At 42.5% G+C, this 57,671-nt stretch carries 46 protein-coding genes and 1 tRNA gene (1 of these 47 running past the window's edge); 19 read left to right on the top strand and 28 right to left on the bottom strand.

Annotated elements, in window-relative coordinates; genetic code table 11:
• Positions 1-563, bottom strand: partial view of a threonine--tRNA ligase gene (gene thrS / locus ACFSYC_RS11290; RefSeq protein ID WP_377127305.1) — the 5' portion only. The gene continues 1,363 nt to the left of window position 1, outside the view; only the first 563 of its 1,926 coding nucleotides appear in the window; the start codon lies at positions 561-563; the stop codon falls past the left edge of the window.
• Positions 564-671: 108 nt separating this feature from the next.
• Positions 672-899 (bottom strand): hypothetical protein, encoded by a 228-nt coding sequence (locus ACFSYC_RS11285; protein WP_377127301.1) that lies wholly within the window; start codon positions 897-899, stop codon positions 672-674.
• A gap of 77 nt (positions 900-976) precedes the next feature.
• On the opposite strand from ACFSYC_RS11285, the gene ACFSYC_RS11280 reads away from it, so the two are divergent.
• From ACFSYC_RS11280 to ACFSYC_RS11270, 3 genes are all read left to right on the top strand, one after another.
• Entirely contained in the window at positions 977-1,825 is an 849-nt protein-coding gene (locus ACFSYC_RS11280) for a helix-turn-helix domain-containing protein (protein ID WP_377127298.1), read from the top strand.
• Between the two features lie 53 nt (positions 1,826-1,878).
• Positions 1,879-3,093, top strand: coding sequence for an alpha/beta hydrolase-fold protein (locus ACFSYC_RS11275; RefSeq protein ID WP_377127296.1), 1,215 nt, complete (start codon positions 1,879-1,881; stop codon positions 3,091-3,093).
• Between the two features lie 99 nt (positions 3,094-3,192).
• A complete protein-coding gene (locus ACFSYC_RS11270; RefSeq protein ID WP_377127293.1) occupies positions 3,193-5,433 on the top strand; it encodes a glycoside hydrolase family 2 protein in 2,241 nt (746 codons plus the stop codon).
• A gap of 111 nt (positions 5,434-5,544) precedes the next feature.
• On the opposite strand, the gene ACFSYC_RS11265 is transcribed toward ACFSYC_RS11270, so the two are convergent.
• The 9 genes from ACFSYC_RS11265 to ACFSYC_RS11225 form a co-directional block, all read right to left on the bottom strand.
• The gene (locus tag ACFSYC_RS11265) at positions 5,545-6,141 is read right to left on the bottom strand and encodes a DUF4199 domain-containing protein (RefSeq protein WP_377127290.1); all 597 of its coding nucleotides are present in this window, start codon (positions 6,139-6,141) and stop codon (positions 5,545-5,547) included.
• 11 nt (positions 6,142-6,152) lie between these two features.
• Entirely contained in the window at positions 6,153-6,818 is a 666-nt protein-coding gene (locus tag ACFSYC_RS11260) for a hypothetical protein (RefSeq protein WP_377127288.1), read from the bottom strand.
• Positions 6,818-8,077 (bottom strand): dihydroorotase, encoded by a 1,260-nt coding sequence (locus tag ACFSYC_RS11255; protein WP_377127285.1) that lies wholly within the window; start codon positions 8,075-8,077, stop codon positions 6,818-6,820. Before ACFSYC_RS11255 ends, ACFSYC_RS11260 begins: the two co-directional genes overlap by 1 nt.
• 41 nt (positions 8,078-8,118) lie before the next feature.
• A complete protein-coding gene (locus ACFSYC_RS11250) occupies positions 8,119-10,161 on the bottom strand; it encodes a BatA domain-containing protein (protein WP_377127282.1) in 2,043 nt (680 codons plus the stop codon).
• 141 nt (positions 10,162-10,302) lie between these two features.
• Positions 10,303-11,034 (bottom strand): hypothetical protein, encoded by a 732-nt coding sequence (locus ACFSYC_RS11245; protein WP_377127279.1) that lies wholly within the window; start codon positions 11,032-11,034, stop codon positions 10,303-10,305.
• 5 nt (positions 11,035-11,039) lie between these two features.
• Complete coding sequence (locus ACFSYC_RS11240) at positions 11,040-13,343, bottom strand: family 20 glycosylhydrolase (RefSeq protein WP_377127276.1); 2,304 nt, start codon at positions 13,341-13,343, stop codon at positions 11,040-11,042.
• A 142-nt stretch (positions 13,344-13,485) separates the two neighbouring features.
• Positions 13,486-14,442 (bottom strand): thioredoxin-disulfide reductase, encoded by a 957-nt coding sequence (trxB, locus tag ACFSYC_RS11235; protein WP_377127273.1) that lies wholly within the window; start codon positions 14,440-14,442, stop codon positions 13,486-13,488.
• Positions 14,443-14,580: 138 nt separating this feature from the next.
• Positions 14,581-16,941: an endonuclease MutS2 gene (locus ACFSYC_RS11230; RefSeq protein ID WP_377127270.1), complete on the bottom strand. Its 2,361-nt coding sequence runs from the start codon at positions 16,939-16,941 to the stop codon at positions 14,581-14,583.
• Entirely contained in the window at positions 16,941-17,534 is a 594-nt protein-coding gene (locus ACFSYC_RS11225; protein WP_377127267.1) for a DUF4296 domain-containing protein, read from the bottom strand. The genes ACFSYC_RS11230 and ACFSYC_RS11225 overlap by 1 nt, the downstream gene beginning before the upstream one ends.
• 41 nt (positions 17,535-17,575) lie before the next feature.
• Here ACFSYC_RS11225 and ACFSYC_RS11220 point away from each other — a divergent pair, with 41 nt between their 5' ends.
• The 5 genes from ACFSYC_RS11220 to ACFSYC_RS11200 are packed head-to-tail and all read left to right on the top strand — an operon-like array spanning position 17,576 to position 21,478.
• Positions 17,576-18,265 (top strand): YggS family pyridoxal phosphate-dependent enzyme, encoded by a 690-nt coding sequence (locus ACFSYC_RS11220; RefSeq protein WP_377127264.1) that lies wholly within the window; start codon positions 17,576-17,578, stop codon positions 18,263-18,265.
• A gap of 32 nt (positions 18,266-18,297) precedes the next feature.
• Positions 18,298-18,780 (top strand): GNAT family N-acetyltransferase, encoded by a 483-nt coding sequence (locus ACFSYC_RS11215; protein ID WP_377127261.1) that lies wholly within the window; start codon positions 18,298-18,300, stop codon positions 18,778-18,780.
• Positions 18,781-18,783: 3 nt separating this feature from the next.
• The gene (locus tag ACFSYC_RS11210) at positions 18,784-19,608 is read left to right on the top strand and encodes a DUF3298 and DUF4163 domain-containing protein (protein WP_377127258.1); all 825 of its coding nucleotides are present in this window, start codon (positions 18,784-18,786) and stop codon (positions 19,606-19,608) included.
• Positions 19,609-20,865: an aspartate kinase gene (locus tag ACFSYC_RS11205; protein WP_377127255.1), complete on the top strand. Its 1,257-nt coding sequence runs from the start codon at positions 19,609-19,611 to the stop codon at positions 20,863-20,865.
• Between the two features lie 40 nt (positions 20,866-20,905).
• On the top strand, positions 20,906-21,478 hold the full coding sequence (locus ACFSYC_RS11200) for a thioredoxin family protein (protein ID WP_377127253.1): 573 nt from the start codon (positions 20,906-20,908) through the stop codon (positions 21,476-21,478).
• Between the two features lie 6 nt (positions 21,479-21,484).
• On the opposite strand, the gene ACFSYC_RS11195 is transcribed toward ACFSYC_RS11200, so the two are convergent.
• Together ACFSYC_RS11195 and ACFSYC_RS11190 are read right to left on the bottom strand one after the other, a co-directional pair.
• Entirely contained in the window at positions 21,485-22,171 is a 687-nt protein-coding gene (locus ACFSYC_RS11195; protein ID WP_377127250.1) for a hypothetical protein, read from the bottom strand.
• 68 nt (positions 22,172-22,239) lie between these two features.
• Positions 22,240-22,419, bottom strand: coding sequence for a hypothetical protein (locus tag ACFSYC_RS11190; protein WP_377127247.1), 180 nt, complete (start codon positions 22,417-22,419; stop codon positions 22,240-22,242).
• Between the two features lie 211 nt (positions 22,420-22,630).
• Between ACFSYC_RS11190 and ACFSYC_RS11185 the strand changes: the two genes are divergently transcribed.
• Positions 22,631-23,914: a DEAD/DEAH box helicase gene (locus tag ACFSYC_RS11185; RefSeq protein WP_377127244.1), complete on the top strand. Its 1,284-nt coding sequence runs from the start codon at positions 22,631-22,633 to the stop codon at positions 23,912-23,914.
• 76 nt (positions 23,915-23,990) lie between these two features.
• Here ACFSYC_RS11185 and ACFSYC_RS11180 read toward each other — a convergent pair whose 3' ends face one another.
• From ACFSYC_RS11180 to ACFSYC_RS11160, 5 genes are all read right to left on the bottom strand, one after another.
• Positions 23,991-26,684, bottom strand: a complete 2,694-nt coding sequence (locus ACFSYC_RS11180) for an alpha-L-rhamnosidase (protein WP_377127241.1) — start codon at positions 26,682-26,684, stop codon at positions 23,991-23,993.
• A gap of 109 nt (positions 26,685-26,793) precedes the next feature.
• Positions 26,794-27,648, bottom strand: a complete 855-nt coding sequence (locus ACFSYC_RS11175) for an OmpA family protein (protein WP_377127238.1) — start codon at positions 27,646-27,648, stop codon at positions 26,794-26,796.
• 198 nt (positions 27,649-27,846) lie between these two features.
• Positions 27,847-30,123 carry a GH92 family glycosyl hydrolase gene (locus tag ACFSYC_RS11170; protein ID WP_377127235.1) on the bottom strand — a complete coding sequence of 759 codons (2,277 nt, stop codon included), beginning with the start codon at positions 30,121-30,123 and terminating at the stop codon, positions 27,847-27,849.
• Between the two features lie 99 nt (positions 30,124-30,222).
• Positions 30,223-30,939: a hypothetical protein gene (locus ACFSYC_RS11165; RefSeq protein WP_377127232.1), complete on the bottom strand. Its 717-nt coding sequence runs from the start codon at positions 30,937-30,939 to the stop codon at positions 30,223-30,225.
• 96 nt (positions 30,940-31,035) lie between these two features.
• Complete coding sequence (locus tag ACFSYC_RS11160; protein ID WP_377127229.1) at positions 31,036-31,677, bottom strand: hypothetical protein; 642 nt, start codon at positions 31,675-31,677, stop codon at positions 31,036-31,038.
• Positions 31,678-31,721: 44 nt separating this feature from the next.
• On the opposite strand from ACFSYC_RS11160, the gene ACFSYC_RS11155 reads away from it, so the two are divergent.
• The 5 genes from ACFSYC_RS11155 (at position 31,722) to ACFSYC_RS11135 (ending at position 37,102) form a co-directional block, all read left to right on the top strand.
• Complete coding sequence (locus ACFSYC_RS11155) at positions 31,722-32,264, top strand: DUF1801 domain-containing protein (protein ID WP_377127226.1); 543 nt, start codon at positions 31,722-31,724, stop codon at positions 32,262-32,264.
• A 372-nt stretch (positions 32,265-32,636) separates the two neighbouring features.
• Positions 32,637-33,746: an SPFH domain-containing protein gene (locus ACFSYC_RS11150; RefSeq protein ID WP_377127223.1), complete on the top strand. Its 1,110-nt coding sequence runs from the start codon at positions 32,637-32,639 to the stop codon at positions 33,744-33,746.
• 27 nt (positions 33,747-33,773) lie between these two features.
• Entirely contained in the window at positions 33,774-34,892 is a 1,119-nt protein-coding gene (locus ACFSYC_RS11145) for a zinc finger domain-containing protein (protein ID WP_377127220.1), read from the top strand.
• A gap of 198 nt (positions 34,893-35,090) precedes the next feature.
• A complete protein-coding gene (locus ACFSYC_RS11140) occupies positions 35,091-35,585 on the top strand; it encodes a hypothetical protein (protein WP_377127217.1) in 495 nt (164 codons plus the stop codon).
• On the top strand, positions 35,504-37,102 hold the full coding sequence (locus ACFSYC_RS11135; protein WP_377127214.1) for a PAS domain-containing protein: 1,599 nt from the start codon (positions 35,504-35,506) through the stop codon (positions 37,100-37,102). Before ACFSYC_RS11140 ends, ACFSYC_RS11135 begins: the two co-directional genes overlap by 82 nt.
• A gap of 472 nt (positions 37,103-37,574) precedes the next feature.
• On the opposite strand, the gene ACFSYC_RS11130 is transcribed toward ACFSYC_RS11135, so the two are convergent.
• The 3 genes from ACFSYC_RS11130 to ACFSYC_RS11120 form a co-directional block, all read right to left on the bottom strand.
• Positions 37,575-39,275 (bottom strand): family 43 glycosylhydrolase, encoded by a 1,701-nt coding sequence (locus ACFSYC_RS11130; protein WP_377127211.1) that lies wholly within the window; start codon positions 39,273-39,275, stop codon positions 37,575-37,577.
• Between the two features lie 150 nt (positions 39,276-39,425).
• Positions 39,426-40,877: a DUF6377 domain-containing protein gene (locus ACFSYC_RS11125; protein WP_377127209.1), complete on the bottom strand. Its 1,452-nt coding sequence runs from the start codon at positions 40,875-40,877 to the stop codon at positions 39,426-39,428.
• Between the two features lie 477 nt (positions 40,878-41,354).
• Positions 41,355-41,433, bottom strand: a tRNA-His gene (locus tag ACFSYC_RS11120).
• Positions 41,434-41,552: 119 nt separating this feature from the next.
• Between ACFSYC_RS11120 and ACFSYC_RS11115 the strand changes: the two genes are divergently transcribed.
• On the top strand, positions 41,553-43,643 hold the full coding sequence (locus ACFSYC_RS11115; RefSeq protein ID WP_377127206.1) for a heavy metal translocating P-type ATPase: 2,091 nt from the start codon (positions 41,553-41,555) through the stop codon (positions 43,641-43,643).
• Between the two features lie 55 nt (positions 43,644-43,698).
• Positions 43,699-44,166 carry a ribonuclease HI gene (gene rnhA, locus ACFSYC_RS11110; RefSeq protein ID WP_377127203.1) on the top strand — a complete coding sequence of 156 codons (468 nt, stop codon included), beginning with the start codon at positions 43,699-43,701 and terminating at the stop codon, positions 44,164-44,166.
• Here the strand turns inward: rnhA and ACFSYC_RS11105 are convergent.
• Positions 44,163-44,693, bottom strand: coding sequence for a lipocalin family protein (locus ACFSYC_RS11105; protein WP_377127199.1), 531 nt, complete (start codon positions 44,691-44,693; stop codon positions 44,163-44,165). The two genes, rnhA and ACFSYC_RS11105, sit on opposite strands and share 4 nt — an antisense overlap.
• A 64-nt stretch (positions 44,694-44,757) precedes the next feature.
• On the opposite strand from ACFSYC_RS11105, the gene ACFSYC_RS11100 reads away from it, so the two are divergent.
• The gene (locus tag ACFSYC_RS11100) at positions 44,758-45,546 is read left to right on the top strand and encodes an SDR family oxidoreductase (protein WP_377127196.1); all 789 of its coding nucleotides are present in this window, start codon (positions 44,758-44,760) and stop codon (positions 45,544-45,546) included.
• A gap of 36 nt (positions 45,547-45,582) precedes the next feature.
• On the opposite strand, the gene ACFSYC_RS11095 is transcribed toward ACFSYC_RS11100, so the two are convergent.
• Together ACFSYC_RS11095 and ACFSYC_RS11090 are read right to left on the bottom strand one after the other, a co-directional pair.
• Entirely contained in the window at positions 45,583-46,428 is an 846-nt protein-coding gene (locus tag ACFSYC_RS11095) for an SMP-30/gluconolactonase/LRE family protein (protein ID WP_377127193.1), read from the bottom strand.
• Between the two features lie 62 nt (positions 46,429-46,490).
• Positions 46,491-47,981, bottom strand: a complete 1,491-nt coding sequence (locus ACFSYC_RS11090; protein WP_377127190.1) for an alpha-L-fucosidase — start codon at positions 47,979-47,981, stop codon at positions 46,491-46,493.
• A 79-nt stretch (positions 47,982-48,060) separates the two neighbouring features.
• Here ACFSYC_RS11090 and ACFSYC_RS11085 point away from each other — a divergent pair, with 79 nt between their 5' ends.
• On the top strand, positions 48,061-49,260 hold the full coding sequence (locus ACFSYC_RS11085) for a DUF763 domain-containing protein (protein WP_377127187.1): 1,200 nt from the start codon (positions 48,061-48,063) through the stop codon (positions 49,258-49,260).
• On the opposite strand, the gene ACFSYC_RS11080 is transcribed toward ACFSYC_RS11085, so the two are convergent.
• Both ACFSYC_RS11080 and ACFSYC_RS11075 read right to left on the bottom strand, forming a co-directional pair.
• Positions 49,252-49,779, bottom strand: coding sequence for a DUF4142 domain-containing protein (locus tag ACFSYC_RS11080; RefSeq protein ID WP_377127184.1), 528 nt, complete (start codon positions 49,777-49,779; stop codon positions 49,252-49,254). The two genes, ACFSYC_RS11085 and ACFSYC_RS11080, sit on opposite strands and share 9 nt — an antisense overlap.
• A gap of 124 nt (positions 49,780-49,903) precedes the next feature.
• Positions 49,904-52,489, bottom strand: a complete 2,586-nt coding sequence (locus ACFSYC_RS11075; RefSeq protein ID WP_377127181.1) for a phosphoenolpyruvate carboxylase — start codon at positions 52,487-52,489, stop codon at positions 49,904-49,906.
• Positions 52,490-52,692: 203 nt separating this feature from the next.
• On the opposite strand from ACFSYC_RS11075, the gene ACFSYC_RS11070 reads away from it, so the two are divergent.
• Positions 52,693-54,825 (top strand): FUSC family protein, encoded by a 2,133-nt coding sequence (locus ACFSYC_RS11070; RefSeq protein WP_377127178.1) that lies wholly within the window; start codon positions 52,693-52,695, stop codon positions 54,823-54,825.
• Positions 54,826-54,865: 40 nt separating this feature from the next.
• On the opposite strand, the gene bioB is transcribed toward ACFSYC_RS11070, so the two are convergent.
• Complete coding sequence (bioB, locus tag ACFSYC_RS11065; RefSeq protein WP_377127175.1) at positions 54,866-55,879, bottom strand: biotin synthase BioB; 1,014 nt, start codon at positions 55,877-55,879, stop codon at positions 54,866-54,868.
• A gap of 26 nt (positions 55,880-55,905) precedes the next feature.
• A complete protein-coding gene (gene mgtE / locus ACFSYC_RS11060; protein ID WP_377127172.1) occupies positions 55,906-57,255 on the bottom strand; it encodes a magnesium transporter in 1,350 nt (449 codons plus the stop codon).
• Between the last annotated feature and the right edge of the window lie 416 nt (positions 57,256-57,671).

The following is a 57,671-nucleotide window of genomic DNA, read 5'->3' as shown; positions in this document are numbered from 1 at the left end:
TTAGGTATGTGCGGGCCGCGGCAAAGGTCTGTAAAGTTACCTTGTGTGTAAAAAGTAATGGCACCGTCAGGCAAATCCTTTAGCAAGTCAAGCTTGTACTCGTCATCCTTTTGGGTAAAATAAGCTACGGCATCGGCTTTTGACACAGGTTTGCGTACAAACTCTGCCTTAGTTTTAGCCAGCTCAATTATCTTATCTTCAATTTGTTTAAACTCATCTGATGATAAAACTTTGTCGCCAAAGTCTACATCATAGTAAAAGCCGGTTTCGATAGCCGGGCCAATACCAAATTTTGTGCCCGGGTAAAGCGCCTCAAGTGCTTCGGCCATTAAGTGGGCTGATGAATGCCAGTAGGTAGATTTACCTTTAGCATCATTCCAGGTTAATAGTTTTACGGTCGAATCTTTTTCAATAGCGCGGCTTGCGTCCCAAACTTCGCCATCAACTTCGGCGGCTAATACGTTACGGGCGAGGCCTTCAGAGATAGACAATGCTATCTGCATGGCAGTGATCCCGGCGTCATACTGACGTACGGACCCATCGGGTAGTGTAATGTTAATCATCTACAACTATGATTTTTAAGTTTTATAAATTACGTTTCGCGGTCACTTACGTGTGTGACCTGTTTTTTGTGGTGCGAATTTAATAATTTCTGAGTGTAATACCCTATGTTATCTCAATTTGGTTTGATAATTATCCCGCACATGCTGATTGATGTATGTGGTTAGCCCCGCTCCTTTTTCGGCCAATACTTTCATCTTGGCAATAGCAGCCGCGCCGGCGCTTTTTTTGGTGTATAGATATACCGAGCCATCTCTGAATTTTATGCTGATGCTGTCGGCCGTAATTTCATAGGCTATTATGCCGGTGTCGCGTTTATTTGTATTGTATTGTTGCATCAGTTATTTAACGCAAAAGTATTGCCAGTTTAAACAACAGCCTTTGCATACCGTGAGATAAAGGTTATAATTGCCAAATGGATATCCGCACTTATTTTCCACGCCATCCGTTATTAAGGCAATACATATCCTATTACTATTTTTTGGTGGTTGATGATCCGGATTTTAATGTCACCTATTACTCTTTTCCTAACACTACTACCCCGCTTAATATCCATAAAAATATTGAAACCAAAATTGAACCCTATGCTACCAGTATAGCCGAAAGTAAAGAGCAGAACAATGTGATGCTTGTTCAGGGCATGCGCAAGCAGCCATTACTTGCAAACTTGAAAGGCCGACTGGATAAGATAACTATTCATTTTAAACCGTTAGGGTTAAACCAGTTTATTAGTAAGCCGTTTGCAGATATTGCCCCACTTGATTCGCAGTTGTTTACCGATTGGTGCCATGCGCCCGGCTACAACCACTTTATTGCTGACTTTTATGGCACCTGTGATTTAGAACGTCGGGTTGGTATTTTAGAGGCGTTTTTGCTATCAATATATAAGCCGATGATCATTGATCCGCTGTTGATTAATGCCGTAAACGCATTGGCCGATACAAGTAATGAGCAAAACATCCAACAAATAGCGCAGGAATTAGGCATAAGCACAAAAACGCTGAGCCGCTTTTTTACTAAACACCTGGGTATAACAGCCATTGGGTTTAAAAACATAGCGCGCTTCAGGCATTCATTGCAGGTAAATCAACAGGGTAAAACTTTAACGGATATCGGCTACGAAAGCAATTTTTGTGATCAGGCTTATTTCATAAATGTTTACAAGCAAATAGCCGGCGCAAGCCCCGGTGCTTTTTTTAAATCGATAAGTAAGTTTGCCGATGATCAGCTGGTTTTTAAATTACTTGATCAAGGCACTGTCTGAAAAACACAATTCTGTATTGTGTCAGCGGTGTTTCTTTGTTAAAAATAAAGAGAATGAAAAACCTATTCCTTATTCTGTTTGCAATTTCAAATTTATTGTGCGCTGACATCAACGCTCAGGAGTTGATGAAATATCAGCAACCCAAAGAATATGAAATGCCGCCAAAACTTATCCCAACGGCAAGAAAGTACTGGGTGAGCCTGCCTAAAGATTACGACGAAAAGAAAAACAGCTACCCTATTGTGTTTTTATTTGATGGTAATGAAGCTTATCTAAGAAATTTGATTTTATTTGACATAGATCAACTGACTGATCTTGGCGAAATACCGCCCTGCATAATTGTAGGCATTATGCAAAGAAACCGGGCTCTGGATTTTGGCCCATTGTATGCTGTTAAATCGAATCCAAACAGTGCCAAAGTAAACGGGGATAAATTTTTTGATTTTATAAAACAAGAATTACTGCCCGAATTACAAAAGAACTACCGTACGCAAAATTTCAAAATAGGCATAGGACATTCTTTAGGAGGGCTGTTTTTGTTGAACAGTTTCACCAAAGATCCGGATTTTTTTAATGGCATTATTGCTGTTAGCCCTGCGCTTGAAATGAACAGGGATAGTACATTATTTAGCAACGTTAAAAAAACGCTGCATTCGAAAATCAATAAACAAACTTTTTTTTGCTGGGCATCAGGCACCGAAGGTATCAACGAAGTAGCATTTAGGCCCGCATCAAAAGTATTGGGGAAGTTATTGGCTGACGGGCCGAACCCTTCTTTTAAATACAAATACATAGACCTGCCGGGGAAGAATCATAATGGTACACCATTTTACTCAATGATTGATGCATTTGGTTTTATATTTAATGATTGGAATATAGCCAACTGGTACCGACCTTTATTTGATAATAAAGTGGAACCTGAAATCTATTTGGCTGAGAGGCGGAAACTGATGAAAAAATTATATGATTTTGATAAAGATCCTACAGAAGACAGAATACTGGCAAACATAGGTAGTCAATTCCTACAACAGCAAAAGTATCAGAAAGCCTTGTCTTATATACAAAATGCCCTCGTAGTTAATCCTAACGACTCTGATTATTATAAAGAGCTAAGCGTTGCTTTTGAGAAGTTAAAGAATTATGAAGCAGCACTTGCCTCAATAAAAAAAGCTATCGATAAGTTAGATAAGACGGAACAGGAATACCAATATTTTTTAGGAGAGTTACAAAAAGACGAAAAAAGGATACTAACCGCCATATCAAAATAGTTACACGGCACAACCCTACAGAATTAGTAAAGTAAAAAACATTGTTTAGTTTAGCATTCTAAACCATATCAATATTTCAACCTATCTAATCTCCGTATAATGTCGATCAAAAAACTGTTTATACTTTTTGTATTTGCGTGTTCATCATTGACTTTATTTGCTCAAAGCTGGTCGCTTAAAACGGCACCATTGATGAGTAAATTTGCCAAAGATGTTAACCCTGCTAATGTATTGCCAGAGTACCCGCGTCCACAGCTTGTCCGTAAAGACTGGCTAAACTTAAACGGGTTATGGCAGTTTCAACCCGGCACGGCCGGTGGGACCGAACCTCAAGGCAAATTGAGCAGAACCATACTGGTGCCGTTTCCCGTTGAATCAGCACTGTCCGGTGTTATGGAGCATCACGACAGGTTGTGGTACCGCCGCAACTTTACCGTCCCGTCCGGATGGAAAGGCAAGCAGATAATGCTCAACTTTGGCGCTGTTGATTATGAATCGGAAGTGTTTGTTAACGGTAAACGCGTTGGTGTGCACAAAGGTGGTTATGACCCCTTCTCCTTTAATATCACATCGGCCATAAAAAGCGATGGCAAGCAAGAACTTACCGTACGTGTTTACGACCCAACCGACAACGGTGGGCAACCACGCGGTAAGCAAACGCTTAATCCGCAGGGCATTATGTATCAGGCGGTAACGGGCATTTGGCAAACGGTTTGGTTAGAACCCCTGTCTTCGGGCGTTTGTATTGGCAACATCAAAATAGTACCTGATGTCGACCACTCAGCAGTGAAGCTTACGGTTACCACCTGGGGTAATATCCGTGGCACGGACGTAGCCGTAAAGATAAAAGACGGCAGCAACGTAATTAAAACAATAACCATAAAGCCTAACGTAGAAACCAGCATTGCCGTTGATAACCCCAAGCTGTGGTCGCCGGATAGCCCCTTCCTTTACAACCTTGACATTGCGTTAAATAAAGGCACTGCCAATGTCGACGCTATATCAAGTTACTTCGGTATGCGTAAAATCTCTGTGGAGCAAGAGGGCGAGTTCAAAAAGCTTTACTTAAACAATAAGTTTTTGTTTCAATTAGGTCCGCTGGATCAGGGCTTTTGGCCGGATGGCGGCTACACCGCCCCTACCGATGAAGCTTTACGCTACGACCTGGAAATGATCAAGAAATTTGGCTTTAACATGGTGCGTAAACACATCAAGGTTGAACCATACCGCTGGTACTATTGGGCGGACAAGCTTGGTTTACTGGTATGGCAGGATATGCCGTCGCCTAACTCATATACCGCTAAGGTACCGCCTGTGGACACTGCCGAATTTAGATCTGAACTAAATCGGATGATTCGCACCCATTGGAACTCGCCGAGCATCATTACCTGGGTGGTTTTTAACGAAGGGCAGGCGCAGCATAAAACGCCGGCATTAGTCAACATGGTAAAGAAACTTGACCCATCCCGCCTTGTTAACCAGGCCAGCGGCGGCGGACATTTTGACGTGGGCGATTACCTGGATATCCATAGCTACCCTCCGCCTGCTGTGCCTTACAGCACGGCACAGGCTTTGGCCTGCGGCGAGTATGGGGGCATTGGCTTTATCATTCCTAATCATACCTGGAAAGTTGGCGATACCTATATCATGATCAACAACAAAAAAGAATATACCGATCTGTATGATAAGTTTGCTAACGACCTGGTGCTCTACAAAACCAACATGGGTCTAAGCGCTGCAGTTTATACAGAGATCACCGACGTTGAGATTGAGCTTAATGGCCTGCTGACCTACGACCGTGAGATTAACAAAGCCGGTACAGAAAAGATTTTAGCATCAAACCTGAAAGCTATTAATGACAACTTGTACTTAAAAGAGGTACTTCCCTCATCCCAGAAAACAGCCATCAACTGGAAATATACCATCACTGCCCCAACCGGCGACTGGTTTGGCGAAAGTTTTAATGACGCGGCCTGGAAAACGGGGCAGGCGGGCTTTGGCTCGCGTGGCACGCCGGGCGGTAACATCAAGACCGTCTGGAATAGCAAAGATATTTGGATGCGTCAGGATTTTACTTTAGGCGAATTATCTGACGAAGCAAAAGGCAAATTGGCCCTGTACATCCATCATGATGAAGATTGCGAAGTTTATATTAACGGCGTACTAGCAGCTACCATTAGTGGTTTTACATCAGCCTACACAGTGGTGCCGATAAATGCAGACGGTAAAGCTGCAATAAAAGCTAATGGAAAGAACGTAATAGCGATACACTGTAAACAAACTGCCGGCGGACAATATATCGATGCAGGGTTGTCCTTATTGAGTAATACTAAACTCTAGATTGATAAAATTAAAGTCGACAATTCTGCCTTAGCATCACAGACGCTGCTTTTATTAAATGCAAAGAGCCCGCTCCAAAAATGGAACGGGCTCTTTGCATTTGTAATGAAATTACTGCAAAGCCGGATCAATAGCAGTATCCAGGCTATTTCTGGGTGGTTCTTTTTTAAAGATGGCTGCAAATAAAAGAGCCAATACAAATACCATGATAATAGAGATAACAATGCCTTGAATAATATTACCTATGGTAGGGCTTTTTTGCTCGTCAAACTTCTTTTCTATCTCGGTTATTTTCTCATCTATTTGTGATTGCTCTGCACCACTCTTCATAGCAGTTGTGGCGTTGACAATAGCTTTTGCCATTTTATCCGTCATTTGTGGTTCAACAAGCTTCGCAAAAATAATATCACGACCTATAGACGACAGCGCGTAGCTGGTTACAAACATGATAAAAATACCTGTTACCGCTTTTCTGAGATCCCAGTATCCACCAATAGCTTTTCTGAGGTTTAAGGTAAAAAACACAGCAATTACCAGCGGAAGTATGATAGATGTTATCACCGGAGTAAATACAATCATCCACATCGAATCGGTCATCTCCGTTATAAAGTAAAACGTGAAGATGCCAAGCGCCAACATAATAACACCTAACAGCAAGCCTTTTTCAAAGCCCTCTTTTTTAATGAGTTTGTCAATATTTTTTTCCATATAATCGGGATTTAAAAAGATGTTAATATAGCTAATACTGCCATGTCAAACTCTTTATCTACAGCGCTTGCTGCAATTTCTACTTTGTCGCTATCAGTCGGGGTAGTGTTTTGGAAAAAGCACATCATCGGATAGAATATTTCTTTCAATTCAGAATCTTCAGGCAATTTACCCGCTGCCTTAGCTATTTCTATAGTGGAGCTTTCAATTAATATTTGGTTGGCTATAACCGGTTCATAAATACGGTATTCGTCCTGAAACTCGTCTTCGTCAACCAATAAAAATTCCTTCAGGTAATCCTCTAACTCAGGCTCTATGTCTTCATCCTCGCACTCGTTAAGGTACAGTAGCAAATTCAATAGCTCGGTGCCCCGGTCAAGGGTGTCCTCTTCAATTTGCTCCCACTCTTTCGAGTCAAGGTAATCCTCTTCCAGTTTTTTAACGTCTGCGCTAAAGAAATTGATCATCAACAGATCAAAAAACACTTCGCGTAAAACTTCCAGTTGCGGGTGGCTATCAAACACACCGTCTAAATCTGCAACTTTACCTAAAAAATCATTATCAGATTCAAATACGGCTTTAAATTCGCCCTCTATGGTTGTCACTTCGACACCACTATGGGTTGAAAAAGCCTTTAGTGCCGCGCTTAGCGCTATGTTTATTTTCGGGTCAATCATTATGCTTTCGTTTTAAATAGTTGATTATTGTTAAAGGTCAACAATATCTGACCTTTCAAATTTTGCCCCAGGTAGGGCGAATTGCTTGATTTTGACCGATTGCTTTCTTTTGTATATGTCCACTCAGCATCCTTATCAAAAACAACAAGGTTAGCTTTTTGGTCTACAGCAATGGTCGCTGTTTCTGCGTCTAATATTCTGCGTGGGTTGACTGCAAGTTTCTGCACGATCAATTCGACCGTTAAACCAGCTTGAATCGCCAGCGAAAACGCAGTCTGAAAACCTACGATACCAAACTCGGCTACCTCAAACTCTACATCCTTGAACTCTATTTCATGAGGTGTGTGTTGCGATACGATAGCGTCAATAGTGCCGTCTTTTAAACCTGCTATAAGGGCGTCTACATCTTTACGGGTACGCAACGGGGGTTTTACTTTATAAAGGCTTTCAAAACCTGCCAGAGCCTCATCTGTTAACACCAGGTGATGCGCAGTTACGTCGCAGGTAACATTAAGACCTTTCTTTTTAGCTTCTCTGATCAGTTCAACAGATCGTAGGGTTGATATGGTGCTGAAGTGAATTTTCGAATCGGTGTATTCTGCCAGGTAAAGATCACGGGCCACCATCAGCTCTTCGGCTAGTGATGGTATGCCTTTCATGCCCAACAGGGTACTCATTTCGCCTTCGTTAACCTTTGCTTTGCCAGCAATGGCCGTGTCCTCGGGATATGAGAACACCGTTGCCTCAAAACCTTTAGCGTATAACAGGGCGCGTTCCATTAAACCGGCATCCTGCACCGGGTTGCTTCCGTCTGTAAAAGCTTTTGCACCGCTCAGGTACATATCATACATCTCGGCCAAATCCTTGCCCTCGCGTTTGTACGATAGCGTTCCCAGCGGATATACATCCACCAGTTTGCCTTTGGCGCGGTTAAGCAGGTACTCTACCTCAGTTTTTGAATGTACCGGTGGCTGGGTGTTAGGCATTAAGGCTATACCTGTAAAGCCACCGGCGGCGGCGGCGGCGGTGCCTGTTTGCAGGTCTTCTTTGGTTTCAAGGCCAAGTTCGCCTATGTTACAGTTAAGATCAAGAAATCCGGGCGAAACCTGTTTGCCGGTAGCGTCAAAAACTTCCGCGTCGGTTTTGATGTCTTTGGCAATTTGAGAAATAGTTCCGTTGGTAATTAAAATATCAGCAACTTGTTGATTAAAAGGTGAGTTGGGATCAACAATGGTGGCCGATTTGATAAGCAAATTCATTAGCGCTGCTTTATAGATGGATTGAGGTTGATTTCCTCTGTTTACTGAAACACTTGTCGCTCAGGCTTGTAGAACCTGGTAAGCAAAATTTCGGCAGCCAGAAATATCAACGCCAAAATTATACAAAGTTTCCATAATTGCACACCAAAATCTGCCTGGCTTACAATATCTTTTACAGAGCCCTTTGTAGCCGAAATAACCTTCCCCTTATTGGGCACTATCTTTTCAAGATCAGCTGTGGTATAATATTGCAGGTCAGACTCGTTACGATTATCGTTAAAAGCCATCACCGACACAACACTGTCTTGCTTACGTAGTTCATAAAGCCCGGTTTCCTGTATTTGGTCAGACACATAGAGCAATGTGCTTCCCTCCTGTTGTTTTACATCAGGAATAATGCTTTGCTTGCCTTTTATTAGTTTAAGTAATTGTTTTTCTGATGACTGTATTGGCATGGTTTCAACCGTTTGATCATGCCCCAATGTGTAAAACAACGGTTGATCATGCCCGCTCAATAAAGCTATCCGGAACATTATCGGCACAAAAAGCGCGTGGCGCGGCAAATTGCTAAAGTCTTCATTTAATGGCACGGCAGACACATATACTTTACCCCGGCCGCTATTGTAACCCGCCCAAAAAGACTGACCGCCCTGCACCTGCATAATATTTTCATTTCGGCCGGATGATGCGCTTAACTGGTAATACTTTTTAATAACAGGTAGATCCGGATTTGATGGCAGCTCTTCAAAAATGTTCTTAAATACCGGGTTCTGTAGGTTAAGGCCTGATACTTTAATGTTCTCGGTGGCTAACTTTTCAGGAAATGCGGCACCCATAGGTTGCAGAAACGATTTGTAGTTCGGCAATTCCGCGTCTACCGCCGGAAACACTACCAGCGTTCCGCCTTTATTTACATAAGTTTTTAATTGCTGCGATAAACCTGACGAAACGGTTTTAACATCGCTTACCACGATCAACGGGTAAGCACTCAAACCAGCGTAATCAACATTACCATCAGGAACACGTGTTACCTTGAAAAATTGATCGGTTGAAAAAACAGCGTTTAAGTAGGGATTAACTGTTCCCCCATCAATTAACAACACCTGCATTTGCTGCTTTACATTGAAGGTAAAGTAAAACTGGTTATCAAACGTAACCGGATTGTCCTGCAGGGCGATCTCGCCGCGCTGCCAGCCAGGTTTAAGGCCCGAGAACGTTAATGTATCGGTCTGTATTTCGCGAGCCGCCAGGGTGAATCCACCTAACGACTTTTGCTCGCCATTGATCATTAGTTTTAATGGAATCTTAACTGCTTCTTCGTCTGCGTAATTATGCAGCTTTACCACCATTTTCTCAGTTTCGCCGGGGCGATGGATAGCGCTCAGCAGCCAAACGGAGTCTACCGCTACATTGGCAGGAGCGCTGGCTTTAAGCTGTATGAGGCTGATGTGGGTGCCGGTATCAACCTTAATAGGCTGACTGTTACTTATGTTTCTTTGAAAATCGGATATAACATCTATTGATCTCGCTGTACCGCCCTGCATAGAAAGCAGGTTCTGTTGACGATCAATGATCTGTTGCAAACTGCGGCTGCGCGGACTGATCTTTACGGCGTCTACCGCATCATAAAACTCATCCCGGGTTAGTAACCGTTGATGTTTGCCTTCAAAATCCTGCGTAAGCAACTGGTATTTATCATTTATAGAATATGCCGATACGATCTCTTTAGCCCGCTTTTTTGCTTCATCAAGCAATGAGCCTTCGCGGTTAAGGGTTTGCATGGAGTAGGAGTTATCTAAAAACACACTAATAACACGCTGGGCACCCGCGTTGGCGTTGTTTTGTTTGGCGATGAATGGCCGGGCAAAAGCCAGCACCAAAAATAAAAGGGCAAGTAAACGTGTGGCAAGTATAACGCGCTCTTTTAGGTTTCGACGCGACGATTGCTGCTCTTGCACCTCTTTAAGAAACTGTACGTTACTGAAGTAAACTTTTTGGTAGCGCCTGAAATTAAATAAATGCACCAATACCGGTATGGCCAGCGACGCCAAGGCAAACAAAAAGGCCGGGTATAAAAAGTGCATCTGTTTCTTTTAGGTTGATTGGACGTTTACCAAATGTATTAATTAATACGTAAATGACAGAGCCAAAATACTGTTACAAAAAACAATAATACTTTCAATCTTGTCATCTCAAAATGAGTAACGAGTGAGGAATATTCGAACCTAACGCCTACGACGCCTTCTTTTCTTGGCCACTACCTTTTTCTTCTTTGTCGACTTAGTAACCTTAGGCTTTTCTTCTGTCTTTTTAACAGTTTTTGCAGGCTCCGGCTTTTCCATCTGGGTGGAATCTTTAACCAGTGTATTTATAGCTAATTCATTGCCTTGCAAGCTATATTCAAACTTGTACTTACCGCCGGTTAGTTTACCGTCGCTACCGCTGCTGGTGTATGACGGGAACTCGCGAATGAGTTTCCCTTCAGATATATAAAATTTATCATCGCCCCGGTAATTCTTTTTAGAGGACTGCAGTTTTGGAAAATCCAGTTTCTGCGCATTGCTGCCCTTAAACTCGTAAGCGTAAATATGCGTAAAATTGATAGAGTCGGTACCTTTGGCCTGGATCAATATTTCGGGGTTACCGTCCATGTCCATGTCAGAGTTGTAAACATCCGTTATGGCACCATCCAAATCGCCGGTTGTGGTGGTAAACTTTTGGTTAGACGAGTCTGAGTGCAAAATCATGTAAACGCTTTCTTTGCCCGCACCCCTGCCCCAGCTCATAACGTCATAATATTGACCAGGTGCCACCTCTATCATTTTTTGATACTTAAACGGAGCCTTTACGGCATCTGCTTTAGGGGCATTATTGGCGGCTACCTTTTTAGGCTCCTGGCTGCAACCTGAAAATATCGCGCAGCTAAACAAAATATAAAAAACGGAACGGACACACATAGTTCTTAATTAAATAATAGTTCGGGGCCAATTTCGCTGGTCGGTTTGCCGGGGATGGTAATGTAAACCCGCAGACTACCAGCGCTACCCACATTAAAATATTTGATACTGAAACGGTGATAACCCTTTTGTAGAGCTATACCACCGGCTTTACCACTAACAGGGTGCTTGCCATCGTTGTCTACCACCAAAGTATCATCAACATACAGTGCCGAGCCATCGTCAGACGCGGTTGAAAAACCGTAAATACCATCTGTATCGATTTTAATGTAGCCCGTATAGATGATACCGAACGGCCCGCCCCTGCGGAAATTAGTGACGCTGAAAGTTTTTGTTACCAATGAATCGGCGATATCACCGGACAGTTTAAAATCCTTAACACTACTATACTCTCCCGGGAAAAGCTGGTAACGCAAGCCTGATAGTGTGCCTTTATAATCAACCGCGGGTAGTTGCGCTTTGTTATACATCGTGGTTTTGGTAACCACGCTGCGTTTACCGGTTGGGGTAATTACAATAGCCTGCAGTTCGCGATATTGATCCTGCGGCACATTGTAGGTCATCGGGATGGTAAACTCCTTATCATTATCCGTTGGCGTGTAGCCATCAATGGTGTAATAAACCTTTGCTCCTTTTACAGACGGTTTCAAGTCAACCTTTAACTCGGTACCAAACATAACAGTATCTTTAATACCAACAGCTGCCGGAACGCGGTAATTGAAATTATTCTTATCCAACCAGGCTAGTTGTCCGGGCAGGCGGTTTTCTGAAAAGTCTTTAAAGTTTTTGTTGGCTAATGGTGTCCAGGCCACCTCGGCTACAGCCAGTAATCGCGGCAGCGCCATATAAAGCACCTTGTTTTCTGTAGCTATATACTCCGTCCACAGGTTACCCTGCACGCCTTTAATGTAAGTTTTCTGCGCATCCGTCAATACAGATGGCGTTGGATTGTAGCTGTAGGTTTTTTGCAATGGGGCATTACCACCAATAGCTAAAGGCTCGGTACTCAGTTTGCCTTGTACATGGTCTAGGTATAAGCCGGCATTGCTGGGGCTCATTATTACATCATGGTTCTGCCTGGCAGCCTCTATACCGCCCTCTTCACCCCGCCAGCTCATTACGGTTGCCTTTGGGGCAAGTCCGCCCTCAAGTATTTCATCCCAGCCAATAATGCTGCGTCCCTTAGAGTTGACAAACTTTTCCATACGTTGTATAAAATAGCTTTGTAAACCGTGCTCGTCTTTCAGTTTCAAGCGCTTTATCATAGCCTGGCAATAGGCAGATTGTTTCCAGGCTACTTTAGGCGCTTCGTCGCCACCTATGTGGATGTATTTGCTGGGGAATAAGGCAATAACTTCTGTCAGTACATCCTCTAAAAATGAGAACGTTTTTTCTGTAGGGCAGAAAATATCGTTATTAACCCCCCACTTGGTAAGCACCTGGTAGTTAATGGTGGAGTCGCAACCAAACTGCGGATATGCGGCTAGCGCTGCACCTGCGTGGCCCGGCATTTCAATTTCGGGCACTATGGTAATATACCTGTCTGACGCGTATTTAATAACCTCGCGGATTTCGTCCTGGGTGTAATAGCCCCCTTGTTTGGTATTATCGAACTGCTGCGGATTACGGTCGTAATAGTTACCTATCAATGTCTCTTTACGGAAGCCGCCTACGGAAGTAAGTTTTGGATACTTCTTGATCTCGATGCGCCAACCCTGGTCATCTGTTAAATGCCAGTGGAAGGTGTTTAATTTATAAGCGGCCAGCAGGTCAATATACCGTTTAACAAAGCTGATATTAAAGAAATGGCGACATACGTCCAGCATAGAACCGCGGTATCCAAACCGTGGATAATCTTCAATCTGCACACACGGTAATTTAGCGGTAGCAGTACGCTCTAACGGCATCATCTGTATAAGCGATTGTATGCCATAAAATAAGCCGGCGCCTTTTGCTGCAATAATAATTTTTGTTGGGGTGATAGTTAGGCGGTAACCCTCGGCAGGCAGGCCATCAGTGCCGGCGCTGGTAAGTACTATACTGTTATTTTTGTTTACACCGCTGTTTAGCTTAACAGGGATGCGCAGCATCGTGGTATTTTGCAGGTAATCTGATAAAAAGATTACAGCCTTGTTAGTTAGGGTGTCAGCAAATAACGAGGTCTCCTGGCTAAGCGTAAATGTACCGGGAGATTTTATGACTGATACAGGTGCCGGTATAATGCCTAGGTTTGGGTCGGTATCCTGGGCCTTAGTTACTATTGATAATGTAAAAAACGCAAGTAGTACTATTAATTTTTTATAGGCCATTATAAATTGGTATACGAATTAAGGAAATGTGAAGTTAGCAGATTTTGAAAGAATAACGTAGCCCCCAACGTAAAAATTACATAACAAAAAAGGCTGCCTGTATAGACAACCTTTGAGTGTTTTGATTATATATTTCAGCTGCTTACGCGGTTACCACGTGCTCTTTAGCTGCTAAATAACGTTCGGCATCAATAGCTGCCATACAGCCCGTACCTGCGGCGGTTACCGCCTGACGGTAAATATGATCCTGCGCGTCGCCACAGCAAAATACGCCTTCAACATTAGTTAAGGTAGTACCTGGCTTAGTTTTAATGTAGCCGGTTTCGTCCATATCTATCCAACCTTTAAATATCTCAGTATTAGGATTATGCCCGATAGCTACAAAGAAACCGGTAACATCTAACACACGTTCTTCGTTGTTCTTGATGTTGATAACCTTTACCGCGTTAACAGATTGGCCGTCGCCTAAAATCTCTTTGGTTTCGGTATCGTATAACACCTCGATATTCGGCGTGTTCAACACCCGGTGTACCATGGCTTTAGATGCACGGAACTCATCACGGCGAACAATCATGTATACTTTTTTACAAAGCTTAGCCAAATAAGTAGCTTCTTCGGCAGCAGTATCACCGGCACCAACAATTGCTACATCTTCTCCTTTAAAGAAAAAGCCATCGCAAACCGCGCAGGCCGAAACGCCAAAACCGCTATATTTTTGCTCAGACTCGAGACCTAACCATTTTGCAGAAGCGCCGGTAGAAATGATCACGGTGTCTGCAAGGATAGTTTTGTTTTCGTCAGCAACCACTTTGTGCGGCAGGCTTGAAAAATCAACCGAACTAACGTAACCGAAACGAATATCAGTACCCAAACGCTCTGCCTGATGACGGAAATCTTCCATCATCTCAGGTCCCATGATTCCCTTAGGGTATCCCGGGAAATTTTCAACATCAGTGGTTTGGGTAAGCTGTCCACCCGCAAGCATACCGGTATACAAAACCGGGTTCAAATCTGCGCGCGAAGCGTATATAGCAGCTGTATATCCTGCAGGACCGGAGCCAACTATCAGGCATTTTACGTGTTCAGTATTTTCAGACATTGGATTTTAAAAATGAAGAACAAAAGTAGTATTAATTAGGGTGTTTGGCAATAGCTTTCCGTCAGTTATCAGTCATTGTTGCATGATGATTCCGTGATGAAATTATTAGTTCATTTTCAACAGAATATCTCCCCCTAGTTACCGAAGGTAGACATAGGTAATCCCATCCCCACCCCTGTCGGCATGCTCATCCTCCAGGCGATCTACCTGCTCGTATTTCTTAAGATACTGGCGAATCATCTTACGCAGGATACCATCGCCTTTACCGTGAATAATCTTTAGGGTGCCGTAGCTCATCATTACCGCACGATCAAAAAGGCGCTCAATATTTGCCAGGGCATCCTCTGTGCGCATACCGCGCACATCTATCTCAGGGCTAAAGCTCGCCATGTCGCTGGTTGAGCCCGACATGCTGCGGCGAACCTCTTTAGGTACTGTTGACTTAGCAATCTTTTGCACCCGTTTTCTTTTGGCTACGGTACGCAAATCGCCGATAGCGATGATGACATTGTCTTTGACGATTTCCAAAACCTGGCCGCTTGTTTCCGAGTCGATTAGTTTAACCCAGTCGCCCACTTTTATTTCCTCATCTAAAGGGTTACTTTTAGTGACAGCCGGTTTTATGGTATTCTTTTCGAGCTCCTTATTTAAGGTTTCCCGCAAATCTTTGGTTTTTACCTTATCAGCATTACTGTTTTTTATCTCGGCGATGGTGTTTTCCACCAGTTTGTTTGCGTTAAGGATGATATTTTTCGCTTCATCTCTAGCCTCGCGGATCAACACTTTTTTGTTTTCTTCCAGGTAACTTTTCAGCTTTTCATTCTCGGCTAAAAGGGTGTCTACCTGGCGTTGTTGCCTGTCCAGTTTTAAGCGGGTATCCAGGATCTCTTTTTTCTCACGCTCTAAGCCTACCAGCAAGGTATCCACACTTTTTTGCCCAGAGCTGATTTTATTTTTGGCCAGGCTAAGCACCTGTTGCGGCAAACCTATTTTTTGAGCTATTTCAAAAGCGTATGAGCTGCCTGGCTTACCAACTTCAAGCATATAGAGGGGTTTCATCTCCACGTTATTAAACAACATCGATGCGTTTTCAATCCCCTCGGCGCTGCCGGCAAATATTTTCAGGTTTGAGTAGTGGGTGGTTACCATGCCCCTTACTTTTTTATGATTAAGCGACTCTAAAACGGCTTCGGCTATCGGCCCGCCAAACTGCGGATCTGTACCGGTACCAAACTCATCTATCAGTATCAGCGATTTGGCATTAGCGTTCTCTACAAAATTTTTCATTTTTGACAGGTGCGCGCTATAAGTACTCAAATCGCTCTCTATCGACTGGTCATCTCCTATATCCACAAAAAACAGCCTGAACACCCCTACTACACTTGCTTCATCAACAGGGATCAATAAACCTGCCTGCACCATAAGCTGTAGCAAACCAACAGTTTTCATACAAACAGACTTACCACCCGCGTTAGGGCCCGATACTACCACAATGCGGGTACTATCATCAATTTGTACATTTAAGGGTACAACGGTTTTATGCTCCTTTTTGAAATTTAAAAAAAGCAGGGGGTGTCGGGCATTAACCAGCTTAAGTTTTGGCTCATTAACAACCTGTGGCATCTCCCCTTCAATATCGATAGCAAACAGTGCCTTGGCACGCACAAAATCAAGCTTGGTTAATAATCCATGGTACGACAACAGAAGCGTCACGTAGGGCCGCAATTCATCCGTTAATCCGGTTAGTATCTTAACAATCTCGCGGCGACGCTCAAACTCCAGATCGCGGATGCGATTATTTAAGGTAAAAACCTCTTCGGGCTCCATATAAACCGTTTGGCCTGATGCAGATTCATCATGCACAAAACCTTTAAGCTTACGTTTGTTCTCGGCCAAAATTGGGATACATAATCGGCCATCACGCACGGTTAGTGATCCGTCAGCTGTCCAATTATTGGAGATAGCGTTTTTATAGATCTGATCTATTTTACGGCGGGCATCCTGCTCGGCTTTGGCAATACCAGCCGTAATGTCTGCCAAATCGCGCGAGGCGTTGGACTTGATCTTGCCCTTGGTATCAATTACCTGCTCAATTTTACGGATGATTGACTTCTCTATAGGCAAATGCTCAAACAAGGCCTCAAGGTTTGGGTATTGTCCTTCGCGCTCATTAAAATAAGCAATCACAGCAAAAACTGTGTTGAGCGATGCGTATACCTGGAAAAATTCTTCCTCGGTTAAAAAAGCGCCCTCCAGCCGGGCTTTGTTGGCCAGGGCTTTTAAGTCGTAAAAATGTGTTATGGGTAAAGCAGCGTCGTTTTGCAGGATGTTTTTAAACTCGGATGCCTGGCTTAAAAACTTGCTTATCAGGTCAAAATTGCTCATTACTTGTATTTTGTCAACCATTTGCTGGCCCATAATACTCAGACAATGTGCTTTAATTAATTCCTTTACCTCGGTAAATCCCAGCTTATCAATACTATTTTCAGGGTAAAGCATTATTGTATTTTGGTAGTGTTAATTTTCTTAGGCTTTAGCAGTGCTTTTTTAGCGGCCTGCGCCTTTTTAATGGAGTCTTTTTTAGCATTAGCAATGGCTACCTTTTTTGCTCTTGCGATAGAATCCTTTTTAATCCCTTTTAAATCGTCCTGGTATCGTTTATTGATAGAGTCTTGCCTTAATTTGGCTTTACGTTCCTGATCTTTCTGAGCGTTTTTGGCCTGCCTTTCGGCATTTTTCTGATCCTTCGCTATAACAGCTACTATCGAATCGTTTTTAGCTAGTAGTCTTTTGTTTACCTCTTCGTATATTTTTACCAGCACTTCATCGCGCATGGTATAATGTTTCATGCTCCGTTTAAAGGTAGCAGAGTCTGTATGATGTTGTTTAAATATATACAGATACCGGCCTGTACCATAACGATATAAGCTATCATTGTTTGGCTGCGACGCCAGGTAGCCGTCCATCATGTGCACGTCAACCAGCAGGCTTACCATATCATCTTCACCTAAAACGTCAGCGTTGCCGCCACCGTACTTACAGGCACCTAAAACCAGCAGAGCTGAAAAAAACAGAATAATATGTTTGCGCATTATTTAATTTAACGGTTTAAATTGCGCAAAATTACGGATAAATGAGCATTGCAGATAATATCAAAAGCTTAAAAACAGAAACTACCTCAAAAAAGGTAACGCTTATAGCGGTATCAAAAACTAAAACCGCCGCTGATGTTCAAGAAGCATATGACGCCGGTCAGCGCCTGTTTGGCGAAAACATGGTTCAGGAAATGGTGGAAAAATACGAACAACTACCAAAAGATATAGAATGGCACCAGATAGGCCACCTGCAAACCAATAAGGTTAAGTACATAGCCCCTTTCATCAGCATGATACAGTCTGTTGATAGCATGAAACTTTTGCAGGAGATTAACAAACAGGGCGAAAAGAATAAGCGGGTGATTGACTGCCTACTGCAGATTTACATAGCCGACGAGGAAACCAAATACGGCTTAGGCTTTGACGAAGCCATAGAACTGCTGTGGTCAGAAGAATATATTACCCTTAAAAATGTGCGCATACGCGGCCTTATGGGCATAGCAACTAATACCGACCTGGAAAAACAATTGAGAGACGAATTTCAGGAATTGAAGGTGTTTTTCGATGGTGTTAAGGCAAGCTTTTTTCGAAAAGAAGACAGCTTCGATACCATATCGATGGGCATGTCCTCAGACTACGAACTTGCCATAGCGCAAGGTAGCAATATGATACGTGTGGGCAGTACCATTTTTGGCGATAGGGTTATTAAGCATTTTAAAAACAATTGATTGATTTCGGATTTGCTTTTAATCCCTTATAAATGAATGGCTCTATGACAAATATTCACTTACGAAACGCCGCTAAAGAAGACTGTGTTCGCCTGTTAGAACTGGTAAACGAGTTAGCGCTTTATGAAAAAGCGCCGCAGGAAGTTACGGTTACACTAGCCGAATTTGAAGATGCCGGTTTTGGCGCAAAGCCGGTTTGGAAAGCCTTTGTAGCCGAGATTGATGGATTAATAGTTGGTTTTGCGTTGTACTATGTGCGTTTCTCAACCTGGAAAGGCTGCCGTATGTACCTGGAAGATTTTATTGTCACCGAACCCATGCGTGGCCGGGGTATTGGCAAACTGTTATTTGATCAGCTTGTTATAGAGGCTAAAGAAATGGGCTTTAGCGGCATGGTTTGGCAGGTACTTGATTGGAATGAGCCAGCCCTGAATTTTTATGCCAAATACAATGCCGCTATCGAAGCTGGCTGGTTAAATGCCTCATTATCTAAAGATCAACTGTTGAATTATTAGCTCATGAAAAACAGAGTGAGGTTATTTAGTATGTTATTGCTAACAGCAGCTTTAGGCGCATGCAACTGGAGTAACGGCAATTCGGGCCAGGCTGAGCCCGATATTACCACAGACACTTTAACTTACACAACTAAAATAATCAAGGAACGCGCTAATGATTGCGTTAACAAAGCCGATAGCGCTTGTACAGTCGCCAGCATTACTTACCCTGTTTTTAACGGACAACAACTTTTAAACAATAGTATCCGGCATAAACTTATTATGCTATTTGGCGGTAACAACCCGGACGTAAAACCTGATACATCGCTACAACTGTATGCTAAAAATTTTATAAAGGGTTATGAAAATGATAGTCCAAAACAAAATAATGCCGGCATATTTTATACCCTGGCTATAAAGGCTGCATTAACACGTCAGGACTCGAGCCTTACTACTTTAGAGTTAAGCGGTTATAGTTACCAGGGTGGCGCGCACGGTGGCTCAACCACCGCTTTTATTAATTGGGACACCAAAGCGAATAATGATATCCGCTTAAAGGATGTTTTGATAGCCGGCTACAGGGATAGCTTAACTGCTATCGCCGAGACTATTTTTAGACAGCAGGAAAAACTAACGCCTACCGCATCCTTAGCCAACGACTACTTTTTTAAGGATGCCAAATTCACGCTGAATGAAAATTTTGTTATTACACCTGTCGGCCTTAAGTTTCTCTACAATCAATATGAAATAAAACCTTATGCAGCGGGACAAACAATAGTGCTTATCCCCTACGCTAATATCAAATCTTTATTAAAACCTAAGTCGGTTATTACTCAATATCTTAAATAAATGCTTGTTTTTAAATTCGGAGGCGCGTCTGTTAAAGATGCAGCAGGTATGATCAACCTGGCTAAAGTGGTTAGCTTGTATCAAGATCAACAATTGCTCATCGTAGTTTCGGCTATGGGTAAAACCACAAACGCGCTGGAAAAGCTTGCCAAAGCTTATTTTGACCAGAGCGACGATATTCAGGACATTTACGAAAGTATAAAACGTTATCACTACGACATTATAGCCGAACTCTTTGATAGCAGTGCGTCCGTATTTGACGACGTAGCCAATACATTTGTTGAGATTGATTGGATGCTGGAAGATGAGCCACAAGACAGTTACGATTTTATTTATGACCAGATCGTGTCCGTGGGCGAGCTGGTATCGACCCGGATAGTTGCCGCCTACCTTAACAAAGCAGGTTTAAAAGCTCAATGGCTTGATGTACGCGGCTACATCCATACTGACAACAAATACCGCGAAGCCAATGTACAATGGGATAAAACACGCGAAAGCATAACGCTTAGCATCCCTGAACAATTAACCCAAAGCATTATTGTAACACAGGGTTTTTTGGGCGGCACGTCTGAAAATTTTACAACTACGCTAGGTCGAGAGGGATCAGATTATACGGCTTCTATATTCGCCTCGTGCTTAAACGCAGATTCCGTCACCACCTGGAAAGATGTACCCGGGATATTAAACGCCGACCCAAAGCTATTTGACGATACGGTAAAGTTTGATGAGCTAAGTTATAACGAAGCGATAGAGATGACCTATTACGGTGCCACGGTTATACATCCCAAAACCATTAAGCCCTTAAAAAATGCAGGCATACCACTATTGGTGAAGCCTTTCGGCGACCCAACCCAGCCAGGCACGGTTATAAAAGAGGGCGTAACAAACGTGTTTAAAAAACCGGTTATTATCATTAAGAATAATCAGGTACTGTTATCCATATCTACATCGGATTATTCTTTTGTATCAGAAGATCACCTAAGCGATATTATAGGCCGGTTTGCCAAAAGCCATGTTAAGATCAATGTAATGCAAACGTCGGCCCTTAGCTTTAGTGTTTGTGTTGACTATACGCCGGAGTACCTTGACAAGCTTCTAAAAAATTTAAATTCGTCCTACAAAGTAAAGTATAACAGCGACTTAACCTTAATTACTGTGAGGCACTATTTACATGACACAATTAAAAATCTGACAATTGGTAAGACCACTTTGCTGGAGCAAATTAGCCGTAACACCGCGCAGGTTGTTGTAAAGTAATCGCTATCTTTAATCATCACAACATAAATAACAGCTATCCATGAAAAGCTTTACACTATCAGCCATCTTATTATTTGCTTTCGCGACGATGACTTTCGGGCAAACTACCCCGCCAACGGCCGATGCCGTTTTGAAAGAAGCTTACACTAAAGCAAAAAACGAAAATAAGAAAGTGTTGCTCATGTTTCATGCCTCATGGTGCGGCTGGTGTAAAAAGATGGATGCCAGCCTGAGTGATGCTACAACAAAGAAATTTTTTGACGATAACTACGTGATTACTCATTTAGATGTGCAAGAGCAGCCCGCCCAAAAGGCTTTAGAAAACCCGGGCGCTGCAGAGCAGTTAAAAGCTTTTAAAGGCGAAAAAAGCGGCTTGCCGTTTTGGGTAATATTAGACGGTGAAGGAAAAGTTTTGGCAGATAGCCAGATTCGCCCCAAAGGTGCATCATTAGATACCTACGGCGAAAATATTGGTTGCCCGGCGGCCGATAATGAAGTAGCACACTTTGCGCAGCTGTTAAAAAACACCTCGAAACTTACCGACGATCAGTTAAGTATCATCAGCAAGCGCTTTGCACAAAACAAGCCAGCACCAAGACCGGTAGCAAACTAAAGCTTTTTAAAGGCTTTGCTTTAAGCTTCTGAAAGGTTGGTTCATATTTGCGCCGCTGTACATTGTAAGGATACTGTCTTTTAGGGTCATATAGTCGCCCTCGCGGCTAACTACCATTTTTTTAACGCCCTTAACCGTAACCTCCATAGGCTGTATGGCCGATACCACCTGTCCATCTGCGTCGAGCTCTAAAATATAAAGCTGGTTATCGTTATGTTTATCCTCGTAAATGATGGTAGTGGTTTTAGTGGCGTCATCTAAAAAGCGACCATTAATATGTTTGCCAGTCATTTCCTGGTGCTCAATGGTTAACATTTTTTTAGCCTGCTCCGGGCTAAATCCAACAAACTCAAAGCCCAGCAGGTCGTTGTTTTTATCTCTAATGGTATCCGCCGGTACAACCAGCGCCTTGTCGTGATAAGTTGCCGTGGCGTATACGGTTACTCCACCTTTGTTTTTATGACTTTGCCCGGGTAAGATATAATCTACCTGCAGTGTTTTATAATCAGCGCTATCGTTGCGCAGGTAGCAGGCAATGGCTATCAGATCGGGTTTACTTATGCGGTTGTGAACCTGTACATCCAACCTGATACCATCTTTAATTTTTTCAGACTTTAATATCTCAAATGGGGTTTTAGGTTTTGAGTTGCAGGCAGTAAGTGCTACCAGGCATAGCAAAAGCAGTTTTTTCATACGGCCAAAAGTAGCTATAAACCGCTGTATAACAAAAAAGCCTCTCGTGTAATTGAGAGGCTTTGTTATTAGTCCTTTTTATGTTGCGGCTTATGCGCGCTGTCTTTACTTGACGTGGTGAAGGATGGCTGCCCACCCCCATTGCTTACGCCTTGTTGTTTCAGGCGTTCGCGCTGATCTGTAAAATTTCTGTCGGCAGTGGTACTACCTTGATTATTGTTGTTGTTTTTAAAATCCTGCGTTTTCATAATTATAGATTTTTAGTACGTCATAAACGGTACAACAACTGTACCATAATGCCCGCTAGAGCCGCTTATTAAAGATTAACGTAGGTTCTTGAAGCAAACTTCTGCCGTCCGATATGGGGCATTGGTTAGTATTTCAAATCATGTATTGAAAACCAAAGTTTAGCTTTAGCGAATTATAGTTAGCTTTGCAAATTATTACTAAATAGAAATTATGCCCGGGTTTGACAAAATAAAGCTGAATAAACAACTCATTAGATCATTAAACGAGCTTGGGTATACCAGCCCTAAAGATGTTCAGCAGAAAACCTTGAACCGTATTATTGGCGGTCAGGATGTAATTGTTATTGCCCCGGAGGGTGCCGGCAAAACCACTACCCTTGTGTTAACCGCACTGAACCGCTTTAACTATGCCCCTGAAGGTGTGCCAAAGGTTTTGATATTGGTACCCGAAGCAGAGGATGTACACATCACTGTGGCGCTTTTTGAGCGCTTAAATAAAAACACCTCCATATCAATTGTTGGCTTGTATGTTACCCCGGGACTTGACGCGCAACTTGATGCACTGGCAGACGGTGCCGATATTGTGGTTGCCACGCCGGATCGCGCACGCGCTATTTACCTAAAGCTTGCGCTGAACTTAAATAAAATGGAGCTGTATATTGTTGATGATGCCGACCGCATGATTAAAAAAGGCATGCAGCTACCCATTGCCGAGCTGGCCAACAGTATACCTAAAGCGCAGCACCTGGTGTTTACAGATGTGATGCATGGTCGCTTGGAAACCATGATAGCACCGTTTATGAAACAGCCGGCTACAATTGAAATTGATGAGTTGGAAGAAACAACTATCGATACTCACCAACAACTGCTTTATAACGTACCTAACTTTTTAACCAAGGTTAACCTGCTTAATTTGTTTATGTATGATGCCGAGGTATTTACCAAAGCTGTAGTTTTTATAAGCAATCGTACTACCGCCGAAAAGGTTTACCAAAGCATGAGCCGCCGTATGCACGAAGCTGTGGGCTATCTAAACCCGCATTTTGATGAGCATGGTTTTAAAACATTAGAAGAGTTTAAAACTAATACCGAAGCAAGAGCCATCATTATAATTACAGAAGATGAACAGCAGCTTGATTTATCAGGCATCCCGTTTTTAATTCATTTTGATTTGCCGGCCGATAAGGAAACTTATATAAACAGAGTTACAAAAACACACGATGAGGATACCATAGCCCTGGCCTTTGCCACTGATATGGAGCTAAGTCTGGTTAAAAGGATAGAACAAGCAACCGGCAATAAAATGGAAGTTGCCGAACTGCCCGAGGACCTGGTAATTGTAAGCGATGCAAAACCTAAAGCCCCAAAAACGCCTAAAGAAACAGAACCGGAGCGCGGCGCGGCTTTCCACGAAAAAAAGGCATCAAACAACAAGAACTACAATTACAGCTCAGGCGAAAAGGCTAAGATGAATATGAAGAAGAAGCATGGGTAAATAAAACAATAACCATGCAAACGAAAGCGGCCACCTTAATTTTAAGGTGGCCGCTTTTGTTATAAGTATTTTGGGATTACTTTACCGTGAACTCATAGCTACCCGAGGATATACGTAATCCGTTACCCGCAACTTCCTTACCATTCAAATAAGCTTTTTTACCTGATGGGAAAGTCACCGTAGCGCTAGAGTTTGCCGGTACTATAGCCGAATAAATAACGCTGCTGCCTTTACGTTTCCAATTTGAAACTATTTTACCGTAAGGGCCAATATGATTGGATTCGAAGCTATTTAGGCCTGTTACAAAGTTTGGTTTAAGCAATACGTTTTTAAAGCCGGGATTAGCCGGATCGATATTAATACCGCCCAGGCCTTTGTAGTACCAGGCGTTAATCTCACCAAACATGATGTGATTTAATGACAAGTCGCTTTTTGCAAATACGTCCCAGTTTTCATAAAGGGTGGTAGCACCGTTCTTTATCCACCAGCCCCATGACGGGAAGGTTTCTTGTGCCGCTATTGAATAAGCAACATCAGCATAACCATTGTCACTCAGCGCGCCTAGTATGGCTTTAGCGCCCAGTATCCCGGCATCAAGGTGATTGTTATCCTGCTTTACACGCTCGGCTAAATTAGCGGCTACTTTGGCTTTTAATTCTTCCGGAACAATGCCCCAATATAATGGCATGCTAAGTTCGGTTTGGTAACCTTGGTCATACATGCCGGTGGTGGTGTTTAAATATTTTGCATTGAGGGCATTTTTAATCTTAAGGGCCAACGCCGTATATTTTTGTTCATCCTCTGCCCTGCCAAACAACCTGGCAGCTTTAGCTAAAATATTAGCGTCGGTGTAATAATAGATAGACGACACAAACTCAACCGGCGATTTTGACTTAACCGGCACCCAATCACCAAGTCCCCAGGTAGTCAATCCCGTTGGATACAGTTCATCAATGTGATTAACGTAGCGTTTAATGGCGTCATAGTTGTCATTAAGCGTTTTGCTGTCACCATAAAACTGGTAAAGGTTCCAGGGTATAATTGCAACTGTACTTGTCCAATCCGGACCGTTGCCCCACTCGTAACCCCAGCCATCCGACGGAATGATCGACGATAACACACCATTAGGCTGCTGCTCGTCACGATGATCGGCCATCCATTTTTCATAAACCGTTATACCGTCATAACCATATAGGCCGGTCTCGCTGGCAATATGGGCGTCGCCTGTCCAACCGTTTTTCTCGCGTTGCGGGCAATCTGTCGGGTAGCCAAACAGGTTTGACAGGTAGGACACATTACATGCCGCCCAAATCTTATTTAATACTTCGTTTGATGACGTGATGGTACCCTTGGTATTCACATCGCTATGCATAAAGTAGGCGGTTATGCTTTCCTTTTTAATATTGATAGGTTTGCTGGCGGTAACTTCAACATACTGAAAACCTTTATAGTTAAACCTGGCCATAAAGCTCTCTTCGCCTTTGCCGCTCAATATGAAAATATCCGTCTGAAACGGGTCGGTTTTGTCTGTAGGGCGATAATGTACGTCAATGTTCGACATGTCGGCTTTACCGTCTTTATCCAGCTTCTCGGTATGTTTTAGGCGGATAACTGTACCGGCAGGGCCACTAACGGTAATTTTGCTTACACCGGCAATGGTGCGGCCAATATTAAACAGGTAAGTGCTGTCATTCTGTTTCTTCATATCCACGGCGGGGATAGTTTCGGTAGCACGGATAGGCTCCATAGCCTGCGACACGATGTTAGCCGAAGGTGCAGGGCGAATGATCACTCCTCTCCAACTTCTACCTTCGGTAAAAGCGGCGGTGTTCCAGCCGTTTTGCTCAAGGCGGGCATCATAATGCTCGGCTGTATAAATGCTATTGAATATGATAGGGCCGGTTGATGATTTCCAGCTTTTGTCTGATGTAAGGGTTTGTACGGTTCCATCCTCATAAGTTACGCGCACGTCCAAACAAAATGTCGGGCGGTTGCGCCACGGGGCACGATGAAAATCCCAAACGGCGGTACTTTGATGATTGTACCAACCATTACCTAAGATAACCCCTATGGCATTTTTACCTTGCTGCAACTCTTTAGTCACGTCATAAGTAACATACAGCGTACGGCGGTCATAACGGGTATACATAGGGTCCATACGGTGGTTGCCAATCTTTTCTCCATTAATATATAACTCATATAAACCACCCACAGCAATATAAACACGGGCAGATTTTATCTTTTTATTCAGGTCGTAAACATTCCGGAAGTATGGCGCAGGCTTTACTTCGGGGCCCCGGCCGTCACTTATCCAGGTGCCTTTCCAGTTTGATTTTTCTATTAAGCCGGTTTCAAAGCTATTAATGGCCGATGAAGTAATTTTACCGGAATCGTCCCAAACAGAGACATGCCAAAAGTATCTGGTGTAAGGTTGCAACGTCTTACCATCATAAGTTACTAATTGCGATGTCGAAGTAACCTTGCCCGATTGCCAGGTATTCGACTCGGCTTTGCTTAAGGCCACAGAATCAGTACTCACCGTAACCTGGTAAGCATTTTGCGCCGCACCTTTACGGCTATCATTAATTACCCAGGTAAAACGTGGATGCGGCGCATCAATGCCCATTGGGTTGGTTAGATATTCGCATTTAAGGTTTTGCAGTTTTTGAGCTGACGCTGTACCTGCAGATGAGGTGAGGATGGCGACTGCTAAAGACAAACAAGACGCAATGTTTCTGAAAGATAACTTGATAGGTAAATATTGGCGCATTATACAACTGGTTTTGTGTGGCTAATATATAAAATAAGCACCTTAAAGCAACAAAAAACGCCCCGGCATTTACTGCCGGGGCGTTGAGTAATAAAGATATTACCTTTTATTATTTTTCCATTGGTTTACCTATCAGATCCATAAACTGATCTAGTTTTGGAGTTATGATAATTTGGGTACGCCTATTTTTAATTTTACCCGCTGGGGTACTGTTATCGGCAATTGGGTTATACTCGCCACGGCCTCCTGCAGTTAAACGTTTAGGATCAACCTGGTAGGTGTTTTGCAGCGCCTGCACGACAGATGATGCCCTCAAAGCACTCAAATCCCAGTTGTTACGGATACCGGTAGATTTGATAGGCACATTATCAGTGTTACCTTCAATCAGCACTTCGTAATCCGAGTAATCTTTAATGATCTTAGCAATTTTGCCTAAAGTGGCACCTGCTACATCAGATATTTCATAACTGCCTGATTTGTATAACATGTTATCAGACAATGAAATATAAACAACCCCTTTAAGTACCTGCACATCAACATCCTTCATTTCTGATTGACTCAATGAACGGGTTAAATTATTGCTCAATACTAAATTAAGCGAGTCGCTTTTACCTTTTGCAGCAATTAATTGTTTAATGTACTTATCACTCGCAGTTATTTGATCGGCCAGTTTAGCAATATTTACGTTGCCCTGGTTGTTGCCGGCTAAACATTTGTTTAATGCATCCTGCAAGGCCGTGCGGCTCGATTTTTCGGATGCTATTTGCTCCTCTAAACCTCTAACACGCGTTTTTGATCCTTCCAACTCGCGTTGGGTAAGGTCATAGCTTTGTTTTAGTTCAGACTGCTTGGTTTGCAGCGCGGTATAATCTGTTTGTAGTGTCTGATATTTTTTATTGCTAACACAACCGGTTGCAAGTACCGCAGTGATGGGGATAAGCAATAACATTAACTTAGTTTTCATAAGGTATCTGTTCGTAAAGATCATGACCATTCATGATCCAATTGTTACTACAAACAAAATGCCTAAAAGTTTACAATGCCTTTTATAACTTTGTAAATCAAATACTTATAGGTCAGATCTTATTTGTCAGTCTTATCAGTTAAACATTCTTAATAGTACAATGCCCTCAAAACTTAGAGGGCATCCCTTGAACATTTTTTAGTTAGGCATTGCCGCCGCAGATGGTGGTGGCGAACTTATCCCCCATTGCTTATTCGCTATCGGGCCCATTACTAATTCTAACACGCCGCCGTTTGCAATATCGCTATGGTGAAACCATGGCTTATCCCATACCTTGCCGTTTAATTTGGCAGATTGGATGTATTTATTAGTGAACGATGCATCCCTAGCCTTGATCTCGAAATACTTCCCACCGCCTAAATTCATTTTTACATAAGGGAAACAAGGGCTGCCAATGTTATAAGTTGGCGATCCTGGGGTTACCGGGTAAAAACCCATCTGGCTAAATACTACAAACGATGTCATACCTCCACCGTCTTCGTCGCCGGGGATTCCCATCAAATCGTTACGGTACCATTGGTCAAGCAGCGAGCGAATGCGTTTTTGAGTGCGCCAGGGTGCGCCTGCATAATTATATAGATACGGGATGTGGAAGCTTGGCTCGTTAGCCATAGAGAACATACCCACGTTACCGGTATGATCTGGCAATATGGCATAAAAATCCCAGCGAGATCCCGGTATAGGCTCATTAAACATTTGCTCCAAACCGTCAATAAATTTCTGATTACCACCTACCAGTGATACCAGGTCGCCTATGTTGTGCTGTACATCCCAACGGTAAACATAGCCATTGTTCTCATCGTAATATTCTCGTGCGCCAACTCCACCTGATGTACGGTAGTCCAGCGGCTCAATAAATTTGCCCTCTTTATCTTTAGGATGAAAGAAACCGGTTTTAGGATTAAACACGTTACGATAATTGTATGATGCTTTTAGGTAGTGATTGGCTTCATCGGTTTTCCCTAATGCGGCAGCCATTTGCGACAGGCACCATTCATCGTAAGACGTGCCTAAAGTAACCGCAATTGGCTGGCGTTTTTCCCAGCCATGTACCTCCTTAACGGTTTCTTTTTCGCCCGGTTTCAAGGCAGGCATGTAACCTTTTTCTTTGTAAAAGGCATCTAACTCGCCCGAATTTAAGCCGCGCGACCACGGCAATAATGATTTATCATCTACCGAACCTTTGCCGGCTTTGTAGGCATCGGCCAAATCAAAACCACGCAAGCCTTTTGCGTAAGCATCCATGAAACTACCAATAAAATGGTTAGAGTTCATGGCACGGTCATCGCCGCTTATTGTTGGGAAATTTGGTAACCAGTTGGTCCCATTTTGTTTTGACATCAGGATGTATGACCTCAATACGTCTACTTCTTCTTTCTTATCCGTCAATACGCGCAATGGATGGGCGGCGCGGTAAGTATCCCAGCTCCAGTCATCTGTAGAAAACGGATGACCCTCATCACTGTGTACCTGTCCATCGGCAGCGCTAAAATATTGGCCATCTTCGCTAATTACGATAGGACGCTCTAATGTGCGATAAAGCGATGTGTAGAAAACAGAAGTTTCTTTATCCACCGCGCCTGATACGGCTATCTTACCCAACTCGTCGTTCCATATTTTACGGCCAACGGCTGCAACAGCGGCTACATCAAAAGTTTTAATCTCGCGATTCAGGTTTTTCTTAGCCTGTGCTTCGCTGATGAAAGATACACCGTAACGCATACCTACTTTACGCGTACCGGCAGGGAAAGCTACCGCCAAGGCGCTTCCAGACTCGCCCCAGGTTACACTACCGCGCGCCGGTACGCCTGATTTTGACGTTGGGACATCGGTTTCTGCATATAGGTATACTTTAGTTTTGTTACCAAGATCCCGGTAGCCGCTAATAACGCTGCCACTGGCCTTGATCTGACCACCACGGCCTGCATTAAATATCAGATAGGGAGCCTCTGCCTTCTCAAAGCTTATCTTGTATACCGCGCTTTGATGCGATGGAGCAAAGTCTACAGCAACGTTAGCTTCGTCAAGATACACACCAAAACGGTAAGGTTTAATACTTTCCTGATCGTAGCTTAATTGCGCACTTGGCGATATGCCACTCTCCGGGCCCTGGTAAGGATAAAAATTAAAGCTTGATGCTGAGCGATGATGCGTAACAATTAAAGGCAGGCCGCCAATACGATTGGTTGTATAATCTTGCCTAACCGGGAAAACCCGCATCATACTATGTGGCAGATGGGTAGTTGGGTAACATGGCACCAACATGTGGCTTATAGCGCCCACATACGGGTTGACAAAATCAACCGGTTGTTTGCCCGTTGCCTTAGCAGTAGTTTTTTGCGCGTTTGCCGTAACCGGAAAGGTCAAAGTACCTATTAGGCCGGCAACGGCCAATAAGTGTTTAGCTTTAATCATAAATTATTGCGTTTAACTGATTGTATGGTAAAGAAACAAAAAAACGCGCATAATTTATTCTAATTAAAGTGTGTTTTTTACACAATAACCGCCATTCCATTATTTCTTTACTGGTTGCTTAACAGTCTTAGTAGCGGGAGTAAGCAGCGCCTCCGTACCGGTAGTTTCAACCTTCGTGCCATCAGGGTTTTCAATAATAGACCTATTGCCTACTCTGGTGATGGTATATTCCGTTTTAACTTTATAAGTATCACCATCTTTTATAATGGTAGTGTAGGTACTATCGGCATTCACAATTTTCGACTTGATACCTGTGTAGGCTTCGTCTGACAATGGTTTAGCGGCCGGATAGTTTGTGCTAACCTTATTACCGGCAACGGTAGTAATCAAGTTTGAGCCGTCCAGATGCTCAAGCGTATAGGCATTTTCATAAACTATAATTTCAAACTTCCGCCCGGCTACAGACAAAGTAAAAGGCGTAGCGTTACGATCATATCGGGTAAAATTACCATTGATATTAACCAATTTTATAAATGCCTGGCTATCTATCCAGTTGTATACACTACCGTTTGAGCTTGTCATGGTAGTGGTGCCACCGCTACGTTCAAATGTTAAATATTGGCTACTATTCTTAATAACAGACGTTTCGCCTGTGTTGGTTATAGTAGTATGTATGCCCTTGCTATCAACTATAAGTGTGGTATTGCCGGCTTTATTGATGGTAGATTTTGTACCATCAATATTGGTAATTACCCTGGTTTGGGCCTGGGCGTTGGTGCCTATTAGTATAAGCGCCGCGAGGATAAGGTTCTTCATCGTGTTTAAGTTGGTTGTTGTAATTTTGATGAAGTAAATGGCCGAAGGTTTAACTTGGGATGAAACTTTGTTTAGTTGAACCGGAAAATAAATAGGTCATTGATTAGTAGTTACAGTGGTGGTGCTTGAAAAGGTGCTGACGGTTGGCTTGGGTTTGCCGGTTATGGTAAATCCGACTGTTATCCCTTTGTCTGATACGGTGATACCGTTTACGGGCACAACCTCCGGTTTAATTATTTCGGCATAGTTAAATGTCGCATAAGCTGTACCATTGGGGTAAGTGACGGCGCTGATGTCGCCGTAATTGTTCACGGTTGATGTTGTGTTATCTGCATTGACAATGGTTGACGTTGACCCGTTGTTGGTTACCGTAGCTACCTTACCGGTCAGGCTGCTGATAACTGAAACATTGTCTGTAATGGTAACCGTGTAGGCCGCGCCATTTGAATTGCTAATAGTAGCCGTATTACCAGCTTTACTGATAGTTGATTGGCTACCATCAGAGTTAGTGATAGTGCCTATGTTTCCGTTACGGTTGTAGGTTGATGTAAAACCGTTTGTATTCTCAATAACTACATTATTCTTTAAAGCGGATACCTTGTAGCTGGTTTTGATAGTTGTGGCGTTGATTTTGTGCTCCTCCCGGGCAGGTGTAATGTTGATTTTTTTGCCTAATGGCAACTGCGCAAAAGAGGACACGCTGATGAGTAATAAGGTTGAAAGGATAAGGTGTTTCATTGGTAGGGTTTGGTTGGTTAAATATACAAAAACAGTTTGCAATTTTGGGTTGGATAAAAACTGATGACGAAGGTTTAATTTCCGGATATAATTGTCCTGATCGGCCCCTAAATACGTCCCGGCTTGCCATTAAAGATGTCAAAACAAACAACGACATTGCACCTGCAACCATTATGAAAGCTAAAGACATACATAACCCCGAAGCGGTAGATCAGCATATTAAAAAGCACGATCAGTCCCTGCAAGCTATCATCAATAAACTTCGGCAGATCATCCTGAGCATTGACCCGATGATTGGCGAGCAGATCAAGTGGAACTCGCCCAGCTTCTTCTACACTGGCGAAATGGCTCCTTTTGATCCAAAAGAATATAAAAGGGATATTGTTGTGCTAAACCTTCATAGGGGCAATGTATTAATGGTGTTTCCCACAGGGGCTAAGATTACAGACACTACCGGCCTATTGGAAGGCAACTACACCGACGGCCGCAGAATGGTAAAAATTGCTGATATGAATGATGTTGAAAGTAAAAAAGATGGTTTAAAGGCAGTCATCCGGCAATGGATAGCGTTGGTTGAAATTAGCTAAAATACCTCAGAAGGTAAAGTATGTCACCTCATTCCGGGTGATTCACACCAACTGATTCACGTACTTTCATAGAAATTCCAAAAGTCAAATCAAATATCTATTTTTCAGATAGTTAAGTGCCATTCATTAAAGAATTACTACTGTTGCAAACTGATTCACTACAATTTACAAAGCACTATATTACAGCAGGTTGAATAAAAAAAGTGTTTCACTTGTTTCATTTCTTTTTGTAAAAAAACGGCTATTGAATTGATCTTTATATTTCTTGATAACAAGGCCTTGTTGTAACAAAACGCTTATTAAATATTCTAACTGGTGTAACTGATATGATATCTTTTTTACATATTTAGTTTTTATTTAACCTTTGTACCTATGGGCTTGTTTGACAGAATACTTAATGAATTTATAGATGTTATTGAATGGGTAGATAATACCCAGGACACCCTGGTGTGGAAGTTTCCGCGAAAAGACAACGCCATAAAAATGGGTGCTAAACTGATCGTGCGCGAGTCGCAAGTGGCCGTGTTTATGAACGAGGGCCGCATTGCCGACGTCTTTATGCCCGGCACTTACGAGTTGCAAACGCAAAATATGCCTGTGCTTACTACGCTAATGGCCTGGAAACACTTGTTTAATAGTCCGTTTAAGGTCGACGTTTACTATGTAAGTACCCGCCAGTTCACCAATCAAAAATGGGGTACTAAGAACCCGGTAATGATACGCGATGCGGAATTTGGCCCGGTGCGTTTACGTGCTTTTGGATCATTTAACTTCAAAGTGCAGGACGCGAAGTTGTTCCTTCAGGAAATATCAGCTACCAACCCCGACTTCGCAGTGGATAGCATTAACGAGCAATTGCGCAATACAGTGGTCGCCCGTGCTATGGACGCCGTGGCACAGTCCAAAATAAACATCCTTGATCTGGCCGCCAACTATGACGAACTGGGAACATTAATTACCCAGACCATACAGCCCGACTTTGCCGAAATAGGTCTTAATCTGACCAAGCTGTTCGTCGAAAACATCTCGCTACCCGCAGAGGTTGAGCAGGCGCTTGACAAACGCAGCCAGATGGGCATTGTAGGTAACCTTGGCGCCTATGCACAATTTCAGGCCGCTAACGCTATGGAAAAAGCTGCCGAGAATACCATTGGTGGTAACCTTGGTGCAGCCGGTATGGGCCTTGGTGTTGGCGCTGCCATGATGGGCCAGGTTGGCAACGTGTTTCAGCAAAACCAATTTAATCCCAACAATCCTACCGGTGCAATACCACCAGTGCCCCAGGTTACAGAGTATCACGTAGTGAAAGACGGTAAGGCCGATGGCCCTCATACTTTAGGCGATATCCGGGTAATGGCTGGTAATAAACTAATTAGTAAAGAAACAATGATATGGACTAAAGGCATGGCCGCATGGGCCCCTGCAAGTTCAGTCCCCGAGGTTGACGATCTGTTTAATGACCAACCTCCTGCCCTGTCTTAATTTAAACCTAAACCCTATCTAAATATCATGAGCGAGGTCGTTGATCCGTCTGCAGTAAACCAGTCGTTAAGTTGCGGTGGTTGTGGTGCTTTGCTGCACTTCGTGCCCGGCACCCGTAATTTACAATGCCAATACTGCGGCGAAAGCAATGTTATTGAAAGCAAAGCCAACGATGACCTGGTTGTATCGCTGGACTATGAAAAATTCGTCGCCGGAATAGACACAAGCAAACAGAGCGATAGCCTTAAAGCAGTAAGCTGCCCCGGTTGTGGCTCTCAAACCATGCTTGAGGTATTTGTAACATCGGACAAGTGCCCTTTCTGCACCAGTCCGCTGGTACTTGACCTTCAAGGCGGCAAAGCTTACGTACAACCCCACTATGTTTTACCCTTTGAAGTTACGCAGCAGCAAGGGGTTGATTTTTTTAAAAAATGGTTGGCCGGGCTGTGGTGGACGCCAAACGACTTGGCTAAGATTGCAAGTAACAGCTCTGTAGCATTAAAAGGGGTTTACCTGCCACACTGGACTTATGATACCGATACAACCACCATTTACACCGGGCAGCGGGGCGATTATTATTACACCACAGAAACCTATACTGAAACGGTAAATGGCCGAAGTGAAACCAGAACCCGTCAGGTTAGACACACCCGCTGGAGCAGTGCATCAGGCACCGTGAATTGTGATTTTAGGGACTTGGTAGTACCAGCCAGCAAATCATTACCTGATAAGACGCTATATAATCTAACCCCCTGGAAGTTTTCGTCACTTGTAAAATTTGATGAACGTTACATGAGCGGCTTTCGTTCCGAGACCTATCAGATTGATCCGCAACAGGGCTTGCAGTTAGCTAAACAACAAACCATCGACGAAATTCACTCTGCCATCAGATCAGATATCGGAGGCGACGAGCAGCAGATAGACGATACGAATACAGATTATGAAAATAATGCTATTAAGTACCTAATGTTGCCGGTATGGGTAAGCGCTTACAAATACAACGCAAAGATATACCAGTTTACGGTTAACGCCAGTACAGGCGAGGTTATAGGCGAACGACCGCTTAGTGCATGGAAAATCACACTGGCGGTATTATTCGGGTTGATAGTCTTGGCTATTGCATTCCTGTATCTTCAAAATCATTAATTAATGCGCCAGGGTCTTGGTTAAAACCCTGCTAATTACACTAATTGATCATGCAATTATCACAGACTTATGTATATTTATTGATGACTAACTGAAACCGAGTAGGTTCCTCTTTTTAGTTGTTCGTAATTATCCTAAGTCTCTTTTATGAAAAACGTTCTGCTAGCGCCCGATAAAGAAAAGAACTATCAAAGCTATATGGTCTATGCATTGACCATTATCTGGTCTATGGTAACCGGAGTAGTTGTTTCGATAGGCTTCTTATATTTCCCCCAATTGTGGTTACGCTGGCTGCTCTTACTGAGCATCGCACTCCTGATAGCTGCGTTTAACCTTACCTTGAACCATTTTGGTCGCACCCGTACTGCAAGTTGGTCACTCACAATTATGTTGTGGTTATATATCACAATTCCCTGCTACTCTGCAGGGGGCATCTTCGCGCCAGGCATTCTGTCCCAAATGAGTGTTATCCTCACCGCTGGGTTTTTACTGGGCCGGAGAGGCGGGTTAGGGATTGGCATATTAACAATAGCAGCTGACTTCGGGCTGGCCTATCTTGAGGTAACCGGCCATTTGCCCGCCCCTATAGTCGTACACGATCCAATTAGCCGGTGGATAAGTGCTATGATTCCCCTTGGCACTGTATTGGTTTTACAATATTACGCTATCAATCACCTGCGCAGCAGTGTCTGATCGGCCTACAACGTGAAATCATAAAGCGGAAAGAAGCGGAACATCTAAAGGATCAAACCGTTCACGATCTTTGCGACCGGGAAAAGGAACTGAAAGATTATAAGTATGCATTAGATATCTCTTCTATCATTAGTATTTCTGCTGTAGATGGCTCCTTCACCTTTGTAAATGATAATTTTTGTAAAATTAGTAAATATAGCAATGAAGAGTTATTAGGCCAACCACATAGTATCCTGTGGTCTGGTCATCACCCGCCTGAATATTTCACCGAACTAGGGAGTGCAATGCAGGAGGGTAAATCTTATAGGGGCGAATTTTGCAACAAGGCCAAAGACGGCTCATTATATTGGGTAGATACCATGATCGTTCCGTTTGTGGATGAGGAAGGAAATGTATATCAATATATGTCCATCAACCGCGATATTACCAGGAAGAAAGAGGCGCTAGAACAACTGCGGGCAAGTGAAGAACGTTATAAATCCATTATTGCCGTTTCAAATACCGGCGCCTGGGAATACGATCTTGATACGAACCGGGTATGGTACAGCGCACAATATTTTGCCATGCTCGGACTGGACATACCCGACGGCGTTTGGGAGGATACAGAGGGCATGTCCTGGGTTGACCGCCTCCACCCGGATGACCGCGAACGTGCAACAAAGATTTTCGATAAATTTTTAATGGAGGGTTCAACGAAGTTATATGAAAGCTTTTTCCGTATGCTTCATCAAAACGGCGACTGGGTTTGGATTTGGTCACGTGCCAGAAGGCTGCATGACAAGCACGGAAACTTAACCAATATAACCTTGGGTACCCACACCGATATTTCTGAACGTATTAAGGCCGAGGAAAAAATTAAGGAAAGTGAACAAATGATCAGAAAGATCACCAGTCAGGTCCCTGGTAATACCTACATGTTCCAAATAGAAGAGAGCGGAAAACCAAATATCCTTTTTCTTAACAGGGGAACGGAGGAATTTAACTATACAGCTGACCTGGAAGAGATTTCCCGCGATGCGGAAAAAGTTCTTGAAGTTTTGCATGATGATGATAAAATTCTTTTCAATGAAAAGATGAAAGAAGCCTACCAATCGCCGGCTTTGATGAGTTTCCAATACCGGATCATAGTAAACAATTTAATCCGGTGGCGCTGGATGCAGGCTATTCCTGAAAAAAATAAGTCCGGGCAGGTTGTATGGTATGGGGCCACCCGTGATATAACAGCCCTGGTAGACTACATCGCTTCTGTTGAACAAATCTTATTTGACATTTCGCACGTCATGCGCAGGCCCGTTTCGTCAATGCTTGGTCTTACTACGCTCATCAGCGAAGGCGATCTGGAGCACGAGGAAATGCTCCATCTAGCCCACCAGCTGCATCCGGTAGCTAAAGAAATGGATAAGTTTATGACTGAATTAAACCAGGTGTATGAGCAGAAGCGACAAATAAATTCGCTTAATATAGATTTCTCTTCGTTAGTTGATAAACGAAATTCATTGTTTAGGCCATCCGAATAGTCACGTTTGATGATTGCCCGGTGGATCATCCCACCACTAAAACCAAAAAAGCCTCTCATTTTCATGAAAGGCTTTTGGGTGCTTAAAGGTACAAATTACATCGAAGTTTATAGCGGGTTGGAAGCGGTTAGCCGATTTACCGAAAAAAATCAAGGAATATAGCGAGCTTCTAAACGGCAATAATTCGAGTTTTTAGAGTAATTTCTTGCTTGTTGAATCGGAAAAAACATTATCCCTAAGTAGAGAACTTTGCAATATCTCTACTAGGGATTTTTTATCACCTCAAATCTCTACTAGAGAACCTGATCGAATAAAAAAATTTTTTTTTGAAATAAAGAAATAGAGTGATTATGCCAGTAGTTTAAAAGCAGCCGCTAATAAAATAGTTAGTTAATTATCCATGAATCGGAAGGGTATTTAGAGAGCTATTTTTACAACTTCATCATTAATATACCATCGTTACCAATTACAGTTACTGCACATCCCCTTTAGTTACTCCGTTTTCGCCAAACGCGTCAATAGCAAACCAATATTTTTGATCTTTATTTAAACTGCGTATGGTAAGCTCTGTATCATTGTAGACCTGGTATACCCGGTTCAGATGATTTTTCTGAACGCCGAAACGGATATTATAGCCTGTAGCATTCGGTTGTTTTTTCCAGGATAATTTAACATTTCTGCTATCAGCAACATCTCTCAGCATTTCAAATGAATTTACTTTTCCAGGTTTCTTGCTGGTGCCTAATCCGAAAACACGGAAGCCCGATATAGCAAAAGTGCCGCTCGGTACCCTATAATTGGTTACTTTAAGGTAACGAGCTTTAACAGGCACCTCAACTGCATGGTATTGATGAGTTAGATCCTCTTCGTTTAAAGTTTTATCCACTAATTTTTTCCAATTCTTTTTATCAATCGAGTATTCCAAGAGATATTGTTGTGCCAACACGCCATTACGGCCAAATAACTGAGTGTTATTTTCGGCAAAATTGAGTTGTACAGCTTTTACCGTTGATACAGAGCCGAGGTCAACACCTAACCATTCCCCTTTATCGCCGGTTTTCGCGCTCCAGTAATCACGTATTTCTTCATTAACCGCAAGCGCTGGTTGGTTAGCGTCCAAACTTGACGAGGCTTCAGCCGTTTTTTTATAGGATAACATCATCCATCCGGGATATAGTTCGCTTACATCTTTCATTTTATGATTTGGTATCACCATCGGGTAATCGGCAAATTCGGTATGCGCCACCATATTATCGGCCTTATCAAACGTTACTGGTATTAAGCCCAATCTCCGCTCGAATATATGTTTAACTGAAATGACCATGGTTACCACGCGCCAATAATTGCCATACTTATCCTGAAAAGTTGAAGCGTGCCCTGCGCCAGTAATAAATCCCTCTGGCTTCGCCGAAAAAGGGCTTGTCTGCGAATAGGTAAACGGACCTAAAGGGTTATCAGACACAAAATAACCATCAGCATAGCTTTTATACTGCGTCCCTGGAGCCGAATACTGATAGTAATATTTGCCGTTATGCTTAGTCATCCAGGGCGCTTCTGTCCAAGGTCGTTCGGTTGAGGTATTAAAGTCTCCCGGTCTTTCCCAACCCCGCGTTGCCGGATCGCCTCGTAATACTTTTACTGGCTGACCGATCGGTTTAAGCTGATTCCCCGGATCCAGTTGTATCGCATAAAGGTAGTCATTATTGGTACAGCCGTAATACATATACACCTTTCCATCCGTATCCTGGAAAAAGTCAGGATCACCAATCGCTAAAGGAAAAGTAGTTGTGTATACTTCCCATTTACCTGCTACCGGGTCGGTAGCCTTATAAATGATATGACTGTTCAAAGGCATGTAATATAGTTCCCCGTTAATTACTGCCGCTGTCGGCGCATCTTTCTCAAACGGCAAATCTTTGGTCGTAACAAAAGTCCAGTGAAGTAGATTTTTTGAATGCCAGTATCCGCCAGATGCTGTTGCGAACAAATAATAATTGTCTTTATGTAATACCATAACGGGATCTGCCGCTGCACGACGCGAGGGCTTATCTAAGGTAAAACGATAACTTATATTTAACGGGTTGCAAAAGGTTTGCTGGCTGCTGGCACTTTGCACCGTAAATAGTTGAGCAACTAAAATAGTTATTGGAATTAGATAATTGGAAATTTTCATGGCACGATGCGGTTATTTTGGTTGTCACAAATTTGTAGATCAATTTTTCAAAATATCGGGCTACAGACATTATTTCAACAAAAATCAAGTAAGCTTTAAATTTAATTATCTTATTATCAACATATTACAATAATAAAAATGAGCTAAAATCTAGTTTATTTCTGAAAATCTTATTTGCATGATCATCCTCTCAAAATCCTCAGCAGATACGATAGCCTTTGACCTGATACGCGTTTTATAAGTATATACGGTGTTTAAAGAGGTCTCTAATATATTAGCTATTGCCTGATTTTCTGTAATGCCCAAGCGCATTAAGGCATATAGCCGGATTTGGGTATTAAGGATCTCATTGCGTTTTGGCCATATCTGGTCATCGGGCTTTAACAGCGCATTAAATTTCATGATAAAGTTGGGGAATAATTTGAGAAAGATACTGTCGAATGTATGGAAGAGGTCTGCTCGGTCTTGATTGATATCAATTTCACGGGCGATATTAAAAACTTCCTGATAATTCATCGTTTTAAGGTTACGGGTTACACCTTTTTTAATTTTATCCAGTTTAAGGATATGCCCCGAAATAGTATTAAAAAAATAGCCGATATACTCTTCTTTAATTCGCCCGTCTTCGAGTAATTTCCTGTTTATGCTATCCAATTCTGTATTTCTTTTTTGTACAATTGCTTCCTGAACCTTTAATTTTTTTAGCCGGGTATGAACGACGTAAGCGGTGTAGGCGATAGCTGACACCACGAGCGCAGCTATCAGGATCAAATAGGTTAAAAAATCATTTTTTTTATTGGCCAGATCTATTATTTTCTGGGCCGTAACTATTTTCAAAATGGCGATAACTTCTGATCCCTGTTTTCGGTTGCCATATTGACTGGATTGCTGCAGTGCAAGGTTTAAGAGCATTTCCGCTTGAGGGTATTGTCTCTTTTCTACAAAGATCTTTCCAAGATCAGCTTCTGCCAGCGTCTCATTTGTGGAACTTTGTATATCATAAATGGCTGATTTGATTAACCATTTAATTTTTTCTTCGTGCTTGGATTGACCACCGATATTAAAGGCGATCATTGCTTTTTGATGTAACGTAATTGCAGGGTTGTTTAATAAGGCCAAATAAATGGGAAACGCTTTTTTAGGATGGCCGGAAACGATCTGCTTGTTGGCCAGGTTTATGCCCTCTTCAAAACCCCCGGGCCTAGCCAGCGCAATAGAAACATTCAGGGCGCGTCGGGAAATGGCGTAGTATTTTGGCGAATTTGCATCTACATTATACAAAGCCAGATTATTATAGGCAAATGATTTTAGCTTATAGTATTGTTGTTTGGTACTGTCAGGAAGTAGGGAAACATTAATTTGGCGCAGATAATCAAATGTTTCTTTAAACATGCCTCTCGACAGTTGAATATCGCCAAGGGTAATTTCCGCCTCATATTGCTTTTGAACATCATTCATCAAAATACTAAGCTGTAATTGGCGCTGCAGATAAACATATACTGAATCGAAATTGAATTTGGTATAGCTTTGGGAAAGTTCTTTACATAAAAAGTATTGCGTAGCCAAATCATTAGGCGAATTAGACCTGAGCCGTTTTTTCAAAAGATTAATATGACGTTCTTTTAATTGATCATAATATTTTTTTCGGCCAATTTCCTGTTTCAATATTCTGTAAAGACTATCTGTTTCAGGCTGGCACCTTGCTATGTTCGGCCAGATTAATAATAGTAATACTAACCCCAGCCATCTGTTAATCTTATATTGACCATCTACATGAACGGGTAGCTCTACCTTATTATTAAAATGCATAATCTTCAACTATTAAATTTAGATAAAGATAGAGATAAGGTAAATATGTGGTCGTTAGCTTGCTCGCTATTTTACAAAAGAGAATACGACTCCGCATTTCGGTGATATCTATGTGCGGTGGGGGGTGTATTAATTAAGGCAAGTATCAGGATTAAACTGTAATAAACGATTCTGATTTAGAATAACCCTGAATTTAGTATGGAACTAGAGGAGTCAAATATCTAATTTATTGATAATCAGATATTTGACTTTTATCTCTAGTATAGATAATGGGGGTAAATGATGGGGCTCGAACCCACGACCCTCGGTACCACAAACCGATGCTCTAACCAACTGAGCTACATCTACCGTTTTGGAGATTGCAAATGTATAAAAATGAACATAAATATCAAGGTAAATTTTAAAATTACATTTGCCTTACCCTAATATTTAGAATGCCTCTAAATAAACAGGTAGCTTTGTAGTACTATGGCAGAACAACTGATAGAGCTAAATGTAACCGGGATGCACTGTAACAACTGCGCCCTGTCTATACACAAGTTACTAGAGAAGAAAGGCTTAAATAACATACTCGTTGATTTTGCCGGTGAAGAAGTAAAATTCAGCAACACTACCGACACCGCTTTGGCCGATATTGTTAAAGGCATCGAGCAGCTAGGTTTTAAAGTAGTAGATGACGCTGCATTGTACGCCCCAAAGTTTTATGAGAGGGTAGAAACTAAGTTTTTGTTCTGTGCATTGTTCACCGCTCCCCTCCTTTTACACATGGTTGCATCCTGGCACGTAGTACACAATCCTGTAGTGCAGTTACTATTATGCCTTCCTGTTTTTGCTGTAGGATGCCTGCATTTTGGTAAAAGCGCTTTCTATTCCGTTAAAGGTGGCACACCTAATATGGACGTGTTAATCTTCATAGGCTCAACATCTGCATTTATTTATAGCCTGGCCGGAACGATCCAAAATCTGGGTTCACAATATCTATTTTATGAAACCTGCGCTACCATTATAACGCTGGTGTTATTGGGTAACGTTTTTGAAAAGCGTTCGGTAAATCAAACTACTTCAGCTATTAAAGACTTGGTAAAAATTCAGCAGGTTACGGCTAACCGGATGATTGACGGCGCTGTTGAGGTTATTAGAGCCAACGATGTACACGCTGGTGACACCTTGCTTGTTAACCACGGCGATAAGGTACCGGTTGATGGCGACATTCTGGAGGGTAACGCAGCGCTGGACGAATCAATGTTGACCGGAGAAAGTATGCCTGTTGAAAAAGCTAAATACGATAAGGTAATAGGCGGTACCATTGTACAGCGTGGAAATTTTAGAATGATGGCCACGAAAGTAGGTTCAAATACGGTATTGGCTCAAATTATAGAGTTAATGAAAAAAGCGCAGGCCGCGAAGCCTCCGGTTCAAAAACTCGGCGACAAGGTTGCCTCTATATTTGTACCGGTGGTTATTTTAATCGCCCTTGTAACTTTTGTAGCTACCTATTTTTTAAGTGATTCAGGCTTACAGCGGTCATTAATGAATGCCATTGCTGTGCTTGTAATTTCATGTCCCTGCGCAATGGGTTTAGCTACGCCTACCGCGGTAATGGTGGGCCTTGGTCGTGCGGCTAAAAATGGTATATTGATCAAAGGCGGCGACACCATCGAAGCCGTTGCAAATACGAAATATGTGGTGTTCGATAAAACCGGTACATTAACTACGGGTAAGTTTAGCATCAACGACATTAAAGTTGAAGGTGATGCGCATATTGAGTTAATACGAGGTGTCATTACCGCTATAGAGGAACGTTCTAATCACCCTATCGCTAGATCATTGGTAGACGGCTTAAAAGATTTAGCTAAGACTAAATTAATATTGCGAAGTGCAAAAGAGGAAAAAGGTCTAGGCATGCGGGCTGAAGATGTGGATGGCAACAACTATTTTTTGGGCACGGGTAAAAACGTCAATTCAGACAACTTTAATCTATCATTATATAAAAACCAGGTTTTGTTGGCGCAGATAGCTATGGACGACACTATAAAACCAGAAGCTGCGGCACTTATAGCCCAACTAAAAGCAATGGGCATAACACCTGTCCTTTTGAGTGGCGACAGAAACAGTCGTTGTTTAAACGTTGCTAAAACCATTGGCATAGCCGAAATACATTCAGAAAAGCTGCCTGATGAAAAACTGCGCATTATAGACATTTACAAACAAAAAGGCAAAACCATTATGATAGGCGATGGTATTAACGATGCTCCTGCCCTAACTAAAGCTGACGTAGGTGTTTCTATGAACGATGCAAGTCAAATTGCTATACAATCGGCGCGGGTAATTTTATTGAATACTGATCTTGGTTCGATTGTTAAGTTCCTGCAGATCAGCAAGCATACTTTACTCACCATCAAACAAAACCTTTTTTGGGCATTTGCTTACAACGTTGTTGCAATACCCGTAGCGGCACTCGGTTTTTTAAATCCGATGGTTGGTGCGTTTACTATGGCGTTTTCTGACGTGATTGTTATTGGTAACTCAATAAGGCTGAAAAGCAAGCGCCTCAAATAATTTTTCTATTTTTGATAAAGGGTATGGACTATTGACCATAACCTATGGACTGAAAATGATTGAAATTTACACAGACGGCGCATCAAGTGGCAATCCGGGTCCGGGTGGGTACGGGGTGATATTGCGCGCCGGGCAGCATTATAAAGAATTATCCGAAGGCTTCCGCAAAACTACCAATAATCGCATGGAGTTACTGGCGGTTATCAAAGGGTTAGAAGCGCTTACTAAGCCTAACCAGGATGTCACAGTTTTCTCTGATTCGAAATACGTGATAGACTCAGTCGAAAAACGCTGGGTTCACGGGTGGGTGCTAAAAGGGTTTGCGGGCAAAAAGAATAAGGACCTATGGCTTCGCTACCTCGACATTAGTAAATTACATAAAGTAAAATTTGTATGGGTACGTGGCCACAATGGTCACCCTGAAAATGAGCGTTGCGATCAACTTGCGGTAGCTGCCGGAAAACAAAGGGAATTGCTGATAGATTCTGTGTTTGAAATGGAGGCTGCTAAAGGGGTCTTTTAGTGCTGATTTGTCTTAACTAATTTCCGCACATCAAACCCCTTATTTGCTGCTAAAGTAACCAAGTGATTATAGGTTTGCGAATCCATAATTGGCTTACGACCAAGTATCCAAAGGTATTTACGATTGGGATGGCCTACAAGAGCATATGAATAGTCTGGCGCTAAGCCTATAATCCAGTATTTACCTTTAAAAGGCCAAAAAAATTGCACCTCAAGCTTGGCATTTGTTTTTTTATCGGTAACTGTGGCTTTTCCGTCTACCGTTTTTATTTTGCCTTCTTTAATACAAGTATTTTTCACACTTACGCTGCCATCGTCATTTTTAGAATACTCCGCAAAAGTATGGCTGCAACCGCGCTGAAAACTTTGCGGAAATGCTGCTATCTCATACCATTTACCTAAGTATTTGTCCAGCTCAACGTACGATACCGTTTGCAAGGGTTCATCTTGTGCAAGGACAGTCAATGCGGCTATGCTCGCTACTCCCAATAAGGCCGATGTTGCTATAACTTCTTTCTTCAGTTTCATATATTCACAACAAGAATTGGCGTTTAAAAGTTTAACATTTAAACAAAAACATTGATATTTGAACATGACGGTAAGTATTTTAGGTTGCGGATGGTATGGTTTGGAATTTGCCAAATCGCTGGTTGATAAATGGATAAAGATTAAAGGCTCAACCACTACCCCAGGCAAGCTATCGTTATTAGCCCAATATGGTATTGCCCCTTACAAAATTGACCTGTCACCTGATAATGAGATCGTAGATCTTGATTTTTTTGTTTGTGATATACTTTGGATTAGTATCCCTCCGAAAACCAGGGCGGGCCAGGGTGCGGAGTATCTGACAAAACTAGAAAGACTCATTCCATATATCACCGGTAATAATATTAAACAGGTGGTATTAATAAGTTCGACAGGTGTTTATGGTGATAATAATACTGAAGTTACCGAACTAGATATGCCGGAGCCTGATAGTGAATCGGGTAAAATTCTTTTATCTGCGGAAAAGCTGTTAAAAGCCCATACCGAGTTTACGACTACTATTATTCGCTTCGGTGGATTAATAGGTCCGGGCCGTGACCCGGGAGGTTTTTTCGCAGGGAAAAAAGATATCTCTAACGGAGATGCGCCAATCAACCTGATACATTTAACGGACTGCATAGGTGTTAGCAACGCAATATTAGACAAACAAGCTTTTGGGCAAATCTATAATGCAGTGTCACCTATGCATCCAACACGCTCGGAATTTTACACAGCAGCAGCCATTAAATCTGGACTGCAAGAGCCTGAATTTGCCCACGAGAAGAAAAGTTGGAAAATTGTAAGTACCGTAAATGTGGATAGGATATTGGGATATAAATACCAGGTCATGATATAGCAATGGGTTTAAACCCATTGCTATATAAAAAATGAATTATTCTACTCCTTTAACCTTCATCTTCAGCATATAAACGCTTTTTGATGCTGTGATAAATAGAATATCACGGTTTTTACCGCCAAACACAACATTACCCGTCCAGTTATCTTTATTAGGGATAACGGCTATCTTTTTACCTTCAGGACTGTAAATGGTGACTCCCTTGCCGGTGATATAGATATTGCCCTTTTCATCCAGCGTCATACCGTCTGAACCTTGATTGAATAGTAAAGTTTTTTCGCTTAGGGTCGCGTCTTTGTTAACCAGGTATCTATAAGTTTTCTGGGCGCCCAGATCAGATACATACAGATATTTACCATCCGGCGTGCCGACAATACCGTTGGGTTGTTTTAAATCGCCACATACTTTAACCGGGGTTTTGCTGCCTTTTGGTAAATAGTAAACATGCTCGCCGTCGAGCTCTTTTTTCTTACGGGCCCAATAGTCGCGTTGATAGTATGGGTCGGTCATGTAAATTCCACCTTTAAGGTCCAGCCATACATCGTTAGGGCCATTCATCTGTTTGCCTTCCAGGTCAGTTACTAAAACGGTTACTTTCCCCTTAGGACTGATAGACCACAGCTCTCCCTTATCGTCAGCACAGGTTATCAGATTTCCTTTTTTATCGAAATAGGTGCCGTTTGAGCGGCCCGCTTTATCCAGAAATACTGATAACTTACCGCTTTCAAATTCATATTTCCAGATCTTATCGTTCGGTTGGTCTGTAAAAAACACGTCGCCATTTTTGGCAACCGAACATCCCTCGGTAAAGGCAAACTGATTGGAAATCAACGTTGGTTTGGCTGAAGTATCAAACAAATTGTGTTGTGCTGTTGCGGCCATGGCTATAAATGTTAATGCTGAAATTGAAATTATTTTTAAGGATATCATATTGATTGGGGTAATTAATTTTGGGTAGAGATATTGGGTTGTTTATATAGGCCAAAGTCGCTTAGCGCGATACCGGCAGCAGCATTAATTATTCGTAACCTAACTTTGCTGGCAGTTACATCCTTATCGAGGCGGATAGACCGGTTGCCACCAATGCTTGTAACAGTGGCTAGCTCCTGCCATTTGCCATCTAAATAGGCATCTACCGCCACGGCATCAATGCGTTGACCTAGCTTAATGTTTTCGCGCAGGCGGATCACGTTAAATATTGTAGGCTGATGCATGTCTATTACTAACTCCGGTGTTGTTACATGGTCATCTGTAGCCCAATAGCTGTAGCGGTCAGTATCAAATAATTTGGCCGTGCCGTAAACAGTTTTATTTCTTCCCCGGACATTACTGGCTGTAACGGTAGCGCCTTTAGCAAGGTTAATCTTAAAGGTTGCCTCCAAAATCTTCCCAAATTCAGCCAAAGCCCTTACGTCACCATCGGCCAATAAGCCTAAACGATTTGGCGACAAACCCAGATCAAGGCAAGCGCCATGGCCTACACTTTTATAATATAGGTTAAGTAAAGCAGCCGGAGACTTCACTTTATCATCCTGATCTGCATGGTAAAACCATCCCGGGCGAATAGAAACGTCGCATTCGGCCGGCATCCAATACTTACCGTCGCGATGTCCTTCTATCCCTTCTTTATCCAACACAAAACCATTGCCAGCCAATTTGCCAGCCTCCGGAGCATGCGGTGTGTAGGTTGCCCAACTCGTTTCGCCCGCTATGCCACGCTCATTGCCAACCCAGCGCACATCAGGCCCAACGTCGCCAAAAATTACGGCATTAGGCTGTAGTTTGCGCGCTATGCCCCAGGTTTCATCCCAACCATAATACGTAGATCGATCAATGGTGCGTTTCTCCTTCGCCCCACCATAATAACCATCGCCCCCGTTAGCACCATCATGCCAAACAATAAACAGCGGACCGTAATTGCTATATAGTTCCAGTAGTTGCCTGCGGTAAACATCGGTAACATACTCAGGCTTGCCGTACAGCGGGTTATTCCGATCCCATGGCGAGCAGTACACGCCCATTTTCATACCTAACTTATCGCAAGCTTCGCGATATTCTTTTAGAATATCACCCTTACCATTTTTATAAGGGCTTTTAGAGATATTGTGCGTTGTAGTTTTGGTTGGCCACATGCAGAAACCATCGTGATGCTTAGCAACCACAACAATGCCTTTAAGCCCGCCGGCCTTAGCAGCACCCACTATTTGGGTAGCACTAAACTTGGTTGGATTCATGACCGCAGGATTTTCATCGCCAAAGCCCCACTCCTTGTCTGTATAAGTATCCGGGCCAAAATGAATAATAGCATACATCTCTGTTTCCTGCCATTGCAGTTGCCCCTTTGTTGGTAACGGGCCATACGGCTTTGGTGCCGACTGGCTATACACAGAGGTACTTAACCGGCACAGTAAAGCAATAAACAGGGTTTTAATCATTGAGGTAGTATTGGTTTAGCTAATGTAGTAGTTTTTGCAATACGATGTTTACCAATTTTAATTTGCTAAATTTGTTAGTATGAAGCGTTCAGGAAGTGCCGATTTACCTTTACATTACGGTTATGTACCTCAGTGGCTTGCCCAAAGAATGGCCAAACTGGGTTTAGCTGTGGTAGAAACCATAGTACTAGATTATGGCAAAGACGAGGTATTACGCCGCCTTAGCGATCCGTTTTGGTTTCAAAGCCTCGGGGCGGTGATGGGGATGGATTGGCATTCATCGGGTATTACGACTTCCGTTATGGGGGCGTTGAAACGCGCTATTAACCCCCATAGTAAAGATTTAGGGCTTTACATATGCGGTGGTAAAGGAAAATACTCCAAACAAACGCCCGACGAGCTATTAAGAATAAGCGAACGCACAGGGCTGGACGGTGCCTACCTGGTAAAATGCAGCAAGCTAAGCGCTAAGGTTGACAATACGGCCATACAAGATGGCTTTCAATTATACACCCACAATTTTATCTTGACCGATACCGGGAAATGGTGCGTCGTTCAACAAGGAATGAGCGATGCTTCCAGTACCGCGCGCAGATATCACTGGCATTCTGAGCAACTAGATAGTTTTATCAGCGATCCTCATACGGCTATCCACGGAAAAAACCAAGGCTATATTTTAAATATTGCTGATAGTAAGGCTGAGCCAACCCGTAATGGCGTAATGCAGATAGCCAGTGAACATCCGGACAAAATGCTCAAAGAGATTAATAAGCTTGTAATGCCATCGCATCATGATGTACGGGCCGAAAATATTGATCTTAAACGATTAGGGGCAGTGTTATGGCTGGCTCATGAAAATAAACCAGAAGATTTTGCAGAGCTGCTTTTGTTGAAGGGATTAGGTCCACGGACTTTACAATCCCTGGCCTTGGTGAGCGAGGTTATTCATGGCACACCTTCCCGCTTTAAAGATCCAGCCCGCTTTTCATTTGCACATGGGGGTAAAGATGGACACCCCTTCCCAGTGCCTACAAAGGTTTACGATGAGACTATCAATGTATTACAAACGGCCATTCATAAGGCCAAATTAGGCAACAGTGATAAGACCGAAGCGATAAAACGACTAACCCAAATAGCACAAAGCGCGGAACAGGATTTCACCCCAAATGCTAACTTTGATAAAGTAATTGAAGAAGAAAGGGGCAACTCCTGGAAATATGGAGGTCGTACCGTTTTTGGTAAAGCTAAACCACCTTTACAACAGCTAAAACTATTTTAAATCAGCTAAAATTGAGTTGGCTGAATCAAGATGAGTCCTAAGTAATGGAAGGGTTTTTCGTGCAAACTGTTGGATCTCTTCAATCTTATCGGTTGACGCTATTTTATAAGACTTTACAGCAGCCTGATGGTTGGTTACCATAAATTGAATATAAGCTTTATTGAATGCAGTACCGGCCAGCGTGCCCAGGCTGTCTATAGTTTTTTGGTGAGTAACGCTTATTGAATCGCCACCCCGTACTTTATTGTTAATTGCTATTTGCTCTAGTCCTTCGTTACTCGTCAAATGATCAAGCACTGCGCTTTTTGCGAAAATTAAAATACGCGCATCCTTAGAAACCGATTGAGCTATTTTAGCTGCTGCGATCTCAGTTTGTGCTTCCTCAAGGCCCTGTTGAATAAACAGAACGCTGCCATCATCAATTAAACGATTATAGTTTTTGGCTCGTTTATTTTCTTTACATGAGGTCATGATAAGCACAACCACTATTACAGACAGGGTGTAAATTACATTCTTCATTTTAGGCCTTGGGTTTATATACTGGTATAGACAAATATAAACACCACAGGTTTAAAACAATTAACTATAAGTGTAATTATTTATTAGACCATAGCGCCCCGAAAGTGCGCGGCGCTATGGTACCTTATGCCAGGTTACGACCAGCGTTAACTATGCCGTATACGGTCCTGATAACCAACTTATTGTACACTTCAATAAGATCCTTATCCGTGGTATTGTTAAGGCAGTTTAGCGCATAGTGCTGCATAATAACCAACGGCAATACTATTTTTTCTCGGATACCGATAGAACGACGATCCACTGGTGCGTCTTCCATTAATATGGTAGTTCCCGTTAACTCTAACAACAGCGCCTTAGTTTGCTCATATTCGTTTTTAAGCTGTTTCCAAAAGGCGCCAAATTTCTCATCCTTTTCAAGGTAAGCAGTTACCCTAAAGTCAGATTTAGACATTGACATGATACAGTTATCCAACATTGTTTTAAAGAAACCTGAGCTATTGTACAATTCTTCAACCGCTGCCCATCTGCCCTCTTGCTTCATTTTACTTAAAGCTGTACCAACCCCATAAAAACCCGGGATGCTTTGTTTTAACTGGCTCCACGCGGTCACAAAACTAATTGCGCGCAAGTCTTCCAGTTTTAAAGGTGCATCAGCATTACGTTTGGTTGGCCTGCTGCTGATATTGGTTTTGGAAAGTAGTTTTAACGGACTAAACTTCTCCAGGTATTCAACAAACAAAGGTTGTTTTCTTAAAGCTAAAAACAATTCGTGGCTTGCTTCAGCCATATCTGTTATCAGGTCTTTCTGGTCTGAGCTTAGTACCTCTTTTTCGTTTGTATTTAACGCTGATGTAACACCCGCGTGTATTAGCTGTTCCACGTTGAAACGTGCTGTCTCAACCGATCCGTATTGCGAACTTACCGTTTGACCCTGAATAGTTAGCTGAATATGATCATTAGCTATTTCATTGCCCATAGACGCGTAAAAACGGTGAGTTTTACCACCACCACGTGCGGGTGGGCCGCCACGGCCATCAAAAAACGCCAGGTCGATATCATACTTACGCGCCATTGCCGTCAACTCAACTTTGGCTTTATAAATAGACCAGTTGGCCATAAGGTAACCGCCATCCTTAGTGCTGTCAGAAAAACCTAACATAATACTCTGCAAATTGCCACGGCGCTTTAAATGCTCTTTATAAAACGGGTGGGTATATAATTTCTCCATCACCTCGGCAGCTACTTCCAAATCTTTAACGGTTTCAAATAGTGGCATAAAGTCAACCGTTAGGCCTTCAGCTTTCCAGCCGGTCCATAAAAAAAGATTAATCAGCTGTAAGATATCAGATGCCTGCTGGCAGTTACTGATTATGAAGCGCTGACACCCTTTTTCTCCATTGGTGTACTGGATATGCTTAACCAATTCTATTGTGTTAAGCGTATCCTTGGTCATATCATCGGCATCTTCCGGTGTCAGAAAATGTAACTCATTAAATTTGAGGCTGCTTAGCTTTTCCGCTTCGCTTAACTCATTATAGTTAGCCGGCAAGCCGGTAGCTATCCCTTTTTCAATGCCATAATTAAACACATCACGTAATATGCGGCTATCCTGCCTGATATCCAGCGTTGCAAAGAAGCAACCAAACAAGCGCACTTTACGCGACAGATCATCAACAATGTCAACAAACAAGCTATCATGGCTTGTTATCAGGGTTTCGCTTATACTATCTAACAGGACTAATAATTCGCTTTGTAAATCTTTAGCGTTATGCGGATTCTTGGTAAAAGCATTTTCATACAATAGCGTCTCAAGCGCAGCCATTGTTTGCTCTATTCCTCTAAAGGTAATTCTACGCTTCAACACTCTAAAATCACGGTAGTAACAACGGAAGATGATCTGTCTTAACAGGCAGGCCACGTCATAAGTTGTTTTGGTATTTACATTAGGGTTACCATCCCGATCACCGCCCGGCCAAAAACCTAATTGTAAAAGCTGAGATGAACGATCTATATCGATGTCAAACTCTTCTTCAAGTTTGGTTTGAATGCCGGTTATTGCGTGGTAAAGTGTGTTTTCAAGGAACCATACTAAACTCACTGCTTCGTCGACCGGGGTTGGCGCTTTTTTGTTAAAGAAAGGTGTTTTACCCAATTGCTGTAGTAAAACGTCTATGCTGGTGATATCATTAGTTTTTAAGGCGTCGATCAAATCATTCATGATACCCAACACCGTGCTAGGGTAAAACTGTGTAGGGTGCGCTGTTAGTACTAAACGCAATGAAAAATTTTTTAGCTTTTCGCTGATCTTTTCACGCGCATCATCACTACTAGCCGCCGATTGCAGTAAACCGGCTAGCGTACCTACGTCATCTGCCCGGCCTATCTTACCAAACGAAGAATCTTCAATAGCATCAAACAAAACCACCTGACGTTCGATATATTGTATGAACCTGAACATACGGTTAAGTTGCTCGCGGTGATCTATATCCGGTGCGTATTTTTTAAAGAAGGATTCAATGATCTCTGTTGGTGACTCCTCCCTACTCGCACCCTTTTCACAATGCGAACCAAAGAACGGTAGTAAAATACCGATCTCTTTAACCTGGTAAAAAGGCAGCGTTTGAAATAAGCTGTTATATAACTCGAAGCGGGTGACCACCTCATTATTAAATGCTGTTTCTCTTTGGCTGAGTTTTAACGTAGAAGACATAATAGATATATAAAGATGTAAAAAAGAAGGCTTGCTCTATAGATAAACCTTAAATCGGTGTGAATTTAAACTAAAATCATTAAAAGTTGAATTATTATTAAAAATAATCATCATTGACACCAATATTGATTATAAAAACAGGAGAAAGATAAAATTTTGTCAAATCGCTATATCATCCATTTTTTAACGAGATTTGCAGTACAATGATCCAATCAAAAGAAATAAAGAGCTTTTTTTTTAGTCAGTATTTTTCTGACGGCTTGCGTATTTCATTGGGTATCCTCCTGCCGTCAATTGCGTTTTTACAGCTTAATAAATTTGATCTTGGCTTAACATTTTCGTTAGGCGCGCTTTGTATCTGCGTAATTGATAATCCCGGCCCGGTAACACATAAACGTAACGGCATGGCTATAGGCAATTTATGCCTATTTATAGTTGCCGCTACCACTGGGTTTGCCCGCCTTAATGTGTATACTCTCGGGTTTGAGGTTACAGTGTTTTCCTTTCTTTTTTCCATGTTCGTGGTATATGGCAATCGTGCAGCGTCAGTAGGTACTTCGGCCTTGCTGATCATGATATTTATGATGGATAAGGAGATACACGCCGACGAGGTATTAACTTACAGTTTGCAGATATTAGCCGGTGGCGTATGGTACATGATATTCAGCCTTATTTTCTTCGGTATACGCCCTTATCGCGCGGCACAGCAAGCTTTGGGAGAGAATGTAGGCGACGTCGTTAGATTTCTCCGAATAAAAGGTGACTTTTATTTGCCGGGTACTGACATCGATGCTAATTATCACAGGTTGGTGTCGCAACAAATACATGTAAGTCAACACCAGGACGCTGTAAGAGAACTGTTGTTTAAAAGCAGGGTTATGGCCCGCGAGTCGACCAACGCAAGCAGGATATTGGTTTTAACTTTTGTTGATCTGGTTGACATGTTTGAACAAATAATGGCTACTCACTATGATTATGATCAACTACGTCAAAAATTCCAGACCACCGGAATATTGTCAGACGTTGGCAACCTGGTACATAAAATGGCGGACGAATTAGAGAATATTGGCTACGCTATACTGTCAAATACCCGGTATGCACAATTAACCGATTTCACCCCGGCCCTTGAGCAACTAAAAATAAACATAGATGCCATCGGCAATGCTCACGAAACAAGCAACCTGGTACTCAAAAAGATATTGATTAACCTGCGTGATCTGAATAAAGAGATCGAAAACATATTTAATTACTATAACTCCAGTTCATCGAAAATATTAATAGAGAACAAGCATGATGTTGAGTATTCTAAATTTGTAACTCACCAGGATTTTGAACCACATGTATTTTTTGGAAGTTTCACTTTAGATTCGGCTGCCTTTAAGCACGCCTTACGGGTATCGCTGGTTTGTTTGATAGGGTTTGTAGTTGCTAAGAATCTGGCCCTGGGCCACCACAGTTACTGGGTATTATTAACTATTATAGTAATATTAAAGCCGGGCTTTAGCTTATCTAAACAACGCAATTACCAGCGGCTTATAGGCACTATATCCGGTGGGTTGATTGGTATTGCCATATTGCTGTTTGTGCCTGACAACAACATACAGTTTGCCTTAATGCTATTATTTATGATCGGCACTTACAGTTTTCAGAGGTTAAATTACGTTGTGAGTGTGATTTTTATGACACCTTACGTCCTTATCCTTTTCAAGTTTTTGAAAATAGGGCACATTGATATTGTTGGAGAACGAATTTTGGATACCATTGTTGGTTCAACCATTGCGTTTATCGCAAGCTATCTTATCTTCCCTACCTGGGAGTTTGAACTCATAAAGAAAACACTGGCCGAAGTAATATACAGCGAAGTGAATTATCTGGTAAAGATTGCCAAATCCATAACGGGAAAAACTGTAACCACAACAGAGTATAAATTGGCTCGCAAAGACGTATTCGTTAAGTCGGCCAACTTATCAGCGGCTTTTGAGCGGATGACATCAGAACCGAAGAGCAAACAGCATAACATTAAAGATATTCACAAATTTGTGGTTTTAAATCATATCCTATCGTCATACACGGCAACAGTGGCTTCTGAAATTACAGTTAAAGGAATGCACAAAACTACGCCAGACATATTGAAGCTGGTAAAGAAAAGCATTAACGTGCTTAACGAAACAAGCAAAAAGCTCGGGGGCGAACGCTGCGAATTTACCGGAGAAAAAGCAGATCCGTCCGAAGAGACAACACCTACGGTTACCGATAAATTATTAAAAGAACAGCTGGAGTTTATCAGTAAGATCAGTAATGATATTGCAAAGATTACTGATGGAATAGTAAAGTAAACTATATACAGTGTGCCTTACTATTCCGATTATAAAGGGCTTATATTACTTCGTTAATACTCATTTCCCGGATCTCTTTGATCTCCGGGCGACCATTTTTAAAGGCTTTGCGTGGGGTTAGGCCCAATAGCTCGAACATTGCCATGTCTTCATCAAATGATGGGTTTGGCGTAGTTAACAGCTTTTCGCCTGCGAATATTGAGTTAGCGCCTGCCATAAAGCAAAATGCTTGTTCAACCGTGCTCATTTCTGTACGGCCTGCCGATAAACGCACAACAGTTTTAGGCATAATGATACGGGTTGTGGCTATCATCCGAACCATGTCCCACACTGATACCCGCGGCTGGTCTGCCAATGGTGTGCCCTGAACCGGAACCAAAGCATTAATGGGTACCGACTCGGGATGTTGAGGCAGGTTTGATAACGTTTTTAGCATTGATATACGATCTGCAGTAGTCTCGCCTAAACCTATGATACCACCGCTACATACAGATATTTTAGCTTTACGCACGTGTTCTAGTGTTTGCAAACGGTCGTCGTAGGTACGCGTGGTGATGATACGTTTATAATCGTCTTCAGATGTATCTAAGTTGTGGTTGTAGGCATATAAACCGGCATCCGCTAAGCGCTGGGCCTGGTTTTCGGTAAGCATGCCCAAAGTGCAGCAAACCTCCATATCCAAGCCGTTGACGGCTTTCACCATATCAAGTACTTTGTCAAAGTCGCGGTTGTCGCGTACTTCGCGCCAGGCAGCACCCATACAAAGCCTTGATGCGCCACCATCCTTCGCACGTTGTGCTACGGCTAATACTTCTTCTTTAGGCATAATAGCATGCACATCAACACCTGTGTTATAGCGGGCAGCTTGGGGGCAATATGCGCAATCCTCGGGGCAGCCACCCGTTTTGATAGAGATCAGCGAGCTGATCTGCACTTCGGCGTAATCCGTGTTTTCGCGGTGAATACTTGCAGCCTTGTAAATAAGGTCAAGCAATGGTGTGTTATATACTTCGGTTATTTGTTCTTTAGTCCAATCGTGTCTTACTTCTGCCATAGCTATAAAGTTTTGAGGTTCCAAATTTACAATAAAAGTGTTGATGCTAACCATAACGGCAGCAAAAAGCCAATACAATCTGTAAATGTGGTTATGATGATTGATGACCCAACAGCCGGATCAACATTTAAACGTTTTAGGATCAAAGGAATAGATGCCCCGGTAAGGCCTGCGATAACGAGATTACCGGTCATGGCCAACAAGATCACCAAGCCCAGCATCGGGTTTTTATCATACCACAAGGCAAATGAAAACACAATTAAACCATTCACTGCGCCATTGATCAGCCCAACAGAGAACTCTTTCAGGACAGTGCGGTATGCCTGGTTATCAGTCAGATCTGTTAAGGATATTCTTCTTATCGTTACAGCAAGTGCCTGCGTGGCAGCGTTGCCCCCCATACCACTGATAATGGTAAGGTAAGCGACAATAACCGGGAACTGTTGCTGTATATTTTCAAAATGCCTGATTACCGAAGCTGCCAGGAACGCGGTGCCCAGGTTGACTATAAGCCAGGGTAAACGGCTTTTAACAGCTTCTACCCAGTTACCGCTCAATTCTTCGTCTTCTGATACACCGGACATTTTTAACATGTCCTCGGTGCTCTCCTGCTCCATTACGTCAATGATATCATCAACCGTAATGCGACCCAAAAGCCGCATATCATCATCAACAACAGGTATAGCGGTCAGGTTGTATTGCGATATCAGCTTGGCAACCTCTTCCTGATCGAGATCGGCTTTTACAAATACCGGTTCATCTTTGTAGATGTCTTGGATCCTGGCATCGGCGTGGGCCTTAATGACGTCTTTAATGGATACAACACCCTGAAGGATACGGTCATCATTAACCACATAAATGGTGTAGAACTCTTCCATCTCTTCCGATTGCCGGATAATGTCATCCAGCGCGCCCTTCTTATCAGAATTGATATTAACACAGATGAGTGCCGAGTTCATCAAGCCGCCAGCCGTGTTCTCGTCATAACTTAGCAGGGCCCGGATGCTGCTGGCATCCTCTTCGTCTATGTCTTCAAGGATTTCTTGCTGCTCGGCTTCATCCAACTGCGAGATAATATCAGTAGCATCATCGTAGTCAAGCTCTTCTACAATCTCAGACCGTTTCTCCGGGTCGAGATTGATCAGCAACTCGCCGGGACTTTGCTCTTCGTCCATTTCTGCGAACACGTCCGACGCTACATCAGTTGGCAGGATATTGATAATACGTTCTTTATCCTCCTGCGCAAGTTTTTCAAATAATATGGCAATCTCTGACGCGTGATAGTCTTTCAGAACTATCTCTAATTCAGCATCATCGCCCTGAAGCGCGGTTTTAAGGCGAACAAGGTCGGTTTTGTCAATTTCAAATGATTGCATATCCCGACTAAATTAGGGATTTAAGCTGGTAAACCGGGTATAAATCAAACAAAAAGAAAGCTGTTAGCCCTGGTTAAAACCTAGGTTATGCCGGTATCTGTGAGGTTTGTTTTGTTTCAAAAATAAGTGAAACAGTTGAAACAGTAAGAACATTTAATTACCTATAGATCAGTATTATACAAAATTTAGCGAATCAGTTTGAAACAGTAGTAACCATTTAAGTTGTTATAATTAACTACGTGTTAATCAATGTTTTATCACTTTGTAGATGATTGTCCTAAAAGTAAGTGAATCAGCTGGAGTGAAACAGTGTCGCTCGTTGACCCGTCCTGAAAAAAGTTTACACTATTGGTTGTTAATACTGGTGTTAGTTTACACTTTAAAGTTAGTACTAAAATAGGTTTACACAATTACGG

Origin of the sequence: Mucilaginibacter antarcticus, from assembly GCF_042686155.1 — a bacterium.
In the GTDB taxonomy this organism is placed as follows: domain Bacteria; phylum Bacteroidota; class Bacteroidia; order Sphingobacteriales; family Sphingobacteriaceae; genus Mucilaginibacter; species Mucilaginibacter antarcticus.
Note: the sequence above shows the minus strand (reverse complement) of the source record. Positions and strands in the feature narration are given on the sequence as shown.

Bases quoted from the DNA above. Each gene is read 5' to 3' on its own strand.
- ACFSYC_RS11285 (WP_377127301.1), bottom strand. From the start codon at position 899: ATGCAACAATACAATACAAATAAACGCGACACCGGCATAATAGCCTAT.
- ACFSYC_RS11280 (WP_377127298.1), top strand. From the start codon at position 977: ATGGATATCCGCACTTATTTTCCACGCCATCCGTTATTAAGGCAATAC.
- ACFSYC_RS11275 (WP_377127296.1), top strand. From the start codon at position 1,879: ATGAAAAACCTATTCCTTATTCTGTTTGCAATTTCAAATTTATTGTGC.
- ACFSYC_RS11270 (WP_377127293.1), top strand. From the start codon at position 3,193: ATGTCGATCAAAAAACTGTTTATACTTTTTGTATTTGCGTGTTCATCA.
- ACFSYC_RS11265 (WP_377127290.1), bottom strand. From the start codon at position 6,141: ATGGAAAAAAATATTGACAAACTCATTAAAAAAGAGGGCTTTGAAAAA.
- ACFSYC_RS11260 (WP_377127288.1), bottom strand. From the start codon at position 6,818: ATGATTGACCCGAAAATAAACATAGCGCTAAGCGCGGCACTAAAGGCT.
- ACFSYC_RS11255 (WP_377127285.1), bottom strand. From the start codon at position 8,077: ATGAATTTGCTTATCAAATCGGCCACCATTGTTGATCCCAACTCACCT.
- ACFSYC_RS11250 (WP_377127282.1), bottom strand. From the start codon at position 10,161: ATGCACTTTTTATACCCGGCCTTTTTGTTTGCCTTGGCGTCGCTGGCC.
- ACFSYC_RS11245 (WP_377127279.1), bottom strand. From the start codon at position 11,034: ATGTGTGTCCGTTCCGTTTTTTATATTTTGTTTAGCTGCGCGATATTT.
- ACFSYC_RS11240 (WP_377127276.1), bottom strand. From the start codon at position 13,343: ATGGCCTATAAAAAATTAATAGTACTACTTGCGTTTTTTACATTATCA.
- trxB (WP_377127273.1), bottom strand. From the start codon at position 14,442: ATGTCTGAAAATACTGAACACGTAAAATGCCTGATAGTTGGCTCCGGT.
- ACFSYC_RS11230 (WP_377127270.1), bottom strand. From the start codon at position 16,941: ATGCTTTACCCTGAAAATAGTATTGATAAGCTGGGATTTACCGAGGTA.
- ACFSYC_RS11225 (WP_377127267.1), bottom strand. From the start codon at position 17,534: ATGCGCAAACATATTATTCTGTTTTTTTCAGCTCTGCTGGTTTTAGGT.
- ACFSYC_RS11220 (WP_377127264.1), top strand. From the start codon at position 17,576: ATGAGCATTGCAGATAATATCAAAAGCTTAAAAACAGAAACTACCTCA.
- ACFSYC_RS11215 (WP_377127261.1), top strand. From the start codon at position 18,298: ATGAATGGCTCTATGACAAATATTCACTTACGAAACGCCGCTAAAGAA.
- ACFSYC_RS11210 (WP_377127258.1), top strand. From the start codon at position 18,784: ATGAAAAACAGAGTGAGGTTATTTAGTATGTTATTGCTAACAGCAGCT.
- ACFSYC_RS11205 (WP_377127255.1), top strand. From the start codon at position 19,609: ATGCTTGTTTTTAAATTCGGAGGCGCGTCTGTTAAAGATGCAGCAGGT.
- ACFSYC_RS11200 (WP_377127253.1), top strand. From the start codon at position 20,906: ATGAAAAGCTTTACACTATCAGCCATCTTATTATTTGCTTTCGCGACG.
- ACFSYC_RS11195 (WP_377127250.1), bottom strand. From the start codon at position 22,171: ATGAAAAAACTGCTTTTGCTATGCCTGGTAGCACTTACTGCCTGCAAC.
- ACFSYC_RS11190 (WP_377127247.1), bottom strand. From the start codon at position 22,419: ATGAAAACGCAGGATTTTAAAAACAACAACAATAATCAAGGTAGTACC.
- ACFSYC_RS11185 (WP_377127244.1), top strand. From the start codon at position 22,631: ATGCCCGGGTTTGACAAAATAAAGCTGAATAAACAACTCATTAGATCA.
- ACFSYC_RS11180 (WP_377127241.1), bottom strand. From the start codon at position 26,684: ATGCGCCAATATTTACCTATCAAGTTATCTTTCAGAAACATTGCGTCT.
- ACFSYC_RS11175 (WP_377127238.1), bottom strand. From the start codon at position 27,648: ATGAAAACTAAGTTAATGTTATTGCTTATCCCCATCACTGCGGTACTT.
- ACFSYC_RS11170 (WP_377127235.1), bottom strand. From the start codon at position 30,123: ATGATTAAAGCTAAACACTTATTGGCCGTTGCCGGCCTAATAGGTACT.
- ACFSYC_RS11165 (WP_377127232.1), bottom strand. From the start codon at position 30,939: ATGAAGAACCTTATCCTCGCGGCGCTTATACTAATAGGCACCAACGCC.
- ACFSYC_RS11160 (WP_377127229.1), bottom strand. From the start codon at position 31,677: ATGAAACACCTTATCCTTTCAACCTTATTACTCATCAGCGTGTCCTCT.
- ACFSYC_RS11150 (WP_377127223.1), top strand. From the start codon at position 32,637: ATGGGCTTGTTTGACAGAATACTTAATGAATTTATAGATGTTATTGAA.
- ACFSYC_RS11145 (WP_377127220.1), top strand. From the start codon at position 33,774: ATGAGCGAGGTCGTTGATCCGTCTGCAGTAAACCAGTCGTTAAGTTGC.
- ACFSYC_RS11140 (WP_377127217.1), top strand. From the start codon at position 35,091: ATGGTCTATGCATTGACCATTATCTGGTCTATGGTAACCGGAGTAGTT.
- ACFSYC_RS11130 (WP_377127211.1), bottom strand. From the start codon at position 39,275: ATGAAAATTTCCAATTATCTAATTCCAATAACTATTTTAGTTGCTCAA.
- ACFSYC_RS11115 (WP_377127206.1), top strand. From the start codon at position 41,553: ATGGCAGAACAACTGATAGAGCTAAATGTAACCGGGATGCACTGTAAC.
- rnhA (WP_377127203.1), top strand. From the start codon at position 43,699: ATGATTGAAATTTACACAGACGGCGCATCAAGTGGCAATCCGGGTCCG.
- ACFSYC_RS11105 (WP_377127199.1), bottom strand. From the start codon at position 44,693: ATGAAACTGAAGAAAGAAGTTATAGCAACATCGGCCTTATTGGGAGTA.
- ACFSYC_RS11100 (WP_377127196.1), top strand. From the start codon at position 44,758: ATGACGGTAAGTATTTTAGGTTGCGGATGGTATGGTTTGGAATTTGCC.
- ACFSYC_RS11095 (WP_377127193.1), bottom strand. From the start codon at position 46,428: ATGGCCGCAACAGCACAACACAATTTGTTTGATACTTCAGCCAAACCA.
- ACFSYC_RS11090 (WP_377127190.1), bottom strand. From the start codon at position 47,981: ATGATTAAAACCCTGTTTATTGCTTTACTGTGCCGGTTAAGTACCTCT.
- ACFSYC_RS11085 (WP_377127187.1), top strand. From the start codon at position 48,061: ATGAAGCGTTCAGGAAGTGCCGATTTACCTTTACATTACGGTTATGTA.
- ACFSYC_RS11080 (WP_377127184.1), bottom strand. From the start codon at position 49,779: ATGAAGAATGTAATTTACACCCTGTCTGTAATAGTGGTTGTGCTTATC.
- ACFSYC_RS11075 (WP_377127181.1), bottom strand. From the start codon at position 52,489: ATGTCTTCTACGTTAAAACTCAGCCAAAGAGAAACAGCATTTAATAAT.
- ACFSYC_RS11070 (WP_377127178.1), top strand. From the start codon at position 52,693: ATGATCCAATCAAAAGAAATAAAGAGCTTTTTTTTTAGTCAGTATTTT.
- bioB (WP_377127175.1), bottom strand. From the start codon at position 55,879: ATGGCAGAAGTAAGACACGATTGGACTAAAGAACAAATAACCGAAGTA.
- mgtE (WP_377127172.1), bottom strand. From the start codon at position 57,255: ATGCAATCATTTGAAATTGACAAAACCGACCTTGTTCGCCTTAAAACC.